Origin of the sequence: Streptomyces sp. NPDC049687 (assembly GCF_044465285.1) — a bacterium.
Lineage (GTDB): Bacteria > Actinomycetota > Actinomycetes > Streptomycetales > Streptomycetaceae > Streptomyces.
The window spans coordinates 113,259-168,690 of record NZ_JBITLN010000015.1; the positions used below are offsets into that span (position 1 = coordinate 113,259).

Annotated in this window: 56 protein-coding genes (2 of these 56 only partly in view); 37 read left to right on the forward strand and 19 right to left on the reverse strand. The window is 70.5% G+C overall.

Features of this window, described 5'->3' with window-relative positions:
• From ACIBVL_RS35405 to ACIBVL_RS35495, 19 genes are all read left to right on the forward strand, one after another.
• Nucleotides 1-517: the end of a trypsin-like serine protease gene (locus tag ACIBVL_RS35405; protein WP_399103920.1), read on the forward strand. It extends 1,301 nt beyond the left edge of the window; the window shows 517 of its 1,818 coding nt (coding positions 1,302-1,818); its start codon lies off the left edge, out of view; it ends in the stop codon at nt 515-517.
• 168 nt (nt 518-685) lie between these two features.
• Complete coding sequence (locus ACIBVL_RS35410) at nt 686-1,807, forward strand: LCP family protein (protein WP_399103922.1); 1,122 nt, start codon at nt 686-688, stop codon at nt 1,805-1,807.
• A gap of 148 nt (nt 1,808-1,955) precedes the next feature.
• Nucleotides 1,956-2,180 carry a 50S ribosomal protein L31 gene (gene rpmE / locus ACIBVL_RS35415; protein WP_399103924.1) on the forward strand — a complete coding sequence of 75 codons (225 nt, stop codon included), beginning with the start codon at nt 1,956-1,958 and terminating at the stop codon, nt 2,178-2,180.
• Between the two features lie 107 nt (nt 2,181-2,287).
• Nucleotides 2,288-3,364: a peptide chain release factor 1 gene (prfA, locus tag ACIBVL_RS35420; RefSeq protein ID WP_399103926.1), complete on the forward strand. Its 1,077-nt coding sequence runs from the start codon at nt 2,288-2,290 to the stop codon at nt 3,362-3,364.
• A gap of 88 nt (nt 3,365-3,452) precedes the next feature.
• Nucleotides 3,453-4,292, forward strand: a complete 840-nt coding sequence (gene prmC, locus ACIBVL_RS35425; protein ID WP_399104067.1) for a peptide chain release factor N(5)-glutamine methyltransferase — start codon at nt 3,453-3,455, stop codon at nt 4,290-4,292.
• 70 nt (nt 4,293-4,362) lie between these two features.
• The gene (locus ACIBVL_RS35430; RefSeq protein WP_399103928.1) at nt 4,363-5,010 is read left to right on the forward strand and encodes an L-threonylcarbamoyladenylate synthase; all 648 of its coding nucleotides are present in this window, start codon (nt 4,363-4,365) and stop codon (nt 5,008-5,010) included.
• Nucleotides 5,007-5,687 (forward strand): protein-tyrosine-phosphatase, encoded by a 681-nt coding sequence (locus ACIBVL_RS35435; RefSeq protein ID WP_399103930.1) that lies wholly within the window; start codon nt 5,007-5,009, stop codon nt 5,685-5,687. Before ACIBVL_RS35430 ends, ACIBVL_RS35435 begins: the two co-directional genes overlap by 4 nt.
• A 67-nt stretch (nt 5,688-5,754) precedes the next feature.
• Complete coding sequence (gene glyA, locus ACIBVL_RS35440; protein ID WP_399103932.1) at nt 5,755-6,996, forward strand: serine hydroxymethyltransferase; 1,242 nt, start codon at nt 5,755-5,757, stop codon at nt 6,994-6,996.
• A gap of 162 nt (nt 6,997-7,158) precedes the next feature.
• On the forward strand, nt 7,159-8,466 hold the full coding sequence (locus ACIBVL_RS35445) for an MraY family glycosyltransferase (protein ID WP_399103934.1): 1,308 nt from the start codon (nt 7,159-7,161) through the stop codon (nt 8,464-8,466).
• 312 nt (nt 8,467-8,778) lie between these two features.
• Complete coding sequence (locus ACIBVL_RS35450) at nt 8,779-9,234, forward strand: hypothetical protein (RefSeq protein ID WP_399103936.1); 456 nt, start codon at nt 8,779-8,781, stop codon at nt 9,232-9,234.
• Nucleotides 9,235-9,459: 225 nt separating this feature from the next.
• Entirely contained in the window at nt 9,460-10,281 is an 822-nt protein-coding gene (gene atpB, locus ACIBVL_RS35455) for a F0F1 ATP synthase subunit A (protein WP_399103938.1), read from the forward strand.
• Nucleotides 10,282-10,353: 72 nt separating this feature from the next.
• Entirely contained in the window at nt 10,354-10,599 is a 246-nt protein-coding gene (locus ACIBVL_RS35460) for a F0F1 ATP synthase subunit C (RefSeq protein ID WP_399103940.1), read from the forward strand.
• A gap of 36 nt (nt 10,600-10,635) precedes the next feature.
• On the forward strand, nt 10,636-11,181 hold the full coding sequence (locus tag ACIBVL_RS35465; protein WP_399103942.1) for a F0F1 ATP synthase subunit B: 546 nt from the start codon (nt 10,636-10,638) through the stop codon (nt 11,179-11,181).
• Nucleotides 11,178-11,993, forward strand: a complete 816-nt coding sequence (locus tag ACIBVL_RS35470) for a F0F1 ATP synthase subunit delta (protein ID WP_399103944.1) — start codon at nt 11,178-11,180, stop codon at nt 11,991-11,993. The genes ACIBVL_RS35465 and ACIBVL_RS35470 overlap by 4 nt, the downstream gene beginning before the upstream one ends.
• Nucleotides 11,994-12,134: 141 nt before the next feature.
• Entirely contained in the window at nt 12,135-13,724 is a 1,590-nt protein-coding gene (gene atpA, locus ACIBVL_RS35475) for a F0F1 ATP synthase subunit alpha (protein WP_399103946.1), read from the forward strand.
• 21 nt (nt 13,725-13,745) lie between these two features.
• Nucleotides 13,746-14,663, forward strand: coding sequence for a F0F1 ATP synthase subunit gamma (locus tag ACIBVL_RS35480; protein ID WP_399103948.1), 918 nt, complete (start codon nt 13,746-13,748; stop codon nt 14,661-14,663).
• On the forward strand, nt 14,663-16,099 hold the full coding sequence (gene atpD, locus ACIBVL_RS35485) for a F0F1 ATP synthase subunit beta (protein WP_399103950.1): 1,437 nt from the start codon (nt 14,663-14,665) through the stop codon (nt 16,097-16,099). Before ACIBVL_RS35480 ends, atpD begins: the two co-directional genes overlap by 1 nt.
• A gap of 131 nt (nt 16,100-16,230) precedes the next feature.
• Entirely contained in the window at nt 16,231-16,605 is a 375-nt protein-coding gene (locus tag ACIBVL_RS35490; RefSeq protein ID WP_053850769.1) for a F0F1 ATP synthase subunit epsilon, read from the forward strand.
• Nucleotides 16,606-16,750: 145 nt separating this feature from the next.
• Complete coding sequence (locus ACIBVL_RS35495; protein ID WP_399103952.1) at nt 16,751-17,197, forward strand: DUF2550 domain-containing protein; 447 nt, start codon at nt 16,751-16,753, stop codon at nt 17,195-17,197.
• Nucleotides 17,198-17,211: 14 nt separating this feature from the next.
• Here the strand turns inward: ACIBVL_RS35495 and ACIBVL_RS35500 are convergent, their stop codons facing one another.
• From ACIBVL_RS35500 to ACIBVL_RS35510, 3 genes are all read right to left on the reverse strand, one after another.
• Nucleotides 17,212-19,035, reverse strand: coding sequence for a glycosyl hydrolase family 18 protein (locus tag ACIBVL_RS35500; RefSeq protein WP_399103954.1), 1,824 nt, complete (start codon nt 19,033-19,035; stop codon nt 17,212-17,214).
• A gap of 118 nt (nt 19,036-19,153) precedes the next feature.
• Nucleotides 19,154-19,795 carry a response regulator gene (locus ACIBVL_RS35505; RefSeq protein WP_399103956.1) on the reverse strand — a complete coding sequence of 214 codons (642 nt, stop codon included), beginning with the start codon at nt 19,793-19,795 and terminating at the stop codon, nt 19,154-19,156.
• Nucleotides 19,792-20,976 (reverse strand): sensor histidine kinase, encoded by a 1,185-nt coding sequence (locus ACIBVL_RS35510; RefSeq protein ID WP_399103958.1) that lies wholly within the window; start codon nt 20,974-20,976, stop codon nt 19,792-19,794. Before ACIBVL_RS35510 ends, ACIBVL_RS35505 begins: the two co-directional genes overlap by 4 nt.
• A 144-nt stretch (nt 20,977-21,120) precedes the next feature.
• Here ACIBVL_RS35510 and ACIBVL_RS35515 point away from each other — a divergent pair, with 144 nt between their 5' ends.
• Nucleotides 21,121-21,714: a hypothetical protein gene (locus tag ACIBVL_RS35515; protein WP_399103960.1), complete on the forward strand. Its 594-nt coding sequence runs from the start codon at nt 21,121-21,123 to the stop codon at nt 21,712-21,714.
• Here the strand turns inward: ACIBVL_RS35515 and ACIBVL_RS35520 are convergent.
• Nucleotides 21,711-22,283: a cob(I)yrinic acid a,c-diamide adenosyltransferase gene (locus tag ACIBVL_RS35520; protein WP_399103962.1), complete on the reverse strand. Its 573-nt coding sequence runs from the start codon at nt 22,281-22,283 to the stop codon at nt 21,711-21,713. The genes ACIBVL_RS35515 and ACIBVL_RS35520 overlap by 4 nt on opposite strands.
• A 413-nt stretch (nt 22,284-22,696) precedes the next feature.
• On the opposite strand from ACIBVL_RS35520, the gene ACIBVL_RS35525 reads away from it, so the two are divergent.
• Both ACIBVL_RS35525 and ACIBVL_RS35530 read left to right on the forward strand, forming a co-directional pair.
• The gene (locus ACIBVL_RS35525) at nt 22,697-23,020 is read left to right on the forward strand and encodes an STAS domain-containing protein (protein WP_069769958.1); all 324 of its coding nucleotides are present in this window, start codon (nt 22,697-22,699) and stop codon (nt 23,018-23,020) included.
• Nucleotides 23,021-23,280: 260 nt separating this feature from the next.
• Entirely contained in the window at nt 23,281-25,797 is a 2,517-nt protein-coding gene (locus ACIBVL_RS35530) for an ATP-binding protein (RefSeq protein WP_399103965.1), read from the forward strand.
• 71 nt (nt 25,798-25,868) lie between these two features.
• Here ACIBVL_RS35530 and nucS read toward each other — a convergent pair whose 3' ends face one another.
• Nucleotides 25,869-26,540, reverse strand: a complete 672-nt coding sequence (gene nucS, locus ACIBVL_RS35535) for an endonuclease NucS (protein ID WP_399103968.1) — start codon at nt 26,538-26,540, stop codon at nt 25,869-25,871.
• A gap of 320 nt (nt 26,541-26,860) precedes the next feature.
• Here nucS and ACIBVL_RS35540 point away from each other — a divergent pair, with 320 nt between their 5' ends.
• Nucleotides 26,861-27,253 carry an SCO5389 family protein gene (locus ACIBVL_RS35540; protein WP_399103970.1) on the forward strand — a complete coding sequence of 131 codons (393 nt, stop codon included), beginning with the start codon at nt 26,861-26,863 and terminating at the stop codon, nt 27,251-27,253.
• 101 nt (nt 27,254-27,354) lie between these two features.
• Here the strand turns inward: ACIBVL_RS35540 and ACIBVL_RS35545 are convergent, their stop codons facing one another.
• Nucleotides 27,355-28,383 (reverse strand): LLM class flavin-dependent oxidoreductase, encoded by a 1,029-nt coding sequence (locus tag ACIBVL_RS35545; protein ID WP_399103972.1) that lies wholly within the window; start codon nt 28,381-28,383, stop codon nt 27,355-27,357.
• Between the two features lie 222 nt (nt 28,384-28,605).
• On the opposite strand from ACIBVL_RS35545, the gene ACIBVL_RS35550 reads away from it, so the two are divergent.
• Nucleotides 28,606-28,938 (forward strand): ATP/GTP-binding protein, encoded by a 333-nt coding sequence (locus tag ACIBVL_RS35550; RefSeq protein WP_399103974.1) that lies wholly within the window; start codon nt 28,606-28,608, stop codon nt 28,936-28,938.
• Nucleotides 28,939-28,941: 3 nt separating this feature from the next.
• Here the strand turns inward: ACIBVL_RS35550 and ACIBVL_RS35555 are convergent, their stop codons facing one another.
• The 7 genes from ACIBVL_RS35555 to mce all read right to left on the reverse strand — a co-directional run bounded on the left by ACIBVL_RS35555 (nt 28,942) and on the right by mce (nt 38,843).
• On the reverse strand, nt 28,942-29,823 hold the full coding sequence (locus ACIBVL_RS35555; protein ID WP_399103976.1) for an ABC transporter permease: 882 nt from the start codon (nt 29,821-29,823) through the stop codon (nt 28,942-28,944).
• Nucleotides 29,820-31,229: an ATP-binding cassette domain-containing protein gene (locus tag ACIBVL_RS35560; RefSeq protein WP_399103978.1), complete on the reverse strand. Its 1,410-nt coding sequence runs from the start codon at nt 31,227-31,229 to the stop codon at nt 29,820-29,822. The genes ACIBVL_RS35555 and ACIBVL_RS35560 overlap by 4 nt, the downstream gene beginning before the upstream one ends.
• 127 nt (nt 31,230-31,356) lie before the next feature.
• Nucleotides 31,357-32,127 carry an ABC transporter permease gene (locus ACIBVL_RS35565; protein WP_399103980.1) on the reverse strand — a complete coding sequence of 257 codons (771 nt, stop codon included), beginning with the start codon at nt 32,125-32,127 and terminating at the stop codon, nt 31,357-31,359.
• A 2-nt stretch (nt 32,128-32,129) separates the two neighbouring features.
• Entirely contained in the window at nt 32,130-33,083 is a 954-nt protein-coding gene (locus ACIBVL_RS35570; protein WP_399103982.1) for an ABC transporter ATP-binding protein, read from the reverse strand.
• A gap of 82 nt (nt 33,084-33,165) precedes the next feature.
• Nucleotides 33,166-34,104 carry a cellulose-binding protein gene (locus ACIBVL_RS35575; RefSeq protein WP_399103984.1) on the reverse strand — a complete coding sequence of 313 codons (939 nt, stop codon included), beginning with the start codon at nt 34,102-34,104 and terminating at the stop codon, nt 33,166-33,168.
• Between the two features lie 183 nt (nt 34,105-34,287).
• Nucleotides 34,288-38,169, reverse strand: a complete 3,882-nt coding sequence (gene scy, locus ACIBVL_RS35580) for a polarized growth protein Scy (protein WP_399104069.1) — start codon at nt 38,167-38,169, stop codon at nt 34,288-34,290.
• Nucleotides 38,170-38,402: 233 nt separating this feature from the next.
• Nucleotides 38,403-38,843, reverse strand: a complete 441-nt coding sequence (gene mce, locus ACIBVL_RS35585; RefSeq protein ID WP_399103986.1) for a methylmalonyl-CoA epimerase — start codon at nt 38,841-38,843, stop codon at nt 38,403-38,405.
• 151 nt (nt 38,844-38,994) lie between these two features.
• On the opposite strand from mce, the gene ACIBVL_RS35590 reads away from it, so the two are divergent.
• On the forward strand, nt 38,995-40,206 hold the full coding sequence (locus ACIBVL_RS35590) for an acetyl-CoA C-acetyltransferase (protein ID WP_399103988.1): 1,212 nt from the start codon (nt 38,995-38,997) through the stop codon (nt 40,204-40,206).
• Between the two features lie 88 nt (nt 40,207-40,294).
• Nucleotides 40,295-41,251 (forward strand): methylmalonyl Co-A mutase-associated GTPase MeaB, encoded by a 957-nt coding sequence (gene meaB / locus ACIBVL_RS35595; RefSeq protein ID WP_399103990.1) that lies wholly within the window; start codon nt 40,295-40,297, stop codon nt 41,249-41,251.
• Nucleotides 41,252-41,295: 44 nt separating this feature from the next.
• On the opposite strand, the gene ACIBVL_RS35600 is transcribed toward meaB, so the two are convergent.
• Complete coding sequence (locus ACIBVL_RS35600; protein WP_399103992.1) at nt 41,296-41,868, reverse strand: PepSY domain-containing protein; 573 nt, start codon at nt 41,866-41,868, stop codon at nt 41,296-41,298.
• A gap of 121 nt (nt 41,869-41,989) precedes the next feature.
• Here ACIBVL_RS35600 and ACIBVL_RS35605 point away from each other — a divergent pair, with 121 nt between their 5' ends.
• A complete protein-coding gene (locus ACIBVL_RS35605) occupies nt 41,990-42,712 on the forward strand; it encodes a response regulator transcription factor (RefSeq protein WP_399103994.1) in 723 nt (240 codons plus the stop codon).
• A complete protein-coding gene (locus ACIBVL_RS35610; protein ID WP_399103996.1) occupies nt 42,709-44,079 on the forward strand; it encodes a sensor histidine kinase in 1,371 nt (456 codons plus the stop codon). The genes ACIBVL_RS35605 and ACIBVL_RS35610 overlap by 4 nt, the downstream gene beginning before the upstream one ends.
• Nucleotides 44,080-44,284: 205 nt before the next feature.
• Here the strand turns inward: ACIBVL_RS35610 and ACIBVL_RS35615 are convergent, their stop codons facing one another.
• From ACIBVL_RS35615 to ACIBVL_RS35630, 4 genes are all read right to left on the reverse strand, one after another.
• Nucleotides 44,285-44,761, reverse strand: a complete 477-nt coding sequence (locus ACIBVL_RS35615) for a MarR family winged helix-turn-helix transcriptional regulator (protein ID WP_399103998.1) — start codon at nt 44,759-44,761, stop codon at nt 44,285-44,287.
• Nucleotides 44,762-44,854: 93 nt separating this feature from the next.
• Nucleotides 44,855-45,667, reverse strand: a complete 813-nt coding sequence (locus tag ACIBVL_RS35620; protein WP_399104000.1) for an AIM24 family protein — start codon at nt 45,665-45,667, stop codon at nt 44,855-44,857.
• Entirely contained in the window at nt 45,664-46,314 is a 651-nt protein-coding gene (locus ACIBVL_RS35625; protein WP_399104002.1) for an AIM24 family protein, read from the reverse strand. Before ACIBVL_RS35625 ends, ACIBVL_RS35620 begins: the two co-directional genes overlap by 4 nt.
• A gap of 1 nt (nt 46,315) precedes the next feature.
• Nucleotides 46,316-46,948 carry an AIM24 family protein gene (locus ACIBVL_RS35630; protein ID WP_399104071.1) on the reverse strand — a complete coding sequence of 211 codons (633 nt, stop codon included), beginning with the start codon at nt 46,946-46,948 and terminating at the stop codon, nt 46,316-46,318.
• Between the two features lie 177 nt (nt 46,949-47,125).
• Here ACIBVL_RS35630 and ACIBVL_RS35635 point away from each other — a divergent pair, with 177 nt between their 5' ends.
• From ACIBVL_RS35635 to ACIBVL_RS35660, 6 genes are all read left to right on the forward strand, one after another.
• Nucleotides 47,126-47,470: a DUF3817 domain-containing protein gene (locus tag ACIBVL_RS35635; protein ID WP_399104004.1), complete on the forward strand. Its 345-nt coding sequence runs from the start codon at nt 47,126-47,128 to the stop codon at nt 47,468-47,470.
• Nucleotides 47,467-47,769 (forward strand): MTH1187 family thiamine-binding protein, encoded by a 303-nt coding sequence (locus tag ACIBVL_RS35640; RefSeq protein ID WP_399104006.1) that lies wholly within the window; start codon nt 47,467-47,469, stop codon nt 47,767-47,769. Before ACIBVL_RS35635 ends, ACIBVL_RS35640 begins: the two co-directional genes overlap by 4 nt.
• A 395-nt stretch (nt 47,770-48,164) precedes the next feature.
• The gene (locus ACIBVL_RS35645) at nt 48,165-49,172 is read left to right on the forward strand and encodes a matrixin family metalloprotease (protein WP_399104008.1); all 1,008 of its coding nucleotides are present in this window, start codon (nt 48,165-48,167) and stop codon (nt 49,170-49,172) included.
• Nucleotides 49,173-49,262: 90 nt separating this feature from the next.
• Nucleotides 49,263-49,772 carry a MarR family winged helix-turn-helix transcriptional regulator gene (locus ACIBVL_RS35650; protein WP_399104010.1) on the forward strand — a complete coding sequence of 170 codons (510 nt, stop codon included), beginning with the start codon at nt 49,263-49,265 and terminating at the stop codon, nt 49,770-49,772.
• Nucleotides 49,773-49,815: 43 nt separating this feature from the next.
• Complete coding sequence (locus ACIBVL_RS35655; protein WP_399104012.1) at nt 49,816-50,154, forward strand: DUF3817 domain-containing protein; 339 nt, start codon at nt 49,816-49,818, stop codon at nt 50,152-50,154.
• Between the two features lie 72 nt (nt 50,155-50,226).
• Nucleotides 50,227-51,927 (forward strand): methylmalonyl-CoA mutase, encoded by a 1,701-nt coding sequence (locus tag ACIBVL_RS35660; RefSeq protein WP_399104014.1) that lies wholly within the window; start codon nt 50,227-50,229, stop codon nt 51,925-51,927.
• A gap of 28 nt (nt 51,928-51,955) precedes the next feature.
• On the opposite strand, the gene ACIBVL_RS35665 is transcribed toward ACIBVL_RS35660, so the two are convergent.
• Nucleotides 51,956-52,573, reverse strand: a complete 618-nt coding sequence (locus ACIBVL_RS35665) for a TetR/AcrR family transcriptional regulator (protein WP_399104016.1) — start codon at nt 52,571-52,573, stop codon at nt 51,956-51,958.
• Between the two features lie 250 nt (nt 52,574-52,823).
• Here ACIBVL_RS35665 and ACIBVL_RS35670 point away from each other — a divergent pair, with 250 nt between their 5' ends.
• From ACIBVL_RS35670 to ACIBVL_RS35680, 3 genes are all read left to right on the forward strand, one after another.
• The gene (locus tag ACIBVL_RS35670) at nt 52,824-53,798 is read left to right on the forward strand and encodes a tetratricopeptide repeat protein (RefSeq protein ID WP_399104018.1); all 975 of its coding nucleotides are present in this window, start codon (nt 52,824-52,826) and stop codon (nt 53,796-53,798) included.
• A 649-nt stretch (nt 53,799-54,447) separates the two neighbouring features.
• Entirely contained in the window at nt 54,448-55,095 is a 648-nt protein-coding gene (locus ACIBVL_RS35675) for a DUF6230 family protein (RefSeq protein WP_399104020.1), read from the forward strand.
• A 126-nt stretch (nt 55,096-55,221) separates the two neighbouring features.
• On the forward strand, nt 55,222-55,432 hold the beginning of the coding sequence (locus ACIBVL_RS35680; protein ID WP_399104022.1) for a DUF6114 domain-containing protein. Its footprint extends 416 nt past the window's final position; the window shows 211 of its 627 coding nt (coding positions 1-211); it begins with the start codon at nt 55,222-55,224; its stop codon lies off the right edge, out of view.

A 55,432-nucleotide genomic window follows, 5' to 3' on the forward strand; every position in this document is an offset into this window, starting at 1 on the left:
CCTGATCGGCGACGACTGGAAGACCCGCCTGGCCATCGTCGCCCCCGGTGACGTCACCGGCGACAACCTGCCGGACCTGCTGTCCGTGGACTCCGCGGGTGTCCTGTGGATCTATCCGGGCCAGGGCAACGGCAAGTTCGCCACGCGCGTGAAGGTCTCCACCGGCTGGAACCAGTACAACTTCGTGCGCGGTCACGGCGACTTCAGCAACGACGGCAGGGCCGACCTGCTCGCCCGCAACAAGAGCACCGGCGTGATCTACCTCTACAAGGGCACCGGCAAGGCCGGCACGGGCGCGTTCGCGGCCCGGGTCAAGGTGCGGACGTGGAGCAGCACGACCTACAACGCCTTCGACGCCGTCGGCGACGTCACCGGTGACGGCAAGGCCGACTTCCTGGCCCGTACGCCCGCGGGCACGCTCTATCTGTACAAGGGCACCGGAAAGGCCACGAGCGAGATCTTTGCCACAAGGGTGTCGCTCGGTACCAGTTTCAAGCAGTACGACCTCTTCGGCTGAGCTCGGCCGAAAGCGCAGGTGAGCGGGGTGCGCCCCGTTGAGGCTCCGCACGCTCCGTGCCCGGTCTGCCACAGATCGGGCACGGAGCGTTGTGCAACGCTGTGTCGAGTTTCCCCGTCTGACCGGGCGGAGTGACGATGGTGAGGTTGCACGAGAACAGAGGAGCACATGTCAGCCGAGAGCACGCCGGAGCCCGGCATACCGGGTGAGAACGACCGCGGCAAGGGGCCGCGCCACCGCAAGCGGCGGGGCAGGCGCAAGGGGCTGCTGGTCATGGCCTGGACGGCCGCGGGGATCGTCGTCCTGGGCGGTACCGGGGCGGGCTACCTGTACTTCAAGCTCAACGGCAACATCAAGAGCGTCGACATCGACCAGGCGCTGGGCACCGACCGGCCGACGAAGGTCGACAACGGCTCCGAGAACATCCTCGTCCTCGGCTCGGACACCCGCTCCGGCTCCAACAAGAAGCTCGGCGGCGGCACCGACGACGGCAGCGCCCGCTCCGACACGGCGATGGTCATCCATGTGTACGAGGGGCACAAGCGGGCCAGTGTGGTCTCCATCCCGCGCGACACCCTCATCGACCGGCCCGCCTGCACCGACACCGACGGCCACGAGCACGACGCGGCGTCCGGCGTGATGTTCAACTCGGCGTACACGACCGGCGGGGCGGCCTGCGCCGTCAAGACGGTCGAGTCGATCACCGGCATCCGTATGGACCACTACCTGGAGGTCGACTTCGCCGGCTTCGAGAAGCTGATCGACGAGCTGGGCGGGGTCGAGGTCACGACCACCAAGGCGATCGACGACTCCGACAGCCACCTGAGGCTGAAGGCCGGCAAGCACACCCTGAACGGCGAGCAGGCCCTCGGTCTGGTCCGCACCCGCCACGGCGTCGGCGACGGCTCCGACCTCGGCCGTATCCAGCTCCAGCAGGCCTTCATCAAGGCCCTGGTCGACCAGGTCAAGCACGTCGGTCTCTTCACCAGCCCGAAAAAGCTGTACGCCCTCGCCGACACCGCGACCAAGGCCGTCACCACCGACTCCGACCTCGGCTCGGTCGACTCCCTGATGTCCTTCGCAGGCGGCCTCAAGGGCATCAGCGCGTCCAGGATGCACATGGTCACCATGCCGGTACGGTACGACCCCGCCAACCCCAACCGCGTCATCGTCCTGAAGTCCAAGGCCGACCAGGTCTGGACGGCACTGAAGAACGACCGGACGATCCCGAAGTCGGCGACGACGGGCAACGCGACGGGAGAGGCGGCGGGCGTCGTGGCGTCGTCGTAGGACGCCCACCCGCCCTCGGGGAATAGTTGACGGACGCCCCCGGTTTTGGGGGATGGCGCCAGTCCTGGCAGACTGGTACGTCGGCTCCGGTTCACGCTTCCGTATCCCGCGGTGGCGACCCGGCGCCCTCCCGAAACTAGGAGACACCTTGAAGCGCGACATCCACCCCGAGTACGTCGAGACGCAGGTCAGCTGCACCTGTGGCGCGTCGTTCACCACCCGCAGCACGATCGAGAGCGGCACCATCCGCGCCGACGTCTGCTCCGAGTGCCACCCGTTCTACACGGGCAAGCAGAAGATCCTCGACACCGGTGGCCGTGTGGCCCGCTTCGAGGCCCGCTTCGGCAAGGCTGCCGCCGGCTCCAAGAAGTAGCGAGCCCCTTTTCGCCGGTCCACGGTCGCGCCCCGCCCGGGGTGCGCCCGGGACCGGCGTTTTTGGTCGTTCGCCTTCATCCACGCAACGCATTTCAGGAGCCCACCATGTTCGAGGCCGTCGAGGAGCTGGTCGGAGAACACGCCGACCTCGAGACGAAGCTCGCCGACCCGTCGGTCTTCGCCGACCAGGCCAACGCGCGCAAGCTGAACAAGCGCTACGCCGAGCTCACCCCGATCGTCGCCACGTACCGCTCCTGGAAGGAGACCGGCGACGACATCGAGACCGCGCGCGAGTACGCCGCCGCCGACCCCGACTTCGCCGCCGAGGTCAAGGTCCTGGAGAAGCAGCGCGAGGAGCTGACGGAGAAGCTGCGGCTGCTGCTCGTGCCCCGGGACCCGTCCGACGACAAGGACGTCATCCTGGAGATCAAGGCCGGCGCCGGCGGTGACGAGTCCGCGCTGTTCGCGGGCGACCTGCTGCGCATGTATCTCCGCTACGCCGAGCGCGTCGGCTGGAAGACCGAGATCATCGACGCCACCGAGTCCGAGCTGGGCGGGTACAAGGACGTCCAGGTGGCCGTGAAGACCAAGGGCGGCCAGGGCGCCACCGAGCCCGGGCAGGGCGTCTGGGCGCGGCTGAAGTACGAGGGTGGCGTGCACCGCGTGCAGCGGGTGCCGGCGACCGAGTCGCAGGGGCGCATCCACACCTCCGCCGCCGGGGTTCTCGTGACTCCCGAGGCCGAGGAGGTCGACGTCGAGATCAACCCCAACGACCTCCGTATCGACGTCTACCGGTCCTCCGGTCCCGGTGGGCAGTCCGTCAACACCACCGACTCCGCCGTGCGCATCACGCACATTCCCACCGGAGTCGTCGCCTCCTGCCAGAACGAGAAGAGCCAGCTGCAGAACAAGGAGCAGGCGATGCGTATCCTGCGCTCCAGGCTGCTCGCGGCGGCACAGGAGGAGGCGGAGCGGGAGGCCGCCGACGCCCGCCGCAGCCAGGTCCGCACGGTCGACCGCTCCGAGAAGATCCGCACGTACAACTTCCCGGAGAACCGCATCTCGGACCACCGCGTCGGCTTCAAGGCGTACAACCTGGACCAGGTCCTCGACGGCGACCTCGACGCGGTGATCCAGGCCTGCGTCGACGCGGACTCGGCCGCGAAGCTCGCAGCCGCGTAGGCGTCGCAGGACGTACGCACGACCCAGTACGACACGGAGGACTTGCGTGCAGCACTCATTTGGGGGGCGACCCCCAAGCACCCGCAGTCTGCTGCTCTCGGAGGTGGCCCAGGCCACCCAGCGGCTGGCCGACGCCGGCGTGCCCTCGCCGCGCAACGACGCGGAGGAGCTCGCCGCGTTCGTGCACGGTGTGAAGCGCGGCGCACTCCACTCCGTGCGGGACTCCGACTTCGACGCCCGCTACTGGGAGGTCATCGCCCGGCGTGAGCAGCGCGAGCCGCTGCAGCACATCACCGGACTGGCCTACTTCCGCTATCTGGAGCTCCAGGTCGGCCCCGGCGTCTTCGTCCCGCGTCCCGAGACCGAGTCGGTCGTCGGGTGGGCCATAGACGCCGTACGCGCGATGGACGTCGTGGAGCCGAGGATCGTCGATCTGTGCACCGGGTCCGGCGCCATCGCGCTCGCCCTCGCCCAGGAGGTCCCGCGCTCCCGCGTACACGCCGTGGAGCTGTCCGAGGACGCGCTGGTGTGGACCCGCAAGAACATGGAGGGGTCCAGGGTGGACCTGCGGCAGGGCAACGCCCTGGACGCCTTCCGGGACCTCGACGGCCATGTCGACCTGGTCATCTCCAACCCGCCGTACATCCCGCTGACCGAATGGGAGTACGTCGCTCCCGAGGCGCGTGACTACGACCCCGACATGGCGCTGTTCTCCGGCGAGGACGGCCTGGACCTGATCCGGGGCCTGGAACGCACCGCCCACCGCCTGCTCCGACCCGGCGGTGTCGTCGTGATCGAGCACGCCGACACCCAGGGCGGCCAGGTGCCGTGGATCTTCACCGAGGAGCGGGGCTGGGCCGACGCGGCCGACCACCCCGACCTCAACAACCGCCCCCGCTTCGCGACCGCCCGCAGGGCGATGCCGTGAGCACCCCCGACGTGAGCACCACCCCGACCTACGACCCGCAGCAGTACGTGCACGAGGAGGCCCGCTAGACATGGCTCGGCGATACGACACCAACGACGCGACCGATCGTGTGACGGGTCTGCGCGAGGCCGCGTCCGCCGTCCGCCGTGGCGAGCTCGTGGTCCTTCCGACCGACACGGTGTACGGCATCGGGGCCGACGCGTTCTCCAAGGAGGCCGTCGGAGACCTGCTGGAGGCCAAGGGCCGGGGCCGCAACATGCCCACCCCCGTCCTGATCGGCTCCCCGAACACGCTCCACGGTCTCGTCACGGACTTCTCCGAGCTGGCCTGGGAACTGGTCGACGCGTTCTGGCCGGGCGCGCTCACCCTCGTCGCCAGGCACCAGCCCTCCCTGCAGTGGGACCTGGGGGACACCCGGGGCACGGTCGCCGTGCGCATGCCGCTCCACCCGGTCGCCATCGAACTGCTGACCGAGGTCGGCCCGATGGCGGTCTCCTCGGCGAACCTCACGGGCCACCCGGCGCCGGAGAACTGCGACTACGCGCAGGAGATGCTGGGCGACTCCGTCTCCGTCTACCTCGACGGCGGCCCGACCCCCGGCAACGTCCCCTCCTCGATCGTCGACGTCAGCCGCGAGGTGCCGCTGCTGCTGCGCGAGGGGGCGATCTCCGCGGACGAGCTGCGGAAGGTCGTACCCGACCTCGAGGTGGCGAATTGACAGCCCCTGACGCGGGGCGTGGCATAGGCAACGGGGAACGCGCCGCGGAGATCACGACGACTTTCGTCGGGCTTCCGCGCGACTGCTTCCGCATCCTCCACGTCAGCACCGGCAACGTCTGCCGCTCGCCGATCACCGAGCGGCTGACCCGGCATTTCGTGTCGCAGCGGCTCGGGGTGCTCGGCGGTGGGCTGATCGTGGAGAGCGCGGGCACCTGGGGCCACGAGGGCGCGCCGATGGAGGCCAACGCGGAGACCGTGCTGGCCGATTTCGGCGCGGACGCCACCGGCTTCGTCGGCCGTGAGCTCCTCGACGAGCACGTCATCATGGCCGACCTGGTCCTGACCGCGACCCGCGACCACCGCGCCCAGGTCATCTCCATGGGCCACTCGGCGGGCCTGCGCACCTTCACCCTCAAGGAATTCACCCGCCTGGTCAACGCGATCGACCCCGCGACCCTGCCTCCCCTGGAGGAGGGCGTGGTCAGGCGTGCCCGCGCCCTGGTCCGCGCGGCGGCGGCCCTGCGCGGCTGGCTGCTCGCCCCGACGGCGGAGGCGGACGAGGTGTATGACCCGTACGGCGCACCGCTGCCGTTCTTCCGGTCGATCGGGGACGAGATACATCAGGCGCTGGATCCCGTCGTGACGGCGCTGACGGGTGTGCCCGCGCGGATGTAGCGGATGTGGACGACGGGCCTCGGGCCTACATTGGGGGTACGTCATCGTCGACGCCCCGGAGTTCGCCATGTCGGTCACCCATGCCCCCGCCGCGGTCGATGCCCTGCGTCGGCAGGACCCGGAGTTGGCCGAGATCGTGCTGGGGGAGGGCGAGCGGCAGGCGTCGACGCTGCAGTTGAGCGCCGCCGAGAACTTCAGTTCGCCGGCCGTGCTGGCGGCGCTGGGCTCGCCCCTCGCCAACAAGTACGCGGAGGGGTATCCGGGGGCCCGGCACCACGGCGGCTGCGAGATCGTCGACGTGGCCGAGCGGATCGCCGTGGAGCGGGCGAAGGGGCTGTTCGGGGCCGAGCACGCCAATGTGCAGGCGCATTCGGGGTCGTCGGCCGTGCTGGCCGCGTATGCGGCGCTGCTGCGGCCCGGGGACACCGTGCTCGCCCTCGGGCTGTCCTACGGCGGCCACCTCACCCACGGGTCTCCGGCCAACTTCTCCGGGCGGTGGTTCGACTTCGTGCCGTACGGGGTCGACGCGGAGACCGGGCTGATCGACCACGAGCAGGTGCGCACGCTGGCCCGCAGCCATCGGCCCAAGGCGATCGTGTGCGGCTCCATCGCCTACCCGCGCCACATCGACTACGCCTTCTTCCGTGAGGTGGCCGACGAGGCCGGCGCCTTCCTCATCGCCGACGCCGCGCACCCCATCGGGCTGGTCGCGGGGGGAGCGGCGCCCAGTCCGGTGCCGTACGCCGACATCGTCTGCGCCACCACGCACAAGGTGCTGCGGGGGCCGCGCGGCGGGATGCTGCTGTGCGGGAGCGAACTGGCGGAGCGGGTCGACCGGGCCGTGTTCCCGTTCACTCAGGGCGGCGCGCAGATGCACACCATCGCCGCCAAGGCGGTCGCGTTCGGAGAGGCGGCGGCACCGGCGTTCATCGCGTACGCCCATCAGGTGGTCGCCAACGCGAGGGCTCTCGCGGCCCGGCTGGAGAAGGAGGGGCTGGTGGTGACGACCGGCGGGACCGACACCCATCTCGTCGCCGCCGATCCCACGCCCCTCGGTGTCGACGGGCGTACCGCGCGCGGGCTGCTCGCGGCCGCCGGGATCGTCCTGGAGTGCTGTGCGCTTCCGCATGCCGACGCCCGCGGGCTGCGCCTCGGTACGGCCGCGGTGACCACGCAGGGCATGCGGGAGGAGGAGATGGCGGGCGTCGCGGCGCTGATGGCGGGTGTGCTGCGCGGGCAGGTCGAGGGCAGGCGGGCCCGCGAGGAGGTACGGGAACTGGCCACGGCCTTTCCGCCGTATCCCGGGTGAAAGCGGGTAGGCGGGGGTTCGGATGCGCCCCCGCGCAACCGACTTCACAGCCCCACGTGCAACCATCGTCGCTACCCGGATGTCCCCACACATATGCGCCGCGTGTGAGTCGATCGCTAGGGTGTGGGGCTGAGATGGCCAGCGAGACCTGTGGGGAAGCCCGTGCGTGAATACCTGCTGACGCTCTGCATCACGGCCGCGGTGACGTATCTGCTGACAGGGCCGGTACGGAAGTTCGCGATCGTGGCCGGAGCGATGCCGGAGATCAGGGCCCGTGACGTGCACCGGGAACCCACTCCGCGGCTCGGCGGTATCGCCATGTTCTTCGGCCTGTGCGCCGGCCTGCTGGTCGCCGACCACCTCACCAACCTCAACGAGGTCTTCGAGAAGTCGAACGAGCCGCGCGCCCTGCTTTCGGGGGCGGCGCTGATCTGGCTGATCGGCGTCCTGGACGACAAGTTCGAGATCGACGCGCTGATCAAGCTGGGCGGCCAGATGATCGCCGCCGGCGTCATGGTGATGCAGGGTCTGACGATCCTGTGGCTGCCGGTGCCGTGGGTCGGCACGGTCGCGCTGACCCAGTGGCAGGGCACCCTGCTGACGGTCGCCCTGGTCGTCATCACGATCAACGCGGTCAACTTCGTGGACGGCCTCGACGGGTTGGCCGCCGGCATGGTGTGCATCGCGTCGGCCGCGTTCTTCATGTACGCCTACCGCATCTGGTACTCGTACGGCATCGAGGCCGCCGCCCCGGCGACGCTGTTCGCGGCGATCCTGATGGGCATGTGCCTGGGCTTCCTGCCGCACAACATGCACCCGGCGCGGATCTTCATGGGCGACTCCGGATCGATGCTGATCGGCCTGGTGCTGGCCGCGGGCGCGATCTCGGTGACGGGGCAGGTCGACCCCGATGTCATGAAGCTGTTCTCCGGGTCCGAGCGCAACGCCGTGCACCAGATGGTGCCGGTCTACATCCCGCTGATGATGCCGCTGACGATCATCGCGATCCCGGCCGCCGACCTCATCCTGGCGATCGTGCGCCGCACCTGGCGCGGTCAGTCGCCGTTCGCCGCGGACCGCGGCCATCTGCACCACCGGCTCCTGGAGATCGGCCACTCGCACAGCCGCGCGGTGCTGATCATGTACTTCTGGTCGGCGCTGATCGCGTTCGGCGCGCTCGCCTACTCCGTGAACGCCGCGTCCATGTGGATCGTGCTCGGGGTCGTGTTCCTCAGCGCGCTCGGTCTGGTGCTGCTCCTGCTGCCGCGCTTCACGCCCCGCGCCCCGCGCTGGGCCGAGGCGTTCGTGCCGCCGCGCTACCGCCGCGGGCGCCGGGCCGCCGATGCCGCGGAGGCCGCGCTCGCCGCCGCCGACGGACCGGAACCGGAGCCGCGTACACCGGTGACCGTCGGGGTCTCCGGGGCCAACGGGGCGACCGCCGTGGGCCCTCGTTCGCGGTCGGCAAGGTAAGAATCTGACTAGAGCATTGCCAAGTCGTGGGGGAAGCGGGCGGGGGCAAAGATCCCCAATACCAGACAACTCGGCGCTCTTTCCGCACAGACGCGCACGGTCACTCTCATGTGTGACAGCAAGCACACCATCCAGGTAAAGACCTCATCAAATAGTTTGTGATACGGTTCACGAGAACCCCGGACACAGTCGAAGGACCCGAATACGACGGTCCCTTGGCCCGAGGTCGGCGTGAGGTCTTTCGCCCCTCGAACCGGGACTACGCTCGTCCATGACGACACCCCTGCCCCCTTTGAAAGCGGAGTTGCCGCCATGCCGTCCAACGACGTCCGGATCCTGGCTCAGGCCGCCGTACCCACACTCGCCGCCGGTGCGATCGCCGCCGTCGTCAGCGGTGTGGTCGCGGGCGGCAAGGGAGCCGTCGGAGCCGTCGTCGCGACCGTGGTCGTGATCGCGTTCATGGGGCTCGGCCTCTACGTACTGCAGCGCACCGCCAAATCGCTTCCGCACCTGTTCCAGGCCATGGGCCTGATGCTCTACGCGGCGCAGCTCCTGCTGCTGTTCATCTTCATGGCGGCGTTCAAGAACACGACGCTGTTCAACCCCCGGGCCTTCGCCATCACGCTCGTCGCCGCCACGCTCGCGTGGATCGCCGCCCAGACGCGCGCCCACATGAAGGCCAAGATCCTTTACGTCGAACCCGATCCGGTCTCCTCCGCGACTTCCTCGAAGGGCGAGAAGCCCGAAAAATCGGGGCACTCGTCGTGAGGGGTAGGGCCGGGATAAAGACGTCTGAGATCTCCTGCTATCGTCCGGTGCCAACTGCGGCATCGCGGGCGCGGGCATCCGAGCTGACGCCTGCTCAATCGCGAGGCGAGATGCCCCCAAGCCGCCCCCACATCCGAAACACCAGTCCCGTGCCGAATCGCGGTCGAACGCCGCGCCGACACAACGAGGTTGCCGTACACATGCGCCACGACGAAGGAGCCCGCGGTGAGTGCTGACCCGACGCAGGTGCTCGCTTTCGAGACCGACTGCCACCTGTTCGACGGTTGTGGCTTCCCGGCTCCGGGCCTGCACTCGTTCCTGTTCGAGCCGCTCTTCGGCGACGCGGACGGCAACTCCTACTTCAACAAGACGATGCTGCTGGCGCTGCTCGGCTCGATCATCATCGTCGGCTTCTTCTGGGCCGCCTTCGCCCGTCCGAAGGTCGTCCCCGGCAAGCTCCAGATGGTCGCCGAGGCCGGCTACGACTTCGTACGCCGCGGTGTCGTCTACGAGACCATCGGCAAGAAGGAAGGCGAGAAGTACGTCCCGCTCGTCGTCTCGCTCTTCTTCTTCGTCTGGATGATGAACCTCTGGTCGATCGTCCCGGTCGCCCAGTTCCCGGTCACCGCGATCATCTCCTACCCCGCGGTCCTCGCCGGCATCGTCTACATCCTGTGGGTCTCGCTGACCTTCAAGCGCCAGGGCTTCGTCGGAGCCTGGAAGAACTTCACCGGCTACGACAAGTCCCTCGGCGCGGTCCTCCCGCTGTCGATGACGATCGAGCTGTTCTCGAACCTCCTCGTGCGGCCCTTCACCCACGCCGTCCGACTCTTCGCGAACATGTTCGCCGGTCACACCCTCCTGCTGCTCTTCACGATCGCCAGCTGGTACATGCTGAACGGCATCGGCATCGCCTACTCCGCCGTCTCGTTCGTGATGGTCATCGTGATGACAGCCTTCGAGCTCTTCATCCAGGCGGTCCAGGCGTACGTCTTCGTCCTGCTGACCTGCAGCTTCATCCAGGGCGCGCTCGCCGAGCACCACTGAGCACTCCCGACCCCCATCCAGACATCCGGTGGCCAACCCCCACCGGTCCTTGAAAGAGAAGGAAGAACCGGCATGTCCGCTCTCCAGACCCTTGCCGAAGTCAAGCTCGTGGGCAACCTCGGCTCGATCGGTTACGGCCTCGCCGCGATCGGCCCGGGCGTCGGCGTCGGCATCATCTTCGGTAACGGCACCCAGGCGCTCGCCCGCCAGCCCGAGGCGGCCGGCCTGATCCGCGCCAACCAGATCCTCGGCTTCGCCTTCTGTGAGGCGCTCGCCCTGATCGGTCTGGTCATGCCGTTCGTCTACCCGACCTCCTGATCCGTCGGACCGCCCCTTTCGACGAAAGGCACTGATATGAGCCCCCTGGTTCAGCTGGCGGCTGAGGAAGCGGAAAACCCGCTCATCCCGCCGATTCCGGAGCTCGTGATCGGCCTGATCGCCTTCGTCATCGTCTTCGGCTTCCTCGCCAAGAAGCTCCTCCCGAACATCAACAAGGTTCTGGAAGAGCGTCGCGAGGCGATCGAGGGCGGTATCGAGAAGGCCGAGGCCGCTCAGACCGAGGCACAGAGCGTGCTCGAGCAGTACAAGGCTCAGCTCGCCGAGGCCCGCCACGAGGCCGCGCGCCTGCGCCAGGAGGCTCAGGAGCAGGGCGCCGCGCTCATCGCCGAGATGCGTGCGGAAGGCCAGCGGCAGCGCGAGGACATCGTCGCCGCCGGTCACACGCAGATCGAGGCCGACCGCAAGGCCGCCGCGTCCGCGCTGCGTCAGGACGTCGGCAAGCTCGCCACCGAACTGGCCGGCAAGCTCGTCGGTGAGTCCCTCGAGGACCACGCCCGGCAGAGCCGCGTCATCGACCGCTTCCTCGACGAGCTCGAGGAGAAGGCCGAGGCGTCGCGATGAACGGAGCGAGCCGCGAGGCCCTGGCAGCCGCACGTGAGCGTCTCGACGCGCTGACGGACTCCACGTCCGTGGACGCCGCGCAGCTCGCCGAAGAGCTGGCGGCCGTCACCGCGCTGCTCGACCGCGAGGTGTCGCTGCGTCGGGTCCTCACCGACCCGGCGCAGGCCGCTGAGGCCAAGGCCGGGCTGGCCCAGCGCCTGCTCGGCTCCCAGGTCAGCGGCACCACCGCCGACCTGGTCTCCGGCCTGGTGCGGTCCCGCTGGTCGCAGTCGCGCGACCTGGTGGACGCGCTGGAGGAGCTGGCGAACACCGCCGACCTCACCGCCGCGCAGCGGGCCGGCACGCTCGACGACGTCGAGGACGAACTGTTCCGCTTCGGGCGGATCGTCTCCTCCACCACCGAGCTGCGGGCCGCACTGACCGACCGGAAGGCCACCGCCTCGGCCAAGGGCGAGCTGCTGCGCAGCCTGCTCGGCGGCCGTGCCGACGCGGCCACCGTGAGGCTGGTGACGCGCCTTGTGACCGCTCCGCGGGGACGTAGCCTGGAAGCGGGACTCGAGTCCCTGTCCAAGCTCGCCGCCGAGCGCCGCAACCGCGTCGTGGCCGTCGTCACCTCGGCCGTGCCGTTGAGCGACACGCAGAAGCAGCGCCTCGGCGCCGCCCTCGCGAAGCTCTACGGGCGTCAGATGCACCTCAACCTCGACGTGGACCCCGACGTCGTCGGCGGAATCCGGGTGCAGGTCGGTGACGAGGTCATCAACGGTTCGATCGCGGACCGGCTCGAGGACGCGTTCCGCCGCATGGCGGGCTAGCAGCAACTCAATACGCAGTACGTACGCAAGCGGCCCTGGTTGGGCCGTGCAGAGGATTCACCTCGTTCAGGGGGGAGTCCGGGAGTTTAGGCATCCCCCCAAGTGAAACTTCGGGCCCAACAAGGAGAGCAGGGAACCCAGATGGCGGAGCTCACGATCCGGCCGGAGGAGATCCGGGACGCGCTGGAGAACTTCGTCCAGTCGTACCAGCCGGACGCGGCCTCGCGCGAGGAGGTCGGTACGGTCACCCTTGCCGGCGACGGCATCGCGAAGGTCGAGGGTCTTCCCTCGGCCATGGCCAACGAACTGCTGAAGTTCGAGGACGGCACCCTCGGCCTCGCCCTCAACCTCGAGGAGCGCGAGATCGGTGCCATCGTCCTCGGTGAGTTCAGCGGCATCGAGGAGGGGCAGCCGGTCACCCGTACCGGCGAGGTGCTCTCCGTGGCCGTCGGCGAGGGCTACCTCGGCCGCGTCGTCGACCCGCTCGGCAACCCGATCGACGGCCTCGGCGAGATCGAGACCGACAGCCGTCGCGCGCTTGAGCTGCAGGCCCCCACGGTCATGCAGCGCAAGTCGGTGCACGAGCCGATGGAGACCGGCTACAAGGCCGTCGACGCGATGACCCCGATCGGCCGCGGTCAGCGTCAGCTGATCATCGGTGACCGCCAGACCGGCAAGACCGCCCTGGCCGTCGACACGATCATCAACCAGCGCGACAACTGGCGCTCGGGCGACGCGGACAAGCAGGTCCGCTGCATCTACGTCGCGATCGGCCAGAAGGGCTCCACCATCGCGTCGGTCCGCCGCGCGCTGGAGGAGAACGGCGCGCTGGAGTACACGACCATCGTCGCCGCCCCGGCGTCCGACCCGGCCGGCTTCAAGTACCTCGCCCCGTACACCGGTTCGGCCATCGGCCAGCACTGGATGTACCAGGGCAAGCACGTCCTGATCATCTTCGACGACCTGTCGAAGCAGGCCGACGCCTACCGCGCCGTGTCGCTGCTGCTGCGCCGCCCGCCGGGCCGTGAGGCCTACCCGGGTGACGTCTTCTACCTGCACTCCCGTCTGCTGGAGCGCTGCGCGAAGCTCTCGGACGACATGGGCAAGGGCTCGATGACCGGTCTGCCGATCGTCGAGACCAAGGCCAACGACGTCTCGGCGTTCATCCCGACCAACGTCATCTCCATCACCGACGGCCAGTGCTTCCTGGAGTCGGACCTGTTCAACGCCGGTCAGCGCCCCGCGCTGAACGTCGGTATCTCCGTCTCCCGAGTCGGTGGTTCCGCGCAGCACAAGGCGATGAAGCAGGTCTCCGGCCGTCTGCGCGTGGACCTGGCCCAGTTCCGTGAGCTGGAGGCGTTCGCCGCCTTCGGTTCCGACCTGGACGCCGCGTCGAAGGCGCAGCTGGAGCGCGGTCAGCGCATGGTCGAGCTGCTGAAGCAGGCCCAGTACCAGCCGATGTCGACCGAGGACCAGGTCGTCTCGGTGTGGGCCGGCACCACCGGCCGGATGGACGACGTACCGGTCGCCGACATCCGCCGCTTCGAGAAGGAGCTCCTGGAGTACCTGCACCGCAAGGAGCAGGGCCTCATGACCTCCATCCGTGAGGGCGGCAAGCTCTCCGACGACACGCTGACGGCCGTGGCCGACGCGATCGTGGAGTTCAAGAAGCAGTTCGAGACGAGCGACGGCAAGCTGCTCGGCGAGGACGCTTCGCCCACCGCCAAGTGACGTAAGGAAGGGACCTGACTCATGGGAGCCCAGCTCCGGGTCTACAAGCGTCGCATCCGATCCGTCACCGCGACCAAGAAGATCACGAAGGCGATGGAGATGATCGCCGCCTCGCGCGTCGTCAAGGCGCAGCGCAAGGTGGCGGCCTCCACGCCGTACGCGACCGAGCTCACCCGCGCGGTCACGGCGGTCGGTACCGGTTCGAACACCAAGCACCCGCTGACCACGCAGGCCGAGACGGTCGTGCGGTCCGCGGTGCTGCTCCTGACGAGCGACCGTGGTCTCGCCGGTGCCTTCAACTCCAACGCCATCAAGGCGGCGGAGACGCTGACGGCGCGCCTCGAGGCCGAGGGCAAGCAGGTCGACACGTACATCGTCGGCCGGCGCGGTGTCGCCCACTACAAGTTCCGTGAGCGAGAGATCGCTCAGTCGTGGACGGGCTTCACGGACGAGCCGTCGTACGCGGACGCCAAGAAGGTCGCGGCCCCCCTGATCGAGGCCATCGAGACGGACACGGCGGACGGCGGCGTGGACGAGATCCACATCGTGTTCACCGAGTTCGTCTCGATGATGACGCAGACGGCGCTCGACGACCGTCTGCTGCCGCTCAGCCTCGACGAGGTGGCCAAGGAGGCGAAGCCGCAGGGCGAGATCCTTCCGCTCTACGACTTCGAGCCCTCGGCGGAGGACGTCCTCGACGCCCTGCTGCCGCGCTACGTGGAGAGCCGCGTCTACAACGCGCTCCTCCAGTCGGCCGCCTCGAAGCACGCCGCGACGCGGCGCGCGATGAAGTCGGCCACCGATAACGCCGGAGAGCTCATCGAGACGCTCTCCCGGCTTGCCAACGCGGCCCGCCAGGCCGAAATCACCCAGGAAATCAGCGAGATCGTCGGTGGCGCGGGCGCCCTGGCCGACGCGACCGCGGGGAGTGACCGCTAATGACCACCACTGTTGAGACCGCGACGGCCACGGGCCGCGTCGCCCGGGTCATCGGCCCGGTCGTCGACGTGGAGTTCCCCGTCGACGCGATGCCGGAGATCTACAACGCGCTGCACGTCGAGGTCTCCGACCCGGCGAACGCGGGCGAGAAGAAGATCCTGACCCTGGAGGTCGCCCAGCACCTGGGTGACGGCCTGGTCCGCACCATCTCCATGCAGCCCACCGACGGTCTGGTCCGCCAGGCCCAGGTCACCAACACCGGCACGGGCATCACCGTCCCGGTCGGCGACTTCACCAAGGGCAAGGTGTTCAACACCCTCGGTGAGGTGCTGAACGTCGACGAGAAGTACGACGGCGAGCGCTGGTCCATCCACCGCAAGGCCCCGAACTTCGACGAGCTCGAGTCGAAGACCGAGATGTTCGAGACCGGCGTCAAGGTCATCGACCTTCTCACCCCATACGTCAAGGGTGGAAAGATCGGTCTGTTCGGCGGCGCCGGCGTCGGCAAGACGGTGCTCATCCAGGAGATGATCTACCGCGTCGCCAACAACCACGACGGTGTCTCCGTGTTCGCCGGTGTCGGCGAGCGCACCCGTGAGGGCAACGACCTCATCGAGGAGATGTCCGACTCGGGCGTCATCGACAAGACCGCGCTGGTCTTCGGCCAGATGGACGAGCCCCCGGGCACCCGTCTGCGCGTGGCCCTCGCCGGTCTGACCATGGCGGAGTACTTCCGCGATGTGCAGAAGCAGGACGTGCTGTTCTTCATCGACAACATCTTCCGCTTCACGCAGGCCGGTTCCGAGGTGTCGACCCTGCTCGGCCGTATGCCCTCCGCGGTGGGCTACCAGCCGAACCTGGCCGACGAGATGGGTCTCCTCCAGGAGCGCATCACCTCGACCCGCGGTCACTCGATCACCTCGATGCAGGCGATCTACGTCCCCGCCGACGACCTGACCGACCCGGCCCCGGCCACCACCTTCGCCCACCTCGACGCGACGACGGTTCTCTCCCGTCCGATCTCCGAGAAGGGCATCTACCCGGCCGTGGACCCGCTGGACTCCACGTCCCGCATCCTGGACCCGCGGTACATCGCGCAGGACCACTACGACGCCGCCATGCGCGTCAAGACGATCCTGCAGAAGTACAAGGACCTCCAGGACATCATCGCGATCCTCGGTATCGACGAGCTCGGCGAGGAGGACAAGCTCGTCGTCCACCGTGCCCGTCGCGTGGAGCGCTTCCTGTCCCAGAACACCCACGTCGCCAAGCAGTTCACCGGCGTCGACGGGTCGGACGTCCCGCTGGAGGAGTCGATCGCGGCCTTCAACGCGATCTGCGACGGCGAGTACGACCACTTCCCGGAGCAGGCGTTCTTCATGTGCGGTGGCCTCGAGGACCTCAAGGCCAACGCCAAGGAGCTGGGCGTCTCCTGAGCTCTGAGCTCGCAGTGAGCCCTGCGGCTCACGTCTGAGGGGGCGGGCGCGTCCCGCCCCCTCAGCCACGCCCACTAGACTTAGTAACCAACACCCGGCAGAACCGCCGGGTGGTGACCCGAGGAGCCACCTTGGCTGCTGAGCTGCACGTCGCGCTGGTCGCGGCCGACCGAGAGGTCTGGTCCGGCGAGGCCACCCTGGTCGTCGCGCGCACCACGTCCGGCGACATCGGCGTCATGCCCGGTCACCAGCCGCTGCTCGGTGTGCTGGAGTCGGGCCCGGTGACCATCCGTACGAGTGATGGCGGGACGGTCGTCGCCGCGGTGCACGGCGGTTTCATCTCGTTCGCGGACAACAAACTGTCGCTGCTGGCCGAGATCGCCGAGCTGTCGGACGAGATCGACGTCCAGCGCGCGGAGCGGGAGCTGGAGCGCGCGAAGGCGGAGGGCGACGCCGCCGCCGAGCGCCGCGCGGACGTGCGCCTGCGTGCGGCGGCCACGCGCTGACAACCTGGCGCGGAGCTGTATGACGTCACTCAGCCGCGGTCGGCACCGGAGCAATCCGGAGCCGACCGCGGCTGAGGCAGATATGGATGTTTTTTCCGTTCCGTTACCTATTTTCGGTACCTAGGAGACGAGGAGGTCGGTGTCGATGGTCCTCGCTCTGACTGTGTGCGGAATCGTCGTGGCCCTGGTGGTGCTGGGGTTGTTCGTCTTCGGTCTGCGCCGCAGACTCATCCAGCGTTCCGGCGGCACCTTCGACTGTTCCCTGCGCTGGGACGTCCCCGAGAAACCTGACACGAGCGGCAAAGGCTGGAGCTACGGCGTCGCCCGCTACAACGGCGACCGCATCGAGTGGTACCGCGTCTTCTCCTACGCCTACCGTCCCCGCCGCGTCCTGGAACGCGCCTCGATCGAGGTGGCCGGCCGCCGGCTGCCCGAGGGCGAGGAGGAGCTGGCGCTGCTGTCCGACGCGGTGATCCTCGTCTGCACCCACCGGGGCACGCGTCTCGAACTCGCCATGAGCGAAGACGCGCTGACCGGTTTCCTCGCGTGGCTGGAGGCAGCCCCGCCCGGTCAGCGCGTCAACGTCGCCTGACTCGCCGAACTGTCTTACGACAGTCCGCTGTTGATGGCGCTCACCAGCTCACCGTTGCCGGTGTCACCGCTGAACTCCCAGAAGAACGCGCCGCCGAGGCCCTGCGTCTTGGCCCACGCCATTTTGGTACCGATGGTGGCCGGAGTGTCGTAGGACCACCAGTTGCTGCCGCAGTGCGCGTAGGCCGTGCCCGCGATGGTGCCGGTGGCCGGGCAGGACGTCTTGAGGACCTTGTAGTCCTCGATGCCCTGCTCGTATGTGCCGGGCGCAGGGCCCGTCGCGGTGCCGCCCGGGGCGTCCTGGGTGACGCCGGTCCAGCCGCGGCCGTAGAAGCCGATGCCGATGAGCAGCTTGCTCGCGGGCACGCCCTTCGCCTTGAACTTGGCCATCGCGTCGGCCGTGGTGAACCCGGCCGTCGGGATGCCGCTGTACGAGGTGAGCGGGGAGTGCGGGGCGGTCGGGCCCTGGGCGGCCCAGGCGCCGAAGAAGTCGTACGTCATCACGTTGTACCAGTCGACGTACTGCGCGGCGCCCGCGTAGTCGGCCGCGTCGATCTTGCCGCCGGAGGAGCCGTCGGCCGTGGTGGCCGCCGTGACCAGGTTGTTCGCGCCGAACTTGGCGCGCAGCGCGGACATCAGGTTCTTGAAGGCCGCGGCGCCGGAGGTGTCGCAGGACAGACCGCAGGCGTTCGGGTACTCCCAGTCGATGTCGATGCCGTCGAAGACGTCGGCCCAGCGCGGGTCCTCGACCAGGTTGTAGCAGGACTGCGCGAAGGCCGTCGGGTTGGCCGCCGCCTGGGCGAAGCCGCCGGACCAGGTCCAGCCGCCGAACGACCACAGCACCTTGATGTTCGGGTACTTGGCCTTCAGCTGCCGCAGCTGGTTGAAGTTGCCGCGCAGCGGCTGGTCCCAGGTGTCGGCGACGCCGCTGACGGACTGGTCGGCGGTGAAGGCCTTGTCGTAGTCGGCGTAGGAGTCGCCGATGGCGCACTGGCCGCCCGTGACGTTGCCGAAGGCGTAGTTGATGTGGGTGATCTTCGCGGCCGAGCCGGACGTCACCAGGTTCTTGACGTTGTAGTTGCGGCCGTAGATGCCCCACTCGGTGAAGTAGCCGAGCTTGACCTTGGAGCCGGTGGTCGGGGGAGGGTTGGTGCCGCCGGTGGTGTGGACCGCGACCGCGCCGCTGGCGGGCCCCGTCTGGTCGGCGGTGTCACGGGCCTGGACGGTGTAGGAGTAGTCGGTGCCGGCGGTCAGACCCGTGTCGGTGTACGAGGTCGTCGTGACCGTGGCGACCTTGGTGCCGTCGCGCAGGACGTCGTAGTTCTTGACGCCCTTGTCGTCGGTGGCGGCGGACCAGGTCAGTTTCACCGAGGTGTCGGTGATGCCGGACGCGGTGGGGGTGCCCGGCGCGGAGGGGGAGGCGTCGCCCGGCACGGTGGTGCCGTCGCAGCTGTCGCCGTTGAGCCTGCAGTTCGAGGGGGAGCCGGAGCCCGCGCCGTTGAAACCGAAGGAGACGGAGGCGCCGGGGGCGATCGAGCCGTTGTAGGACTTGTTCTTGGCGGTCCAGTGGGTGCCGGAGGAGGTGACGTCGGCGTCCCAGGCGGAGGTGACGGAGGTACCGGAGGGGAAGTCCCACTCGACCGTCCAGGAGCTGATGGCGGTGGTGCCGGTGTTCTTCACCGTCCACTTGCCCTCGAAGCCGGTGCCCCAGTCCTGGGCCTTGGCGTAGGTGGCGGTGGCGGTCGTCGCGGCCTGGGCCGGGCTCGCGAGGCCGACCAGTCCGGCCAGCGGGAGCAACAGGGTCGCGAACCCTGCCGCGGCTCTGTGTCTGAAGCGCATTCTGCGCCTCCTATGGGGAGTTGGGGGGCGCGACTGAGCCTTCGCACCCACAGTGCGGCGAGAATAGAAAGGTCTGGACCACGGGTCAATAGGTCTGGACCACTCTTGTATACGGCCGCTAGATCCCCAACTCCTGTGCCAGTACGGCCGCTTGAACCCGACTGCGCAGCTCCAGCTTCCCCAGCAGCCGGCTGACGTGCGTCTTGACCGTGGCCTCCGCCATGTCGAGCCGCTCGGCGATCCCCGCGTTGGACAGGCCCTCCCCGAGGCAGGCCAGCACCTCGCGCTCACGCCGGGTGAGGCTGTCGAGGACGGCGAGGTCGGTGGTGGGCCGCCGTACCGGCCCGGCGGCGAACTCGGCGATCAGGCGCCGGGTGACGGCCGGGGCGATCAGCCCCTCCCCGGCGGCCACGGTGCGGACCGCCGTCAGCAGATCCCTCGCCTCCGTGTTCTTCAGCAGAAACCCGGCGGCCCCCGCCCGCAACGCCCCGAAGACATACTCGTCGAGGTCGAAAGTGGTCAGCACGAGGACGTCCGCGAGTCCTTCCTCGACCACCTTCCGGGTCGCCGCCACCCCGTCCAGCCGCGGCATCTGAACGTCCATCAGCACCAGGTCGGGCCGCAGCTCCCGGGCCAGCGCCACCGCCCGCTCGCCGTCCGCCGCCTCGCCGACCACCTCGATGTCGGGCGCACTGCCCAGGATCAGGACGAGCCCGGCGCGCACGGCGGACTGGTCCTCGGCGACGAGGACGCGGATCACGGGCGGTCTCCTTCGGCGAGGGGGAGGGCGGCGCGTACGGTCCACAGCGCGCCGTCGGGCCCGGCCTCGAACGTGCCGCCCAGCAGCGCGGCCCGCTCCCGCATGCCGACGAGACCGGCCCGGGAGCCGGGGGCGCGCGGACCGTCCCGGTGACCGTACGGGCTGCTCACCCGCACGTCGAGCATCCCCTCGCGGCGGGCGAGGCGCACCGTCACCCGGCCCGGACAGGCGTGCTTGAGGGCGTTGGTCAGCGACTCCTGGACGATGCGGTAGGCGGCGAGTTCCACGGGGGTGGGGACCCGGCCCGGGTCGTGGTCGAGGGTGACGTCCAGCCCGTTGGCGCGGGCGCCGTCGACCAGGGCCGCGAGGCCGTCGAGGGTGGGTGCCGCGGCCGGCGCGTGGTCGCCGCTGCCGTCGCGCAGGATGCCGATCAGCCGCCGCATCTCCGCCAGCCCGTCGACGCTGTTCTCGCGGATGGTCCGTAACGCCTGCCGGGAGGTGTCCGGGTCGTCGATCGACAGCGCGGCCGTGGAGTGGATGGCGATCGCGGAGAGATGGTTGGCGACCATGTCGTGCAACTCCCGCGCCATCCGGGCCCGTTCGGCGAGAACCGCCTGCGACCGGTCCACTTCGGCCAGCAGCGCGGTCTGTTCGGCGCGCAGCCGGGCCGCCTCGGCGGCGTCGCGGTGGTCGCGCACGATCCAGCCGGTGGCGGCGGGCCCGAACGCGACGACGCCGACGACGACCCCGATCATCAGCGCCTCCGGCACCCGCCACACCGCGAACGGTACGACCGTCCCGGCCACCGTGAGCAGCCCGGTGATCCTCGGGATGCGGCGGGCCGAGGCGGGCGGACCGTACAGGACGGCCGCGTACACCAGGTCGGTGAACATCAGGATCGACGAGAGGTTGCCCTGGGTCACGGTGTCCGCGGTGATCGCGACGGTGCCGGTCAGCAGGGCCGCGCGGGGCGCCGTCCGGCGCAGCAGCTCACAGCCGGCCAGCACGCCGAGCGGTACCAGCACCGGCCAGGGGCCGTCGAAGAGGGTGATCGGATCGCTGGACGGGCGGACACCGAGCTTGAACACCACCAGCAGCAGCCCGCCGACCAGCCCGCCGAGCGCGACGTACCCGTCGAACCGATGCGGGCGGGGCAGTCGTCGTACGGCCATGCCCTCCATCCAACACGGCCCGCACGCCGTCCGCCTGCTCCCCGGGAACGGTCCCGAACTGCATCTTTCGATGTACCGCGACCTCGTCACCGCAGACGACGAACCCGGCCGCCGGGGACGGGAGCCTGGCAGGGTGAAGGAGAGGAGCGGATCGTGATCGTCGGACTGATCATCGCCTGCGAGGTGGCCTTCTGGGTGCTCCTGCTCGCGGGGCTGGCCTTCCGTTACGTCTTTCGGATGCCGCGCACCGGGCTGGCCCTGCTGCTGTGCGAGCCGTTGCTGGAGGTCGTGCTGTTCGCGGTGACCGCGGTCGACCTCGAGAACGGCGCCGAGCCGGACTGGCGGCACGGCCTCGCCGCTGTCTACATCGGATTCACCGTCGGCCTCGGCCACTCCACCGTCCGCTGGGCCGACGCCCGCGTCGCCCACCATTTCGCGGGGGGCCCGCCGCCCGTGAAGCCGCCGAAGTACGGTACGGCCCGCGCCGTCCACGAGTGGAAGATCGCGGGCCGCTGGATCCTCGCCGCGCTGGTCGCCGTCGCCCTGCTCCAGGCCGCGGTCTGGTACGTCGGCGGCGACGGGGACGCCGACTCGCTGCGGGCGTGGCAACAGCGGATGCTGTGGGTGATCGGCATCAACGTCGTCATCGCCGGGAGCTACACCCTCTTCCCCGGACAGCGGCCGAGGCGCAAACAGACCTCGGGCCCTTCCGACGGATCCCGCGGAGATCCGTCAGAAGGGCTCTAGCGCTCCCCGCCCGGCACCCACAGCACGTCCCCGGCCGCCTTGTTGGCCGTGCGGGCGAGGATGAAGAGCAGGTCCGAGAGGCGGTTGAGGTAGGTCGCGGTGAGGGGGTTCATCGCCGCGGCGTGGACCTCCAGGGCGGCCCAGGTGGAGCGTTCGGCCCGGCGGACCACTGTGCAGGCCTGGTGGAGGAGGGCCGCGCCCGGGGTGCCGCCCGGAAGGATGAACGAGCGGAGTTTCTCGAGGCGCTCGTTGAAGCGGTCGCAGTCCGCCTCCAGACGGTCGACGTAGAACTGCTCGACCCGCAGCGGCGGGAACTCGGGATTCTCCACCACCGGGGTGGAGAGGTCCGCGCCCACATCGAACAGGTCGTTCTGGACGCGGGTGAGGACCTTGACGATCTCCTCGTCCAGGCCGCCCAGCGCGATCGCGGTGCCGATGACCGCGTTCGCCTCGTTGGCGTCGGCGTACGCGGCGATCCTGAGGTCGGTCTTGGCGACCCGGCTCATGTCGCCGAGGGCGGTGCTGCCCTGGTCGCCGGTCCTGGTGTAGATGCGCGTCAGATTGACCATGCGGCCAATCTAGACGGTCCCCGCGGATCCGTTCCGTTCCCTTCGTCACCCCTGGTCAGTCCGGTGCCAATCGTCGTCAATCGGACAGGAATTGACGACGTGACCGGCGTCTCACGCCCTGAGACGTGAGACGCGTTACTAACCGGTCACACAGCGCCCTCACGACCGCTAATCTCCGGCCGAGAGCCAGACGGCGATGCGCCGGATGGTTGACGCCGGTGACATCGCACGCGAGAGCGGGCAGGGCTTACTCCAAGCGCCGAAACCGCACAGGCCCCAGGGGTCTCACCCCTGAGGGTGAATTCGGTATCGGTTCGCTCACAGACGGCAACCAGCGACCGCTTTACGCAGTCAGAGCATGCAACACCGGACACCACACCGCGGAGCACGAGACGCACGCTTAGGGGAGCGCTATGCACATCAGGGGCGACCACGTCGAGCTGGTCGTCGGGGGCCGCCTCGACGTGCGCAGCGCGGCGGACGCCCGCACGGCCCTGCACACGGCCGTGGACGACGGCGACGGCGACCTGGTGCTCGACCTGTCCGAACTGGACTCCTGGGACGCCACCGGACTCGGCGTCATCATGGGTGTCCACCGGCGGGCCGGCCGCTGCGGCCGGCGCCTGGTGCTGCGCGGCGTACCGCCACAGATGCAGCGCCTGCTGGTGGCCACCCGGCTGCACCGGATCCTGGCGATCGAGGGCGGCATCGGGGTGGAGTCGCTACCCCGGGTGTGACAACCGGAGGAGTCGGGTCCGTCCCGCCGCAGCCCGGGTGGCCTGCGGCGGAAAACATACGGCGGGCGCAATCCTCACCGGACTGTGACGTCTCGGACGGCCCGGCACCCCGGACTGTCGTAGATACTGGGCGAAGGTTTACCGTTCGTCTGCCCGCCGCCCGCAGCCCTCGAGCGGGCACCGGACCAGAAGCGACAGCGCAGTGTGCAGCAAGGCCGGGAGGGGCTACCGCCACACGACGCTTTTGGGGGGCTTGACCCATGGACCCGAACACCCGGGGACCCGAGGAGCACGGCCATGACGGCGACGGCGACACGCCGCGCCCGCGCCCGTCCAGGGACCCCCTGACACCCGACTTCGGCCAGCACGCCCCGGGCCCCGCCCGCACGGTGCGGCTCGTCGTCGGCGAGCACCTGCTCACGGTCAACCCGGTCGACGGCAGCGAGATCGAACTCTGCCCGCCCACCGAACGGCCGGAGCGCCCCGTCAAGCGCACCCCCGAGCAGCGCGCCGAGGTCGAGCGCGCCGCCCACCCGCCCGCCCCCGCCGGACCCACCCGGCCCGCGCAGCCGCTCCTCGGCCGCCAGGACGAACGCGAACAGCTCGTCCGCCTTCTCGCCCGCGGCCGCTCCGTCCGCCTCGTCGGACCGGCCGGCTCCGGCCGCACCAGTCTCCTCGACCTGGTCGCCGAGGACTGCGAGGACCTCGCCCCCGACGGCGTCGTCCGCCTCTCCGGCTTCGGCCGCACCCCGGCCGATCTGCTGCACGACCTCTTCCACGCCGTCCACGAAGCCGACCGTCACCGCCCCGACGACGAGGAACTGCGTGCCCTCGTCCGGGAGATCGGCGCGGTCGTCGTCGTCGACGACCTGGACTTCGGCGGGACCGCGCTCGACGACCTCCTGGACGCCACACCCGAGTGCGCCTTCCTGTTCGGCGCCACCCCCGACACCCCGCCGCCCTCCGACGACTCCGCCGTCGAGGAGGTCGTCCTCGGCGGCCTGGACCGCGCGGGAGGCGTCGACGTCATCGAACGCGCCGTCGGCCGGACCCTGACCGAGGAGGAGTCCAACTGGGCCGGCGACCTCTGGTTCGAGTCCGAGGGCCTGCCGCTGCGTTTCGTCCAGGCCGGCGCCCTGCTCCGGCAGCGCGACCAACTCCGCGCCGACGTCGACGCGGTCGACGCCTTCGGCGTCTTCGAGGACGCCCGCCCGCTCGCCGAGCCCGTCGACGCCGGAGCCGGCGACGCCGAGGACATACCCCTGCCCTCCCTCGGCGAGGCCGCCGCGCCCGCCCCGCTGCTCGCCGCCCGCCTCAGCGCCTCCGCCCGCGCCACCCTGCGCTTCGCGGTCGCCCTCGGCGGCGAGGTCCCGCACCAGGCGCATCTGCCTGCCCTGGTCGGCGACACCCACGCCGACGCGGCCCTCGGTGAACTGGCCGCCTGCGGGCTCGTCTCCCCGGTCGGCACCCGCTACCGGCTCGCCGCCGGCGTCCAGACCCAGCTGGAGGCCGCCGGATACGGCGACGACACCGAGACCCGCGCCCTCACCGCCGCCCAGCACTACGCCTGGTGGGCCGGCCATCCCTCCGTCACCCCCGAACGGGTCTGCGCCGAGGCGGACGCCGTCCTCGCCGCCCTGGCCCTCGTGACCCCCACGACGGCCCCGCCCGCCGAGGACGAGGAGGCCACCGCCGTCCGGCTCGCCCGCGCCGCCGCGCCCGCGTTCGCCGCGGGACTGCGCTGGAGCGCCTGGGAGCACGCCCTGCACGAGGGCGCCGAGGCCGCCCGGCTCGCCGGGGAGTCCGCCGACCGGGCCTACTTCCACCACGAACTCGGTGTCCTGGCGCTCTGCGTCGGCGACCTCGACCGGGCCCGCTCCGAACTGGAGGCCTCGCTCGGCCTGCGCAACTCCCTGGCCGACAAACGCGGCACCGTCGCCGGCCGTCGCGCCCTCGCCCTCGTCGCCGACGCCTGCGGGGACATTCCCGGCCTGGCCTCGGCGACGGTCGGCGAGGAGGTGCCCGACGCCCGCCACGAGGAGTCCGCGCCGCCGCCGCGCGGCATCCAGGCGGCGCTCCCGACCTACCCGCCCGAGGCCCAGACGCTCGCCCACCGGCCGGTGCCCCCGACGGCCCCGGCCCGCCACAGCCGGGGCGGCCTCAAGGGCCTCGCCAAGCGCAACCTTGTCGCGGCCGGCGCGGGCGCGCTCCTCGTCGCCGTGCTCGGCACGGTCGTCACGCTCGGCGCGACCTCGGACAACGACGCCGACAACCCCGCCGGCCGGGGCGGCGTCAACCCCTCCGCCAGCACCGGTCTCTCCGACGGCGGCCCCGGCTCGCAGACCCCGAGCGACGACACCGGCACCGGCGACACGGGCACGGCGACCAGCAGGCCGACGGACCCCGGACCGGACGGGACGATGGGGACCGCGGACGATCCGACACCGACGGGCTCCGCGACGGCCACGACGGGGGCGGGCGGTTCGCAGGGATCGAGCGGGGGCACCACTCCGACCCCGTCGCACTCCACGTCGTCGAGCCCGAGCTCCCGGCCCCCGTCCTCCTCGCCGAGGCCGTCGACCTCCAGCAGCACCGGTACCGGAGGTTCCCCGTCGGCCTCGCCGTCCCAGTCCCCGTCGACACCCCCCACCCCGAGCAACTCCCCGTCCACCGGGACCTCGGCCAGCGGCACGACCTCCAGCGCCCCGGTCTCGCCCAGCACGGCGGGCAGCGCGTCCTCCTCGTCCTCCTCGTCCTCGTCGGACTCGGTGATCTGATCGCCCCCGGGCACCACGAGGGCCGGGTTCCTCTCCCGGGAACCCGGCCCTCGTCGTCGTGGAACCGCCGCTCAGAACAACCGGAGCTTGTCGTCCTCGATGCCCCGCATCGCGTCGTAGTCCAGGACCTGGCAGCCGATGCCGCGGTCCGTGGCCAGGACGCGGGCCTGAGGCTTGATCTCCTGGGCGGCGAAGATGCCGCGGACCGGCGCGAGATGCGGGTCCCGGTTCAACAGCTCCAGATAGCGGGTGAGTTGCTCGACGCCGTCGATCTCGCCGCGCCGCTTGATCTCGACCGCGACCGTCTGGCCGTCCGCGTCCCGGCACAGGATGTCCACCGGGCCGATGGCCGTCATGTACTCGCGGCGGATGAGGGTGTAGCCCTCGCCGAGGGTCTCGATGCGGTCGGCGAGCAGTTCCTGGAGGTGCGCTTCCACGCCGTCCTTGATCAGGCCAGGATCGACACCCAGTTCGTGCGACGAGTCGTGGAGGATCTCCTCCATGGTGATGATGAGCTTCTCGCCCGCCTTGTTGACGACGGTCCAGACTCCCTCCTCGTCACCGGTGCCCTCCTTCAGCGTGCAGGGCGGCGACATCCAGTTCAGGGGCTTGTAGGCCCGGTCGTCCGCGTGGATCGAGACGCTGCCGTCCGCCTTCACCAGGATGAGACGGGGGGCGGAGGGGAGATGGGCGGTGAGCCGGCCGGCGTAGTCGACGGAGCACCGGGCGATGACGAGACGCATGGTGCGCAACGCTATCCGACACCCCGTGCCCCACGCGATTCGCCCACCCTTCTCCCACCACCGCCCTCGACCGGGGCCCTGCGGGCCGCCCCTTTTCATCGGGAAAAAGATCGTTCGAACCCGGACGGACTCTGGCCGATTGTGTCCCCAAGAGGGCTGCCCTATGTGCCCATTCTCCTGGTGCGGTCACGGTCCGTTGCCTACCGTAGTGAACGGGAGGTCGCGATGCGTGTACTCAGCGTTGCGGTGGTTCCGGCATGGCGAACTCCCTTTCCCTGTCCGGCAACCCCTGCGCTCTCGGGGGTGCGAGAGGAGTACCCATGTCGCTCGACGTCTCACCGGCCCTACTCGAACAGGCCGAGCGAGGCGAGGTCGACGAAGCTGAATTCGTCGACTGCGTCCGGACCTCCCTGCCCTACGCATGGGAGATGATCAGCTCCCTGGTGGCCCAGCTGAAGGTGGACGGCGGAGCCTTCGCCGACAACCAGACGCCCCCGCCGGACGAGCAGGCGCGCGGCCAGTTGCTGCGCGCGCTGGCGAGTGACGCCATACGCGGCGCCCTGCAGCGGCACTTCGGTGTACGGCTGGCCTTCCAGAACTGCCACCGGGTGGCGGTGTTCCCGTTGGACTCGGCTGTCGACGAGAAGCTCGTCCGCTTCACCTCGGTCCGCAGCCAGGTGCTGAACCAGTCTCCGGAATTCCGGGACTGCTGAGGCATCACTTTGAGCCTGTTGCTTGCCGCTCCTCACGCGGGAGGTGCCATCAGTACGGGAGCGGCAAGCTCCCGGCCCGGACGGGCCGTTCGGCATGGGTGTCAGCGGAGGTGGGGGAGTACCTCCGCGCCCAGCCGCCGTACGTTCTCCTCCGTGGCCGCCAGGTCGCCCGAGCCCTCGACGAGCAGGGCGAAGCGCGAGATGCCGGTCCGCTCGCTGGTCGCCGCGAGACGGTCGGCGCACAGCCGCGGCGTGCCCACCGGGTGCAGCCCGCAGAGCAGTTCGGTGTACGCCACCGGGTCCCGCATGGCGCGGGGGCGGCCGTCCACCGTCACATGCGCGTCGAGCCCCTGCTTCAGCCAGCCCGGCATCGCCTTCACCAGGCTCTCCACCGCGTCCGTGTGCCGGTCCGCGAGCTGGCAGACGCCCGCCGAGACATGGGCCGCGCCCCTGATCTCGTCCCCGGACCGCCCGGCCGCACGCGCGTACTTCCGCCACAGGGCGACCATCTCGGCCTTCTCCTCGTCCCCGACATGCATCCCGAGCAGCATCGGCAGCCCCCGCTCGGCGGCCAGCCGCACGGTCGCCTGCGAGGTGCACGCGACGACGACCTCCGGACCCTCGGTATCCGTCAGCGCCTCCGACGGGCGGGGCACGACGGGGACTTCACGGAAGCGGAAGCGGTCGCCGTCGGCTCCCACCGACGGTTCGCGCAGCCAGCGCAGCAGCAGATCGAGGGATTCCGGGAACCCCTCCTCGTACGCCTCCAGGCCCGACCCGAACACCTCCAGGTCGACCCACGGCCCGCCGCGTCCCACGCCGAGCGAGAACCGGCCGCCGCTCGTCAGATGCAGCAGCGCGGCCTGTTCGCCGAGGGCGACGGGGTGGGAGGTGGGCAGGACGCTCACCGCCGTACCGACCCGGATGCGCCGGGTGCGGCCCAGCAGCAGAGCGGCCAGGGTGACCGCCGACGGGCACGTGCCGTACGGCACGAAGTGGTGCTCGCCCAGCCAGACCGAGTCAAGACCGGCTTCCTCGGCGACCTCGGCCGAGCGGACCGCCCGGTGCAGCGCCTCCCCCTGGCCCTGCCCGGGGAACTGGGCACCCAACACGAAACTACCAACGCGCATGGACTTTCCTGCTTCCTTGGCTCCGACACGGAGCTCCCCCACCCGGCATAACCGTCTGACACGTGCCGAGGACACGGCCTGGCGGGGAGATTTGCGGATTGTCTGCAGAATGCGGTGCCGGGGAGGGGGACTTGTGGGGATCGGCGACTTACGGGTGCCCCCGTTCGCGCCGCGTAGGCTGGACGCGAACCCTGCTTCCTGTATAGCCCCGTGAGGTGTCCCGTGTCCCCGCGTCGCAACCGACCCAAGGGTGAGGGCTCGTCCGGCCGGAGCGCCGAGGACGACCGCGCGAGCCGCTACGGCGGCTGGCAGTCATCGACGAGCTGGCAGGGCGACGAGTGGAGCGTGCGGCATGTGGCCGGCGCGAGCGCGCAGGGCAAGACGTACCGGTGTCCCGGGTGCGACCAGATGATCCCGGACGGCGTCCCGCACGTCGTCGCCTGGCCCGAGCACTCGGGTGTCGACGAACGCCGCCACTGGCACAAGGCCTGCTGGAACGCGCGGGACCGCCGCACCCCCGGGGTGCAGCGGTCCCGTAACGCGCCTCGCTTCTGACGTCTACACGTCCCGCTTCTCCAGGAGGGCGAAGGCGCCGGCGAACGCGGCGGCGGTCACGCCCAGCGCGATCCACAGCGGATCCCAGCCGGTCGGGCCGCTGTCACTGAGCGAGGCCGAGTACCAGACGCCGAGCTGGCTGGGGATCGAGTACTCGAACAGGGCCTGGCGCAGGCCCTGCAGGGACGACGAGAACATGAAGATCGCGATGACCAGCGGGGCCAGCAGCAGGCCGATCATGATGGTGATGGCGCCCGCCGAGTGCCGGATGATCGAGCCGACGGCCAGGGACAGCAGGCCGAGCAGCGCGATGTACAGGGACACGCCGACGGTGGCCTTCATCCACTCGCCCGCGGACGGCTCACGCGCTTCGGCGAACAGGGACGAGTCCACCATGGCGACGAACCCCGTCGACACCAGCGTCACGACGAACGCGATCGTGAAGAACACGATGCCCTTCGCCGCGAGGACCCGGCCGCGTGAGGGACACGCGACCATCGTGGTCCGGATCATGCCGGTGCCGTACTCGGAGGCGGTGGTGAGCACGCCGAGCGTGATGATCGGCATGCTGCCCAGGAGCACCCCGAAGAAGCCGAACGACAGCGGGCTCTCGCCCGAGAGATCGGCCTCCGAGGCGTTCGCGTCGACGATCAGCGCGACCACCAACCCGATGCCGACGACCAGCAGCAGGAAGACACCCAGCGTCCACATCGTGGAACGCACCGACCGGATCTTCGTCCACTCCGAGGCGATGGCGTTCCCGAGGTGCGTGCGCACGACCGGGATCGGCGAGGTGTACGCGGGACCGGCGCCGTACGAGGGTCCGGGCGCCGCAGGCCAGACGGGCGCCGCGGCCTGCGGGGTCGGGTGCTGCGGGGTGCTCATCGGGCGTCCTCGGGCTGGTTCGTCGGGGCGGCGTCGGAGACGGGTGCGGGTGCCTTCGCGAGCGAGGCGGGCGCGGGCGGTACCTGGTCCTGTGGCGCGGCGGGCGCGGGGGCGGCCTGCCCTGCGGCCGGCGCGGCGGGCACGGGCGGGGCGGGGGGTGCCGCGGGCGGCGCCGGGCTTCCCGCCGGGGCGGGCTGCGGCGCGGGGGCGGCGGCCGGGATCGGCGGGCCTGCTGCCGGTGCCTGACCGGCGGGCGGGACGGGGGCCTGGGCGTACGGGTTGGCGCCGTTCGCGGGGGCCGCGGCCGGGGAGCCGTACGGGGCGGGGGCCGGGGCGCCGTAGCCGCCGTAGGGCTGGGCCGGCTGGGGCGGGGCGTAGCCCTGCTGCGGGGGTGGTGGGGCGTACCAGCCGGGCTGGCCCTGGCCGGGGACCGGCATGGGCGGGGTGGCGCCGGGGGGCAGGGGCTGCTGGAGGCCGATCTTCTGGTCGATGGTCGAGCGGTAGTCGACGGCGGCCTGGGTCATCCGCATGTACGCCTCTTCCAGCGAGGCCCGGTGCGGCGACAGCTCCCACAGCCGTACGTCGGCGTCGTGCGCGATGTCGCTGATCCGGGGCAGCGCCAGCCCCGTCACGCGGAGGGCACCGTCCTGTTCGGGAAGGACGTGACCGCCGGCCTCCGTCAGCGCGGCGGAGAGCTTCTCGCGCAGTTGCGGCTCGGTCTGCGGGGTGCGCACGCGTGCGAAGTCGGCGGAGTTGGCGGAGATGAACTCCGTGACGCTCATGTCGGCGAGCAGTTGTCCCCGCCCGATGACGATCAGATGGTCCGCGGTGAGCGCCATCTCACTCATCAGGTGGGAGGAGACGAAGACCGTGCGCCCCTCCGCCGCGAGCGACTTCATCAGGTTGCGCACCCAGAGGATGCCCTCGGGGTCGAGGCCGTTGACCGGCTCGTCGAAGAGCAGCACCTGCGGGTCGCCGAGCAGTGCCGCGGCGATGCCGAGCCGCTGGCCCATGCCGAGGGAGAAGCCCTTGGACCGCCTCCTCGCCACGTCCTGGAGGCCGACCACGCCGAGCACCTCGTCCACCCGCCGGGCCGGGATGCCGGACAGCTGGGCCAGGCTCAGCAGATGGTTGTGGGCGCTGCGCCCGCCGTGCACGGCCTTGGCGTCGAGCAGGGCGCCGACCTGGCGGGCCGCGTTCGGCAGCTTGCGGTACGGGTAGCCGCCGATGGTGACCGTGCCCGCGGTCGGGTTGTCCAGGCCGAGGATCATCCTCATGGTCGTCGACTTGCCGGAGCCGTTCGGCCCGAGGAAGCCGGTCACGGCACCCGGTCGTACCTGGAAGGAAAGGTTGTACACGGCGGTCTTGTCGCCGTAGCGCTTGGTCAGGCCGACAGCCTCGATCATGCTCCGCACCCATCGAGAGGATCAGGACAGCAGGGCACACGCCCCCGTAAGGGTTAGGAGCTTATCGAGGCGCTGACGGTTCCGCTCAACTCGAAGTAAAGCCCGGAGCATCACACGGCGTGTTCGGTCATGCGTCTCGCCGCTGCAGCAGCACACAGCCGCCCGCGAGCGCCGCCGCCACCCACGCCACCATGATCGCCAGACCGCCCCAGGGCCCGTACGGCGTGCTGTCGTCGACCGGGATGACCACCTGCATGATCCTGCTGCCGGCCTGGTCGGGCAGATAGCGGCCGACCTTCTTCGTGGCGGGGACGTTGCCGAGGATGTTGGAGATCAGGAAGAAGAACGGCATCAGGATGCCCAGCGACAGCATCGGCGAGCGCAGCATCGCGGCCACGCCCATGGAGAACACCGCGATGAGGGTCATGTAGAGCCCGCCGCCGATGACCGCCCGCAGCACACCTTCGTCGCCGATCGACGCCTTGTGCGAGCCGAGCATCGCCTGGCCCAGGAAGAAGGCGACGAAGCTCGTCGCCAGCCCCACCGCGAGGGCCAGCCCGCCGGCCACCGCGATCTTGCCGAACAGGAAGGTGCCGCGCCGGGGGACGGCCGCCAGTGAGGTGCGGATCATGCCGGTGCTGTACTCGTTGGACACCACCAGCACCCCGAACACGATCATCGCGAGCTGGCCCAGACTCATCCCCGCGAAGCTGATGTACGTGGGGTCGAAGTCCAGCCGGCGGCCGGGGCTCATGTTGTCGTACTCGTTCTTCGTCAGGGCCGAGATCAGCATGCCGAGGGCGACGGTGACGACCACGGCGAGAGAGAGCGTCCAGACGGTGGACGCCACCGACCGGATCTTGGTCCATTCGGACCGCACGACCTGGATCGCCGACATCCTCAGTCCCTCCTCGTCCAGTCGTCGCCCCACGGGCGGCCCGGGGGTTCCCCGCTGTGCGCGTGGTACTCCACCGACTCGGCGGTGAGCTGCATGAACGCCTCCTCCAAGGAGGCGTGCTGGGGGCTCAGCTCGTGCAGCACGATGCCGTGCCGGGCGGCCAGCTCCCCGATCTGCTCGGGCTTGCCCCCGTCGACCTCCAGCACCCCGCTGCCGGTCTCGACCACCGTGACCCCCGCCTCGTGCAGCACGTCGAGCAGCCGCTCGCGCTGCGGGGTGCGGATTCGGACGTACGCCCGGGAATTGCGGGCGATGAATTCCGCCATGGAGGTGTCGGCGAGCAGCCGGCCCTGCCCGATGACGACCAGGTGATCGGCGGTCAGCGCCATCTCGCTCATCAGATGCGAGGAGACGAACACCGTCCGCCCCTGCGCGGCCAGCGATTTCATCAGGGTGCGGATCCAGTGGATGCCCTCGGGGTCGAGGCCGTTGACCGGCTCGTCGAACATCAGGATCCGCGGGTCGCCCAGGAGCGCGCCCGCGATGCCGAGGCGCTGCCCCATGCCCAGCGAGAACCCCTTGGCCTTCTTCCTCGCCACGGCCGTCAGACCGACGGTGTCCAGCACCTCGTCCACCCGGCTGTCCGGGATGCCGTTGCTCTGTGCCAGGCACAGCAGATGATTGCGGGCGCTGCGCCCGCCGTGCACGGCCTTGGCGTCCAGCAGGGCACCGATGCACGTGAGCGGGTCCTCGAGACGGTCGTAGTGCTCGCCGTCGATCCGGACGTGCCCGGAGGTCGGCCGGTCCAGGCCCAGCACCATGCGCATGGTGGTGGACTTGCCGGCCCCGTTGGGACCGAGGAAGCCCGTGACGATGCCCGGTCTGACGGTGAAGGTGAGGTTGTTGACCGCCACCGTCTCGCCGTACCGCTTCGTCAGGCCCTCGAGCTCGATCATGGGGCCACGCTAAAACGACACGAAGCCCGCTGCCACCGCTGGCAGCGGGCTTCGTCCGACGTCGGCAGGCGTACGTCGGGTGTTACCGGGACTGCTGCGCCGGGACCCCGCGCGAGATCGGCTCGTCGTCCGTGGACGGCGTGCCGGCCGCGGCCACCGCGGCGCCGGTCAGCGTGGCGAGCATCTCGCGGACGTTCGTCAGCTGGGCGTTGATGCTGTCGCGGCGGTTGGTGAGGGCCGCCAGCTCGCGCTCGGATTCCGAACGGATCCGGTCCGCCTTGGCGTTGGCGTCGGCCACGATGTCCTCGGCCTGGCGCTGAGCGGTCTCCACCGTCTGGCGGGCGCGGCGCTCGGCGTCCGTGCGCAGCTTCTCGGCCTCCAGGCGCAGCTGCTCCGCGCGGTGCTCGATCTCCGCGAGGCGCTTCTCCGCCTTCTGCTGACGGGACGCCAGGTCGCGCTCGGACTGCTCGCGGCGCTTGGCCAGGTTGGTCTCGAAGTCGGCGGCGGCCTGAGCGGCCTTGGCGCGGGTCTCCTCGAAGAGGGCGTCCGCCTCCTCGCGCTTCGACTGAGCGTCCTTCTGCGCCTCCTGGCGCAGCTGCGACGCGTCGCTCTTGGCCTTCTCGACGATCCGGACGCCCTCGTCCTCCGCCTTGGCCTTGCGGTCCGCAGCGAACGATTCTGCGTCGTTGCGGACCTGCTGGGCCGCCGACTCGGCGAGCTCGCGGTGCTGCTCGGACGCGCGACGGGCCTCTTCGCGCAGATCCTTGGCCTCCTCCTCGGCGAGGCGGAGGATCTTCTCGACACGCGCGCCGAGACCGGCGTACGACGGCTCGGCGTCGCTTACCTGTGCCTGGGCGTTCTGCGTCTCGAGGTGGAGCTCCTCGATGCGCTTTTCCAGAGCGGTGATGCGGGCGAGAGCGCTGTCACGGTCGGAGACGAGCTTGGAGATCCGTTCGTCCACCTGAGCGCGGTCGTACCCACGCCGCACAAGCTCGAAGCCGTAGGGGGAAGTGTCGCTCATGGGGTTCCTGTCGAATGAGACCGGTGAGGTGATAGGTGGAATCCTAGGGGCCGAAGCGCTGTGTCATCGAGCGTATGCGTGTTTGATCTGGAGATTGACACCCCTTTTGGGTGGCTGCGGGGCCCACCCCTTGCCAAAACCGGGATCAAAGGCAGCAGACTTTAACCCAATCCACACATTCCGCTAACCGTCCGAGGCTTTCCCACCCGTTCGAGGCGCTCCGATGCTGGCGCCCGCCCGGACTCCGCCGTCCTTGTTCGCGGACGGGACCTCGAAGGACTCCAGCGCCTCCAGGACGTCCTGCACCCGGGAGATCTCGGCGTTGATGTCCTCGCGACGGCGCACCAGGACCTCCAGTTCGCGCTTGCCCTCCTCGACCGTGCGGCGCGCCTCGCGGATCGCCTCGGCCTTGAGCTCCTCGGCCTCCTTGATCAGTGCCGACTTCTTCTGCTCGGCCTCCTTCAGCAGGCCCTCCGCCTTCTTCACGGCGGCGATACGGACCTTGCCGGCCTCGGAATTGGCCTCCGACACCAGCTCCTTCGCCTTGGCCTGGGCCTTGGCGAGCTGCTCCTCGGCGGCCTTGATCAACGCGTCGCAGCGGTCGCCCGTCGACTTCATCGTCTCGGCGGCCTCGCGGCGGGCCCGCTCGTGCAGCGCCTCGATCTCGGCCGTGATGCGGTCGCGCAGCTCCTCGGCCCGCTCCCTTATCGCGGTGGCGTCCCGGCGGGCGCCGACGAGCAGCTCGTCCGCGTCCGTACGGGCCTTCTCCACCCGGGTGTTGCCCTCGCGTGTCGCCTCGGAGACCAGCCGGTCGGCCTCGCTGCGGGCCGCACCGACCATCGTGTCGGCCTGCGCCTCGGCGTCCGCGGTGGTCTGCAGGGCCTGTTCCTGCGCCTCCGTGAGGAGTTTGTCGACCTCGGCGGTGGTCTCCGTGATGAGCGTGTCGACCTGCTCGGCCGCCTCGGAGCGCCGCTTGTTGGCCTCCTGGCGGGCCGCGTCCAGCGTCGAGTCGGCCTCCTCGCGCGCCACGCTCATCAGCCGGTCGGCCTCCGCCGCCGCCTCCGCCTTGACCCGCTCCGACTCGGCGCGGATCCGCTCCGCGGCCTGTTGCGCCGCGCCCACCGTCTCGGCGGCCTCGGCCCGCAGCCGCTCCGCCTCCCCGCTCGCGTCCTGGATCAGCTTCTCCGCCTTGGCGACGGACTCGGCACGGACCCGCTCGGCCTCCGCGGCCGTCTCGGACGTCAGCCGCTCCGCCTCAGCGATGGTCTCCGTCTGGAGCCGCTCGGCCTCGTGTCGCGCCTCGGTGATGAGGGTGTCGGCCTGCGTCGCCGCGTCCGAGCGGATGCGGTTGGCGTCCTCGCGGGCGTCCGCCCGGGTACGGGCCGCGGCCTGGTCGGCCTCGGCGAGCGCGTCCGACGCCTCCGTGCGCACCCGCTGGGCGTACGCGGACGACTCCGAGCGCAGCCGCTCGGCCTCCGCGATCGCGTCGCCGACCGTCCGCTCGGCCAGCTCCTTCGCGGCCTCGGCCGCGTCGTTCGCCTCGCGCCGGATCCGGCTCGCGTCCTCGCTGGCCCGCTCCCGTTCGGCGTAGGCGTCGGCGCGGACCCGGTCCGCCTCCTCCTGGGCCTCCCGCCGGGTACGGTCCGCCGCGTGCTCGGCGGCCGAGCGCAGCCCGGTGATCTCCTCCTGGGCCTGCTCGTGCAGCCCGGCCACGGAGTCCCGTACGTGCTGTGCGTGCTGTTCGGCCGCGGCGACCATCTCGGTGGCGCGCCGGTCGGCCTCTTCCACCAGCCGCAGTGCCTCGGCCTGCGCCTCCTCCACACGCGTGCGCGCCGAGGCCAGCAGCTCCTCGGACTGCTCGCGGGCCCGCTCGCGCTCCTGGTCGGCCTCCTGGCGGGCGGAGCCGAGGAGTTCCTCGGCCTCGCGGCGCCGGCGGGCGGCCTCCTCCTGGGCGGCGGCAAGCGTCTCGGACGCCTCGGCGGCCAGCCGCTCGGCGGCGGCCTGCGCCTCCGCGCGCACCCGGTTCGCGGTGTCCTGCGCCTCGCTCTTGAGCCGCTCGGCCTCGGCGGAGGCCTCCGACCGCAGCCGTACGGCGACGGCCTCGCCCTCGGCCCGCGAGGAGGACGCGTCGGCGGCGGCCTCGGTGCGCAGCCGGTCGGCCTCCTCGGCGGCCTGCTGCTGGAGGGTACGGATCCGCTCGCCGGCCTCGGCGCGCAGCCGGTCGGTGTCCTCGGCGGCCTCGCGGCGGATCCGCGCGGCCTCCTCCCGGGCGTCCGTCAGCGCCTGCTCGGCGGAGGCGAGACGGGACTCCGCCTCGGCGTGCAGCCGGGTCAGCTCCTCGGCGGCCTCCGCCTGCCGGGCCTCGACCGCCCGCTCGGTCTCCTCGCGCAGCTCGCGCGCTTCCCGCTCGGCGTTCGAGGTGATGGTCTCGGCGAGCTCCACCGCCTCCTCGCGGTTGCGCTCGGCCTCCGCGCGGGTGCGCTCCAGGACCTCCTCGGCCTGCCGGCGCAGCGTCGTGGCGCGCTCGATGGCCTCGGTGCGGACCTTCTCGCTGTCGGTGGTCGCCTTCTGGCGCAGCTCGTCCGCGTCGGCCTTCGCCTTGGACAGCAGCTCCTCGGCGGACCGGGCCGCCTCCTCGATCTGCTGGACGGCCTCCTTGCGGGCCTCCGCGCGGATCTTCTCGCCCTCGCCGACCGCGTCGGCCCGCAGCTGCTCGGCCTCGCCGCGCAGTCGGCGGGCCTCCTCCTGCAGCTCGACCGTCTTGGCGCGGTACTCCTTGGTGTCGTCCTTCGCCGAGCCCTTGAGCTGCTCGGCGATGTCGTGCGCCTCCGCGCGCAGCCGGTCCGCCTCGGCCTCGGCCTCCCGGCGGATCCGCTCGGCCTCCTCGGCGGCGGCCTTCGTGGTCTTCCGCGCGTCCTCCTGCGCCTTGTTGAGGACGTCCTCGGCGGTCTTGGCCGCCTTCGACAACTGGGTCGCGCTCTCCTCGGCGGTGAGCGTGCGGGCCTTCTCGGAGGCCTCCGCGACGATCTTCTCGGCCTCGGCGCGCGCGTCGGCGACCAGCTGCTCGGCGTCCGCCTTGGTGGTCTCGGCCTCCTTGGTGGCCTCGCTGACCAGCCGGGCGACCTGCTCCTTCGCCGTACGGGTGCGCTGCTCGTTCGCCGACTCGGCGGAGGCGAGCGCCTTCTCGGCGGCCGCCTTGGCCTCGGCGAGCACCTTGTCGGCCTCGGACTGCGCCTTGCGCAGCGCCTCCTCCGCCTCGGCCATCCGCTGCTCGGCGGCGCGGCTGAGCTCACCGGCCTGGCGGCGGGCCGTGTCGGACTCGTTCACCGTGGAGCTGCGCAGCGCCTCGGCGTGCTCGGTGGCCTCCTGGGCCTGCGTGGACGCCGCGTTCAGCATCCGTTCGGCGTCGGTGCGGGCGCGCAGCAGCAGCTGCTCGGCCTCCGCACGGGCCGCCTCGGCGTCGGCCTGGAGCCGCTGCCGGGCCTCCGCGGCCACCCGTTCGGCCTCGGCGCGCGCGGCGGCCATGGCCTGCTCGGCCTCGGCGCGGGACTCCTCCAGGAGGCGGCGGGCCTGGGCCTCGGTGCGGGCGCGCAGCTGCTCCGCCCAGGCCACGTTCTCGTTGACGTGCGACTCGACGGTCTGCCGGCGCTCGGCCAGCTCCTGGTCCAGCTGCTGCCGACGGGCCACGGCCTCCGCGTGCAGCTCCGCCTGGAGCCGGGCGGCCTGCTCGGCGTGCTCCTGGAGGATGCGCTGCGTCTGCGCCCGCGCCTGGCTGAGCTCGCGCTCGGCGTCCATGCGCAGCTGGTCGGCCTGCATCTGCGCGTTGCGCAGCAGCTGCTCGGCCTGGTACCCGAGGTCGCCTCCGTCGAAGGCGGGCCGGGACATGATGGTGCGGCGCGCCTCGTGCAACTTGGCGCGCAGCACCTCGACCTGGTAGCCGAGGTCCTCGGCGTGCTGGATCGCCTTTTCCCGCTCGGTCTTCAGCCGCTTCATCTCGGCTTCGAACCGAGTCAGGTGGTCGACGTCAGCCGCCGGCTCCCGCTCCTGGCTCTCGTAGCCCCGCACTGCGCGGTCCCATCCGTCCCTGGTCACAAGCTTCCCGAACGAGCTCCGTCCATCCGCCGAACGGGGCCCCCGGGGAATGGTGTCAGATCAACGACGGAGCATGGGCTGCTGCCCCGACGCTCGTCCCCCGAAACCCGGACCCCGGCAAACGTCCCGCCGTCCAAGGCAGCAGGACCGGTCGCCCTGGTGGAGCGACGACCGCCCCCAACCCTACCGGCCCATATGTACGAGGGTCAGTGCTCAGGTGACTCAACAGGCGCCGATGTGACCAGTTCTGTCAGTACTCCGTGGCAATCCTTGGGGTGCAGGAAGGTGATTCGTGACCCCATGGAGCCGCGTCGCGGCTCTTCGTACAGCACGCGCACGCCCTTGGAGCGGATGTCCGCGGCCTCCGCGTCGACATCCGCCGTGCCGAAAGCGATGTGGTGGACGCCCTCGCCGTTCTTGTCGAGCCACTTCGCGACGGTGGAGTCCGGACGCGTCGGCTCGAGAAGCTGCAGGTAGGAGGCACCGCCGTCGGGGGTTTCGTTGATCTTGAGCATGGCCTCGCGCACGCCCTGCTCCTCGTTGACCTCGGAGTGGAACACCTCGAAGCCGTAGGTGGTCCGGTAGAACTCGACGGTCGCGTCGAGGTCGTGGCAGGCGATCCCGATGTGGTCGATTCGCGTCAGCATGGTGTTAGTGGAACGCGGCCGCGATGGTTACGCAACGTGCGCGCGATCACACTGACGGCCGGATGACGGCACGGAGTGCCACTCAGTACATTCGAAGTAAACCCTCGTTCACTCCTCGGCCAGTGCAGGCCGGTAAGGGGAATCGCAGCTCATGACTGGATCGACTGGAACGAACAGCACGACCTCGGTGATCGTCGCGGGCGCGCGTACGCCCATGGGGCGGTTGCTGGGCTCGCTGAAGTCCTTCTCCGGAGCCGACCTCGGCGGCTTCGCGATCAAGGCGGCCCTGGACCGTGCGGGGATCGGCGGCGACCAGGTGCAGTACGTGATCATGGGCCAGGTGCTCCAGGCCGGCGCCGGCCAGATCCCCGCACGCCAGGCCGCCGTCAAGGCCGGCATCCCGATGAACGTCCCGGCGCTCACCGTCAACAAGGTGTGTCTGTCCGGCCTGGACGCCATCGCGCTGGCCGACCAGCTGATCCGTGCGGGTGAGTTCGACGTGGTCGTCGCGGGCGGCCAGGAGTCCATGACCAACGCCCCGCACCTGCTGCCGAAGTCCCGCGAGGGCTTCAAGTACGGCGCGATCGAGATGCTCGACGCGATGGCGTACGACGGTCTCACCGACGCCTTCGAGAACATCGCCATGGGCGAGTCCACGGAGAAGCACAACACGCGCCTCGGCATCCTGCGCCCCGAGCAGGACGAGTTCGCCGCCCTCTCCCACCAGCGCGCCGCCGCCGCGCAGAAGAACGGTGTCTTCGAGGCCGAGATCACCCCGGTCGAGATCCCGCAGCGCAAGGGCGAGCCGGTCGTCTTCAGCAAGGACGAGGGCATCCGCGGCGACACCACCGCGGAGTCCCTGGGCAAGCTGCGCCCGGCCTTCACCAGGGACGGCACGATCACCGCGGGCACGTCCTCGCAGATCTCCGACGGCGCCGCCGCGGTCGTCGTGATGAGCAAGGCCAAGGCCGAGGAGCTGGGCCTGGAGTGGATCGCCGAGATCGGCGCCCACGGCAATGTGGCGGGGCCGGACAACTCGCTCCAGTCGCAGCCGTCCAACGCCATCGCGCACGCCCTGAAGAAGGAGGGCCTGGAGGTCTCCGACCTCGACCTCATCGAGATCAACGAGGCCTTCGCCGCCGTCGCGGTCCAGTCAATGAAGGACCTCGGGGTGTCCACGGAAAAGGTGAATGTCAACGGGGGCGCGATCGCCCTCGGCCACCCGATCGGCATGTCCGGCGCCCGCCTGGTCCTGCATCTGGCCCTGGAGCTCAAGCGGCGGGGCGGCGGTGTCGGCGCGGCCGCGCTGTGCGGCGGCGGCGGTCAGGGTGACGCGCTGATCGTGCGGGTACCCAAGGCCTGAGGCCGCCGTACGGCGTACGCGACGTTCAACCGTCGTAGCCGTCGTACGCGTTCGTGAACGGGACTGAACGGATCTGAACGGAGCACCGATGCAGGACGTCTCCTCGCTGGTCGCCCAGGCCAGGGAAGGCCGGCCACGGGCCGTGGCCCGGCTGATCTCCCTGGTGGAGGGGGCGTCCCCGCAGCTCAGGGAGGTCATGGCGGCCCTGGCCCCGCTCACCGGCAACGCGTATGTCGTCGGCCTCACCGGTTCCCCGGGCGTGGGCAAGTCGACCTCCACCTCCGCTCTGGTGACCGCGTACCGCAAACAGGGCAAACGGGTGGGCGTGCTCGCCGTCGACCCGTCGTCCCCGTTCTCCGGCGGCGCCCTGCTCGGCGACCGGGTCCGGATGTCCGACCATGCCTCCGACCCCGGCGTCTACATCCGCTCGATGGCCACCCGGGGCCACCTGGGCGGCCTCGCCTGGGCCGCCCCGCAGGCGATCCGGGTGCTGGACGCGGCGGGCTGCGACGTGATCCTGGTCGAGACGGTCGGCGTGGGCCAGTCGGAGGTCGAGATCGCCTCGCAGGCGGACACCAGCGTCGTCCTGCTCGCCCCCGGTATGGGCGACGGCATCCAGGCCGCGAAGGCCGGAATCCTGGAGATCGGCGACGTGTACGTCGTCAACAAGGCCGACCGGGACGGAGCCGACGCCACCGCCCGCGAACTGAACCACATGCTGGGCCTCGGCGAGTCCCGGGGCCCCGGCGACTGGCGCCCGCCGATCGTCAGGACCGTCGCCGCCCGGTCCGAGGGGATCGACGAGGTCGTGGCGGCGCTGGAGAAGCACCGCGCCTGGATGGAGGAGCACGGGGTCCTCGCCGAGCGCCGCCGCTCCCGTGCCGCCCGCGAGGTCGAGACGATCGCCGTCACCGCCCTGCGCGAGCGCATCGGCGACCTCCACGGCGACCGCCGCCTCAGCGCGCTGGCCGAGCGGATCGTCGACGGCGAACTGGATCCCTACCGCGCGGCGGACGAACTCGTCGCGGGGCTCACCCGGGGCTGAGCCCCGGGTGAGCCCCGGCAACCACCCTCGGCCGCTTGGGGCGGTCAGTCCTCCAGGTCCCGGCTGACCTCGCCCGTGCGGGCGTCGACCGTCCATTCGCCGCCCTGCGCGGTGTCCACGCTCCAGACGGCGGCCCGGTCCTCGTCGTCGAGGTCGACGCCGGTGACCATGCCCTTGGCGGCGACGGCCTGCGCGGCCTCGCGGGCGTCGACCCGGGTGCCCTTCAGCGCGGCGAGGTCCGCACGGGCCTCCCGCACGTCGTCGGCGTCGTCCTGGTCGCGGTGGACGCCGAGGACCTTGCCGCTGTCCGGGGAGACGGTGACGGTGTACTCGGTGCCGTCGCCCTTGACGACGTCCACGTGCCACCGGCCCGCGTCGGCGCCGTCGTCCTCGCGGTCGGCGCCGACCGCGGTGCCCGAGGTGTGCCGCAGCGCGGCCGCCACGACGTCCGCGGCCGAGGCCCGCTGCGCGGAGGCCGCGTTTCGCCCGGTGCCGGCCTCGGTGACCCGCACCTCCTTCGCGCCGGTCTTCGTCCCACCGTCCGCGAAGGCGGCCGCCGCACCCCCGCCGATCACGACGGACGTGGCGACGGCGGCGATGACGAGCTTGCGCTTCATGGGGTTTCCTCCCGGTTCGGGTCGTGTTCTCTTCGACGGGAACCAAGGTGCCGGACCGGACCTGAAGGGATGCTGAAGCCACCTGAAGATCACTTCAGGTTCGGTTTGGCACCCTGAGCCCATGCGCCCGCCCGTCACCCACCACCACCCTGCCCGAGGCGCTGCGCGCCGCCCCTTCAGATTCCTGATCGTCGAGGACGAGAGACGCCTCGCCCTCTCCCTGGCCAAGGGCCTCACCGCCGAGGGCTACGCCGTCGACGTCGTCCACGACGGCCTGGAGGGCCTGCACCGGGCGAGCGAGGTGCCGTACGACCTGCTCGTCCTCGACATCATGCTGCCCGGCATGAACGGCTACCGGGTCTGCTCCGCCCTGCGCGCCGCCGGCCACGACGTCCCGATCCTGATGCTCACCGCCAAGGACGGCGAGTACGACGAGGCCGAGGGTCTGGACACGGGCGCCGACGACTACCTCACCAAGCCGTTCTCGTACGTCGTCCTCGTCGCCCGGATCAAGGCGCTGCTGCGGCGGCGCGGCCAGGGGGCCGGGGCGTCGCCCGTGCATCTGCTCGGGGAGCTGAGGGTCGACACCGCCGCCCTGCGGGTCTTCCTGCGGGAGGAGGAGGTGGTGCTCACCGCCAAGGAGTTCGCCGTGCTCGAGCAGCTCGTGGTGCGGGCGGGTGAGGTGGTGTCCAAGGCGGAGATCCTCGATCACGTCTGGGACTTCGCCTACGACGGCGACCCCAACATCGTCGAGGTGTACGTCAGCGCGCTGCGCCGCAAGCTGGGCCCCGGGCTGATCCGGACGGTGCGCGGGGCCGGTTACCGGCTGGAGCCGTCGCGATGACACACCGGTTGGGTTCCGTCCGGGCCCGGGCGACACTCGGTGCCACCCTCGTGGTCGCCGTGGCCCTCCTCGCGGCCGGGACGGCCGTCCTGCTGTCCCTGCGCTCCAGTCTGACCGGCCAGGCCGACACCCGGGCGGAGCGCTCGGCGCGGGCCGTGGCCGCCCAGCTGGCCGTAGGAACGCCGTACCAGGACCTCTCCTCGATGGACGACGACGAGCGACCGGTGCAGATCGTCGACGCGAGCGGGCGGCGGCTCGCGGCGAGCGAGGATCTGCAGCGGATCGGCGTGCCGGCGGCGGACCCGGACGCGGGGGAGGATCTCGACCCGGGTGAGATCGACGACGAGACGCGCTTCACCGGCGGCTCCGCCACCGTCGACGGCGAGAGTGCCGCCTACCGGTTCGCCGCCGTCGCCGTGCGGGACCCGGAGAAGGGGCCGCTCACCGTCTACGCGGGCGCGCCCCTGGAGGCCGAGCAGAGCGCCGTGCGTACCGCCCTCACCGCCCTGCTGCTCGGCTTCCCGCTGCTGCTCGCCGTCGTCGCGGGGGTGACCTGGCTGGTCACGCGGCGGGCGCTGCGGCCGGTCGAGGGAATCCGGCGGGAGATGGCCGCGATCACCGCCTCCGCCGACCTCGCGCGCCGGGTGCCCGAGCCGGACACCCACGACGAGGTCGCGCGGCTCGCCCGGACCACGAACGAGACGCTGGCCGCGCTGGAGACCTCGGTGGAACGCCAGCGCCGTTTCGTCGCCGACGCCTCCCATGAACTGCGCAGCCCCATCGCCTCCCTGCGCACCCAGCTGGAGGTGGGCGCCGCGCATCCCGGGCTGCTGGATGTGGAGGGCGCGGTCGAGGACACCGTACGGCTGCAGCGGCTGGCCGCCGATCTGCTGCTGCTCGCGCGGCTGGACGCCGGGGAGGGGCCGGCGCCGGGGGCACGGGTCGATCTCGCGGCGCTGGCGCGGGAGGAGGCGGCCGGGCGGGCGGGAGTGGGCGTGGACGCCGAGGCGGTGGAGGTGGCCGGATCGCGGGGGCAGCTGGGTCGGGTGCTGGCCAACCTGCTCGACAACGCGCAACGGCACGCCCGGTCGGCGGTCACGGTCACCGTACGGCGGGAGGCGGGACGGGACGGGCGGTGGGCGGTCGTCGCGGTCGCCGATGACGGGGACGGGGTGCCGGAGGCGGACCGGGAGCGGGTCTTCGAGCGGTTCGTACGGCTCGACGCGGCCCGTGGCCGGGACGAGGGCGGCACCGGGCTGGGCCTGGCGATCGCCCGTGACGTGGCCGTCCGGCACGGCGGCACTCTCACGGCCCGGGAGACGCCGACGGGCGGAGCCCTGTTCGAACTCCGTCTGCCGGTCCCCTAAAACCTGTCCGGCGGGTCATGCCGCGGACGCGGGGCTCGGCACGCCCATCTGCGGCGTTGTCGTCGGTTGCCGACGCTCCGCGTCGACGCCCTCCTCCGCCTTGCAGCTGGACGCACCAAGCCCCGCTCACCTGCGCCGATGAGTCGGCGTAGGTTTCCTGCGACTTGATCCGCCGGACAGGCCCTGGTCCCTGCTGAGGAGGCGCTTACGGGCGTCCCCGCTGGCCGCGGAGGTGTTCCGCGATGGGCTTCAGGAACTTGTCGAGCTCCACGAGGGCCTCGGGGGAGAGCAGGTCGATGAAGTGCCGCCGCACGGATGCCACATGATGGGGCGCGACCTTCATCATCGTCTCCATGCCGTGCTCGGTCAGGACCGCGTAGAGCCCACGGCGGTCCGACTCGCAGTTCTCGCGACGGACCAGGTTCGCGTTCTCCATGCGGGTGATCTGGTGCGAGAGACGGCTCTTGGACTGGAGGGTGGCGGATGCGAGATCACTCATCCGCATCCTGACGTCCTCCGACTCGGAGAGGTTCACCAGGATCTCGTAGTCGTTCATTGTCAGGCCGAACGGCTGCAGATCCTTCTCGAGCTGGTACGTCAACAGCCTGTTGACCTCCAGGTGGGTGCGCCAGGCGCACTGCTCCGCATCGGTCAGCCAGCGCGTGGCCGTTTCGGTCTCCATGAATGAAGTCTACCTAAAATGTTGAAAGGCGAACTAGTGAGGGTGTTGGTGACGGTGCGCACGCGTTCGATGTCACACTCCGCAGACTACCGCTCACAGCCCGAAGCGACGCTGGAGGTCCCCCAGCTGTCCGGGAAGGCGCGGTACGCCACTCTGCCCACCGTGTCCGCCCGGAGCACCGGGAATCCCGCCTCCGCCGGGTACTCCCGGCTCGTGCGGAACCACCCCGGTGGCCTGCTCCGCCATGAGGGTCTCGGTCGACTGCAGCAGCACCGTGCCGGCGCCCACGAACTCGAACTGGTGCTCCTCCCCGGAGGCCCCGCCGAGGCCCGTCAGTGCACGTAGACCGCCCATGACGCCCGTCATGTACCCGTGGTCGTAGTGATGGCACGGGGACGGGCAGTCGGCCCAGCCGACGAGTGCCTGGGGATCCACCCGGAGGGGAGGCTCCATGAACACCACCGGACCGTTAGATGCGGCGACGAACTTTCCGGTTCCGATCAGGGTGAGAAATCCCGGCACGATCGACTGCTTGAGCGACAGGCTTGGCTGAAAAGCGAGCAGATTGCCCGAGCGAATGGTCAGATTGCCGTCGTCCAGGTCGTACGAGTTCACATCGAAGGCCCGGTCGGCGAGGAGCATCTTGCCCGAGCCCTCCGCCACGACCCAGTCGCTCGCGTGCAGAGGCGAATGGAAGGACGTGCGCACGAGACGGTCCAGCCGGCCGTGCCCGACGCCGTTGAAGTCGATCGAGCCGTAGTAGGCGATCATCTTCCCCTTCTGCAGGAACCACTGGCTCCCCTTGAGCTCCACGCAGAAGGTGTAGTTGTTGACGTTGTCGTCGACCGGCAGGGTCATGGGGTCGTAGACCGTCGGCCCCCCGCCCGGCGCCCCGTACGTGCTCACAGCTTCTCCTCCGACGCCTGGACGAACACCGCACCGCTGCCGCTGAGCTCCAGCTGGAACGCCTCGCCGGAGCCGCGCCCCACCATGTCCCGCCAGCCCAGCGCGGTCGACAGCTTGTTGCGGACGTCGCCGTGGTGGGCGACGTAGGCCTGCGGGTCGACATGGACCGGGCGCTGCGGGGTGATCGGGATCTCGAAGACACCGCCATGGGCCATCACGGCGACGGCGCCGTGTCCCCTCAGGGTGGTGGTGAACAGTCCCTGGCCGCTGATCTGGCCCCGGACCATGCCCATCACCCCGCCCTGGGAGCCCAGGAACATCGTGCCCTGCTCGAGGCTGCCCTCGAAGGCGAGGAGGCGGTCCGCCTCGACGTACAGGGTGTCACCGGTGAGCCGGATGACATGGACGTGGTGGCCGCCGTGACCGAAGAGGACGGTGCCGCTTCCCTCGACGGTCATCAGGGGAGTGTCCTCGTTCGCCAGCCGCCGGCCGATCATGGACATCACGCCGCCCTGGCCGCCCTGCATGTTGGGCGTGAAGGAGACGTCGCCGCGGTAGGCGAGCATGGCGCCGCGCTGACTGAAGAGCCGTTGGCCCGGGACGACGGTCGCCTCGACCATTTTTGAGTTGATCTCGCGGAAGGCCACCTCAGACGTCCCCCGCGATCGTGTTGCGCTCACTCGGCTGGACGTACACCAGGCCGTCCCCCTCGAACCGGATCTGGAAGGCCTCGCCGCCGCCCTCGCCCATGAATGTGCGGAAGGTCACACCGGACTGGAAGGACTGCCGGACATTGCCCTGGTGCGCGATGTACGCCCCCGGGTCGACCGTCAGCGGGTACTGCGGGCTGACCCGCAGCACGACCGCCGGGCCGTCGGACATGATCGCCGCCTGGCCGTGGCCCTCCACGGTCGTCGTGAACAGCCCGTTGCCCTGCGAGGCGCCGCGCAGGCCGGTGAAACTGGTCCCCGTCCTGAGCCCCGCGTCCGTCGCGAGCAGGTTGCTCGACTCCACGTACAGCTTGTCTCCCTGGAGACTGACGAGGTTGATCTCGGAGGCCCGGTCGGCGAACCAGCACGTCCCCTGTCCCCTCACCTCCATCACGGTCATCTGCTCGCCGGTGAGCCGCCGGGTCACCATCCCCCGGAGCCCCTCACCGCCGCCACTGAGCTTCTTGAAGGCCATCTGACCGTCGTACGCGACCATCGAGCCGTTCTTCGCCTTCACGGCGTCCCCGGTCATGTCGACGGCGAGCACCTTGCTGCCTTGCAGTCGGAACATCGCCACGCTGCGAAAGGTAGCGGCCGGACGGGTGCGCGGAACAGCACCCGTGGGTGGAGAACGACCCTGACCGCACCCCGAGGCGGACCGTTTGTCACAATGGGCGAATGCTTGTGCGTGCATTCACAAGCCCGCCCGTTCCCCCGCCAGCTCATCGAGCGTCTCCGAAGGTGACCCGTGGACCTGAAGACAGCCTCCGCCCTCCGCCGCCTCCGTCTGGTCTCCGCGCCCGAGGCCATCTCCTTCCTCCTGCTGCTCGTCTGCTCGGTGCTGAAGCGGACCACGGACTTCAACGCGGTCCCCGTGATGGGCATGGTCCACGGTGTGCTGTTCATCCTGTACGTGCTCTTCTGGGCGGACGCCTGGAACCGCACGAAGTGGTCGCTGGGCACCGCGTCCCTCTACTTCGTCCTCTCCGTCCTGCCGACCGGCGGCTTCTTCGCCGAGCGCAAGCTGCGCCGGGCGGCCGAGGACGCGGTGATCGCCTCCCGCGCCCGCAAGGAAGGGGTCGTGAACGCATGATCGTCGCCTTCTCCGTCACCCCGCTGGGCGTCGGCGACGACGTCGGGGAGTACGTCGCCGAAGCCGTCCGGGTGGTCCGCGAGTCCGGCCTGCCGAACCGCACCGACGCGATGTTCACCTCGGTCGAGGGCGAGTGGGACGAGGTCATGGACGTCGTCAGGCGCGCCGTCGCCGCCGTCGAGGAACGCGCCCCCCGCGTCTCCCTCGTCCTCAAGGCGGACATCCGCCCCGGCGTGACGGACGGCCTCACCTCCAAGGTGGAGACCGTGGAGAGGCACCTGGCGGCACGGGGGGAGTAGCGGCCACCGGCCCGGGCCGGGCGCAAGCGCGTCGCAGGTGCCGCCGGGCCACCGGGCCCGGTTCCGCCGCGAGCGGTTCGTCGACCGGGCCGAAGCGGTGGGGGACCGGCGCCTGATCGGGCGCCTCCTCACGGGCGAAGCCGTAGGTCGATCCGGGTGAAAGCGAAGTCCCCTCGCGGAGGCCGGGAGGGCTCCTGTGCCCGCGTCCGCACCGCGTCGAGGCCGGTGCGAAAGTGTGGACATCTGGTGAGCGTCAGGTGAATTCCCCAGGTGGGAAGGGCGTTTGACGATCGCTCAAACGCCGTGCGAACGGCAGCACGCGTGTTTGAGTCGTCACCCGATCGGGCGACTGGGGGAAGGGTTTCGACCCCGAGGGCCATGGCTAACCTCTCCCGGTGTCGATCAAGTCCTGTGTGATGAACCGTTGTTCGGCCGCCGTGCTGCTGGTGGCCTCGCTGGCGCTCCTGGCGTCCGGGGGCGGCGCGCACATGCGTGCGGAAGGCTCCGGCCAGGCGTGCGTGCTCGCACCCGGCGACCTGACCGTCGACGACCTTCCCGCCGGGTCCTCCGTGACCCGCTGCGGTGCCGTGGGCCGCTTGGTCACCCACGCCGGCGTCGGCCTCACGGTCCCCGAGCCCGGCACGAAGGTCAGCGTCGACGCCCTCACGGCGGACGGCACCACGCACGGCTTCACCCTGGCGGTAGCCGCCGACGGCACGGTGTCCTACGCCTACGACGACGCGACCCACGCGACGGAGGGGGCCGGTGCGCGCCTGACGGCGGGCAACCGCTCCGGCGCCCCCTCGCCCTGCGCCGACACCGCCTACTCCACCGCCGACCGCAAGGAGTACGGCACGTACCAGTGGTTCGTCGGTGACGGCCCCCAGCCGGGCGACCTGCCGCGCCGGGAGGTCCGCCAGGCCTTCGAGGAGGCCATCGCCACCATCATCCACGGCCGCAACGACTGCGGTCTCGACGACACCATCAGGGCGAAGGCGAGGTTCCTGTCCGCCACCGGCCGCGAGGCAGGCATCGACCCCCAGGCACGCTGCACCGGACGCGACGGCCTGAGCGTCTGGGACGCCGGCGACCTCAGCAGCGACTCCGTCGCCACGACCTGCTCATGGAGCCGTCCGGTCTTCCGCGGCCCGGACCGGCTGCTGGAGGCCGACGTCCGCTTCAACATCCACGACTACAGGTTCACCAACAGCCCCTCGGGCGCCTGCGACGGCTCCTACGACATCCGCAGTGTCGCCACCCACGAGGCCGGCCATGTCTTCGGGCTGGGCCACGCCGGCGCCGGCCACGAGAACCTCACCATGTACGCGAACTCCTTCGCCTGCTCCACCACCGCCCGCACCCTCGGCAGGGGAGACGTCCTCGGCCTGCGCAGCCTCTACTGAATCCGCCGTGGCGGCCCGCGCGGACGCCCCTGCTGACCGAAGGTCGAGACGGGGCTGACCGGGATATGACCGGCGGGTAGGGTCGGTGCCGTGCCGAAGCCGCTCAGTCTTCCCTTCGATCCCATCGCCCGAGCCGACGAGCTCTGGAAGCAGCGCTGGGGCAGCGTGCCGTCGATGGCCGCGATCACGTCGATCATGCGCGCCCACCAGATCCTGCTCGCCGAGGTCGACGCGGTGGTCAAGCCGTACGGGCTGACGTTCGCCCGCTACGAGGCGCTGGTGCTGCTCACCTTCTCCAAGGAGGGCGAGCTGACCATGTCGAAGATCGGCGAGCGGCTCCAGGTGCACCCCACGTCCGTGACGAACACCGTCGACCGCCTGGTGAGGTCGGGGCTGGTCGCCAGGCGCCCCAACCCCAACGACGGCCGCGGCACCCTCGCCGTCATCACCGACAAGGGCCGCGAGGTCGTCGAGGCCGCCACCCGCGACCTGATGGCGATGGACTTCGGGCTCGGGGTGTACGACGCGGAGGAGTGCGCGGAGATCTTCGCGATGCTGCGGCCGCTACGGGTGGCGGCGCACGACTTCGAAGAGGACTGACCCGGCCCAAGATCTACCGGAACGGGCGGTTACGCTCGACGGCATGAAGAAGAGCGTGCTGACCCGCTACCGCGTCATGGCCTACGTCACCGGTGTGCTGCTGGTCCTGCTGACCCTGGGCGTGATCGCCAAGTACGTGTTCGAGCTGGACGGCGCGGACGGTTTCACGCGCGTCGTGGGCATCGCGCACGGCTGGCTCTACGTCGTCTACCTCGTCTTCGCCTTCGACCTGGGCTCCAAGGCGAAGTGGCAGGTCAAGAAGCAGCTGTGGGTGCTGCTGGCCGGGACCATCCCGACGGCCGCCTTCTTCGTGGAGCGCAACGTCACACGCGAGCTGGAATCCGAGGTCACCGACGCCGCGCCGGCCGTCGCCAAGGCGTAGCACCGCCGCCGTACCCACACGTACGGCGGTTTGCCATCGACATTTACTAGGACGTCCTAGTAAATTTGAAGCATGGACGCTGACGCCATCGAAGAGGGCCGCCGCCGCTGGCAGGCCCGGTACGACGCTTCGCGCAAGCGCGACGCCGACTTCACCACGCTCTCCGGGGATTCCGTGGAGCCGGTGTACGGGCCCCGGCCGGGCGACACGTACGAGGGCTTCGAGCGGATCGGCTGGCCGGGTGAGTATCCCTTCACCCGCGGCCTGTATCCGACCGGCTACCGGGGGCGTGCGTGGACGATCCGGCAGTTCGCCGGGTTCGGCAACGCCGAGCAGACCAATGAGCGCTACAAGATGATCCTGGCCAACGGCGGCGGGGGCCTCTCGGTGGCCTTCGACATGCCGACCCTGATGGGCCGCGACTCCGACGACGGGCGCTCGCTGGGCGAGGTCGGGCACTGTGGGGTCGCCATCGACTCGGCCGCCGACATGGAGGTCCTCTTCAAGGACATCCCGCTCGGTGACGTGACGACCTCCATGACCATCAGCGGGCCGGCCGTCCCGGTCTTCTGCATGTACCTGGTCGCCGCCGAGCGGCAGGGCGTCGACCCCTCCGTCCTCAACGGCACGCTCCAGACGGACATCTTCAAGGAGTACATCGCGCAGAAGGAGTGGCTCTTCCAGCCCGAGCCGCATCTGCGCCTCATCGGCGACCTGATGGAGTACTGCGCGGCCGGCATCCCCGCCTACAAGCCGCTCTCCGTCTCCGGCTACCACATCCGCGAGGCCGGCTCGACGGCCGCGCAGGAGCTGGCCTACACCCTGGCGGACGGCTTCGGATACGTGGAGCTGGGACTGTCGCGCGGCCTCGACGTCGACCTCTTCGCGCCGGGCCTGTCCTTCTTCTTCGACGCGCACGTCGATTTCTTCGAGGAGATCGCCAAGTTCCGTGCCGCGCGCCGGATCTGGGCGCGGTGGATGCGGGACGTGTACGGGGCGAGGAGCGACAAGGCGCAGTGGCTGCGCTTCCACACCCAGACCGCCGGTGTCTCGCTGACCGCCCAGCAGCCGTACAACAACGTGGTGCGCACGGCGGTGGAGGCGCTCGCCGCGGTTCTCGGCGGCACCAACTCCCTGCACACCAACGCCCTGGACGAGACCCTCGCGCTGCCGAGCGAGCAGGCCGCCGAGATCGCGCTGCGCACGCAGCAGGTGCTGATGGAGGAGACCGGCGTCGCCAACGTGGCCGATCCGCTGGGCGGTTCGTGGTACGTCGAGCAGCTGACGGACCGGATCGAGGCCGACGCGGAGAAGATCTTCGAGCAGATCAGGGAGCGGGGGCTGCGGGCCCACCCCGACGGACGGCACCCCATCGGACCCATCACCTCCGGCATCCTGCGCGGCATCGAGGACGGCTGGTTCACCGGTGAGATCGCCGAGTCCGCCTTCCGCTACCAGCAGTCCCTGGAGAAGGGCGACAAGCGGGTCGTCGGAGTCAACGCCCACACCGGGTCCGTCACCGGCGACCTGGAGATCCTGCGCGTCAGCCACGAGGTGGAGCGCGAGCAGGTGCGGATGCTCAAGGAGCGCAAGGCGGCACGGGACGAGGCGCACGTACGGGCCGCGCTGGACGCCATGCTGGACGCCGCCCGCGACGGCTCCAACATGATCGGCCCGATGCTGGACGCCGTACGGGCCGAGGCGACCCTGGGCGAGATCTGCGACGCGCTGCGGGACGAGTGGGGGGTGTACACGGAACCGGCCGGGTTCTAGGTGCCGCGGCACTGGCCGGTTCCGGACCTCAGGCCGAACCCGCCAACCCCAGCAGAAGCACGCTCGTGAAACTCCGTACCCACTCCTCGTCCGCGGGTTCGGCGCTCACGAGGGTGCGGTGGACGACCGCGCCCGCGACGACGTCGAAGATGAGGTCGGCGGTGCGGGCGGCCTCCTCGGGGTCGGTCTGCGGGGGGAGTTCGCCGCGGGCCTGGGCGCGGGTGCGGCCCTCCAGGACGAGGTGCTTCTGGGGTTCCACGATGGAGGCGCGGATGCGTTCGCGCAGCGCGTCGTCGCGGGTGGACTCCGCGACCACGGCCATCAGGCCGCTCCTGGCCGCGGGGAGTTCCAGGATCGCCGCGAACCGCAGCACCACGCCCTCGATGTCGGCGTCCAGGCTGCCCCGGTCGGGGAGTTCCAGTTCGGCGAAGAGTTCGGCGACCGCGTCGACGACCAGTTCGTTCTTGCCGGCCCAGCGGCGGTACAGGGTGGTCTTCGCGACCCCGGCGCGAGTCGCCACGTCCCCGAGGGTGAGTTTCGACCAGCCCAGTTCGACCAGCGCCTCCCGTGTCGCGGCCAGGATCGCGGCGTCCGCGGCGGCGCTGCGCGGGCGGCCGGTGCGGCCAACGGGGGTGCGGCTCTGCATTCCCCGACCATAACCGCCGGTTCGCGGCCTATCGGAGACTCCGTCGCCGTGAGGGAGATCACGGCGGGGCGCTGTTGCGCAGACACTCAGTGCCATTACGCTACGACCCGTAGCGAAAGCGTGTGGCGAGGCTCGGGACGGACGTATCGCGAGCCGCGAGAGCGGGTGTGGGGTGGGGACCCCGGCGCCTGGGCAGAAACGCTTTCGGAACGCTTTTCACGTATACGCGCGGACGGGGGAGGATAGACGCATGCAGCCACGGAACATGTCCATGAGCGGAGTCGTCGACCTCGCCGCGGTGAAGGCGGCCCAGGAGGCCAAGGCGAAGGCGGAGCAGGCGCGCGCCGAAGCGGCCCGGCAGGGTGGCGCGGGGGCCGTCTCCCCGGCCGATCTCGTCATCGACGTCGACGAGGCGGGCTTCGAGCGCGATGTCCTGCAGCGGTCCGCCGAGGTACCGGTCGTCATCGACTTCTGGGCCGAGTGGTGCCAGCCCTGCAAGCAGCTGAGCCCGGTCCTGGAGCGGCTCGCCGTCGAGTACAACGGCCGCTTCCTGCTCGCCAAGATCGATGTCGACGCCAACCAGATGCTGATGCAGCAGTTCGGGGTACAGGGGATCCCCGCGGTGTTCGCCGTCGTCGCGGGGCAGGCGCTGCCGCTCTTCCAGGGGGCCGCCGCGGAGGCGCAGATCCGGCAGACCCTCGACCAGCTGGTGCAGGTCGCCGAGCAGCGGTTCGGGCTCACCGGCCTGACCGTCGACCCCGACGCCGAGCCCGGGGGCGAGCAGCCGGCCGCCGCCGTTGCGCCCGGCCCGTACGACGGGCTCCTCGAGGCCGCCGTACAGGCGCTGGACGCCGGGGACTTCGGCGGTGCGGTGCAGGCGTACAAGAACGTACTCGCCGATGACCCCGCGAACACGGAGGCGAAACTCGGGCTGGCCCAGGCCGAGTTGCTGCAGCGGGTGGGGAGCATGGACCCGCAGCAGGTACGCAAGGACGCGGCCGAGAAGCCGGCGGACGTCCAGGCGCAGATCGCCGCCGCCGACCTGGACCTGGTGGGTGGTCATGTGGAGGACGCGTTCGGGCGGCTCATCGAGACCGTGCGGGGCACGGCCGGCGACGACCGGGACGCCGTACGGCTGCGCCTGCTTGAACTGTTCGAGGTGGTCGGCCCCGACGACCCCCGGGTCGCGGCGGCCCGACGGGCGTTGGCGCGCGCCCTGTTCTGAGCCGACGGGCGTGCGGTTCTGACCAGTCGCTAAACGTCGGGGCCTGTGGTTCCCGGGTGAAAGTTCCGCCGAGATGGTTCCCCAGCGGCCGCGCTTTACCAAATCTTGGTAATCGCGGCCGCTGTTACTGGAAGTAAGGCGGGGGCGTTGATGTGTCAGGTTCTGTCCAGCGATCAACAGTTTTGTTCTGGGCCCCGTTGCCACCCTGTGTCGCCGCCCGAGACCTCTGGGTCGTTGTTCGGTTATCCGGCCGTTACTAGCGAGTAACGAACCCCCTTGTGCGGGCGGCGAGAATGCACCACGATCGGCCACGCTCGGTCCATTCCCGTACCCCGACAGCCGGTTGGGTCAACGGGTTTTCCTGGGTCCCCACCGAGCAGAGCCGACGGCACATGGCGCCGGCTCTTGGGCAGGGGGGTCTTCGCCGCTCGGTGAAGCCTGTCCAGCAAGGTTGTGCGTGATGCGTGTCAGGCGCGACCAGTGGTTGTCGCTCGGGGGTGATCGCCGGTGATCGGTGCGCGGTTCGCGCCTGAGAGACGGGCGCTCCCCTTCCCGAGGACGTAGCACTTCTCCCATCCCTGCCCGGCTGGGCCGCCGCATAAGTGGGGCGAGTCGGGGTCAGGAGATGTACGTCCGAGAAGGAGGAAATATGGAGTCCCAGGTGCGTGGCGGGACCAGATGGAAGCGGTTCGCTGTGGTCATGGTGCCCAGCGTCGCCGCCACGGCAGCGATAGGCGTGGCCCTCGCACAGGGTGCGCTTGCCGCGTCGTTCAGTGTGTCGGGTCAGTCGTTCAAGGTCAGCGCGGACTACCTGCACGGTGACGGCTTCTCGCAGTACGGGGCCGTCGACGCGGGCAAGTCTCTCGACGGCAAGGACCAGCTGCACCCGGTCGCGGTGTCCGCGTTCGACGACGCCACGATCACCAACATGTGTCAGTCGGTCACCACCCCGGGCATCCCGCTGCTCGGCAGTGTCACGCTGACGCTGAACGCGGGTACGGGCAAGGACAAGGTCCAGGCCCACAGCCTGTACATCGACGTCGAGGACCTGCAGACGTCGAAGGCCGTGTTCAACGGCATCGACATCGGTCTGGGCGCCGACAGCATCACCAAGGGCCCCAAGATCAAGCAGGGCGAGGTCGACCAGAAGCAGACGTACTCGCACGGGTTCGCCCAGCAGGCCACGTCGGCTGACCTCTACGACGTGAAGCAGACGGCGTGGGCGACCACTGCCGGTACCTTCACGCTGCCCGACCTGCACATGTCGCTGGCAACCGGTTCCAAGGGCTGCTACTAGCGCTCTGTGACGGGCGGGGGAGCCGAGTGCGTCCCCGCCCGTCCTGCTTCACCCCTCATGACCCCCCCCACATCCCACGCAGTACCACCCTCACCACAGAAACGCCGCACCAGGGAGCTGTTTTCCATGAGCGCCGAGACTTCCGCCGCACCCGGCCGGTTCACTCGCTGGAGGCTGCAGTTCCGCGCCTGGCGGGGCACGAGGCCGTTCTGGGCCGGTCTGTTCATGATGATCGGCGGCGTTCCGATCATGTACTTCCCCTACGCGCACCTCACGATCGGTCAGCTGACGGTGCGTATGTCCACCACGGCCGGCGCCGGATCACTCATCATCGGCG

Coding starts and splice junctions, on each gene's coding strand:
- ACIBVL_RS35510 (WP_399103958.1), bottom strand. CDS start 20,976: ATGGAGGGCATGGCCGTACGACGACTGCCCCGCCCGCATCGGTTCGAC.
- ACIBVL_RS35520 (WP_399103962.1), bottom strand. CDS start 22,283: ATGGTCAATCTGACGCGCATCTACACCAGGACCGGCGACCAGGGCAGC.
- ACIBVL_RS35590 (WP_399103988.1), top strand. CDS start 38,995: ATGACTGGATCGACTGGAACGAACAGCACGACCTCGGTGATCGTCGCG.
- ACIBVL_RS35500 (WP_399103954.1), bottom strand. CDS start 19,035: ATGCGCTTCAGACACAGAGCCGCGGCAGGGTTCGCGACCCTGTTGCTC.
- ACIBVL_RS35555 (WP_399103976.1), bottom strand. CDS start 29,823: ATGAGCACCCCGCAGCACCCGACCCCGCAGGCCGCGGCGCCCGTCTGG.
- ACIBVL_RS35525 (WP_069769958.1), top strand. CDS start 22,697: ATGCACATCAGGGGCGACCACGTCGAGCTGGTCGTCGGGGGCCGCCTC.
- ACIBVL_RS35575 (WP_399103984.1), bottom strand. CDS start 34,104: ATGAGCGACACTTCCCCCTACGGCTTCGAGCTTGTGCGGCGTGGGTAC.
- ACIBVL_RS35655 (WP_399104012.1), top strand. CDS start 49,816: ATGAAGAAGAGCGTGCTGACCCGCTACCGCGTCATGGCCTACGTCACC.
- ACIBVL_RS35660 (WP_399104014.1), top strand. CDS start 50,227: ATGGACGCTGACGCCATCGAAGAGGGCCGCCGCCGCTGGCAGGCCCGG.
- ACIBVL_RS35410 (WP_399103922.1), top strand. CDS start 686: ATGTCAGCCGAGAGCACGCCGGAGCCCGGCATACCGGGTGAGAACGAC.
- ACIBVL_RS35605 (WP_399103994.1), top strand. CDS start 41,990: ATGCGCCCGCCCGTCACCCACCACCACCCTGCCCGAGGCGCTGCGCGC.
- ACIBVL_RS35545 (WP_399103972.1), bottom strand. CDS start 28,383: ATGCGCGTTGGTAGTTTCGTGTTGGGTGCCCAGTTCCCCGGGCAGGGC.
- ACIBVL_RS35460 (WP_399103940.1), top strand. CDS start 10,354: ATGTCCGCTCTCCAGACCCTTGCCGAAGTCAAGCTCGTGGGCAACCTC.
- atpD (WP_399103950.1), top strand. CDS start 14,663: ATGACCACCACTGTTGAGACCGCGACGGCCACGGGCCGCGTCGCCCGG.
- prfA (WP_399103926.1), top strand. CDS start 2,288: ATGTTCGAGGCCGTCGAGGAGCTGGTCGGAGAACACGCCGACCTCGAG.
- nucS (WP_399103968.1), bottom strand. CDS start 26,540: ATGCGTCTCGTCATCGCCCGGTGCTCCGTCGACTACGCCGGCCGGCTC.
- ACIBVL_RS35530 (WP_399103965.1), top strand. CDS start 23,281: ATGGACCCGAACACCCGGGGACCCGAGGAGCACGGCCATGACGGCGAC.
- atpA (WP_399103946.1), top strand. CDS start 12,135: ATGGCGGAGCTCACGATCCGGCCGGAGGAGATCCGGGACGCGCTGGAG.
- ACIBVL_RS35665 (WP_399104016.1), bottom strand. CDS start 52,573: ATGCAGAGCCGCACCCCCGTTGGCCGCACCGGCCGCCCGCGCAGCGCC.
- ACIBVL_RS35570 (WP_399103982.1), bottom strand. CDS start 33,083: ATGATCGAGCTCGAGGGCCTGACGAAGCGGTACGGCGAGACGGTGGCG.
- ACIBVL_RS35610 (WP_399103996.1), top strand. CDS start 42,709: ATGACACACCGGTTGGGTTCCGTCCGGGCCCGGGCGACACTCGGTGCC.
- ACIBVL_RS35565 (WP_399103980.1), bottom strand. CDS start 32,127: ATGTCGGCGATCCAGGTCGTGCGGTCCGAATGGACCAAGATCCGGTCG.
- ACIBVL_RS35495 (WP_399103952.1), top strand. CDS start 16,751: ATGGTCCTCGCTCTGACTGTGTGCGGAATCGTCGTGGCCCTGGTGGTG.
- glyA (WP_399103932.1), top strand. CDS start 5,755: ATGTCGGTCACCCATGCCCCCGCCGCGGTCGATGCCCTGCGTCGGCAG.
- ACIBVL_RS35630 (WP_399104071.1), bottom strand. CDS start 46,948: ATGTTCCGACTGCAAGGCAGCAAGGTGCTCGCCGTCGACATGACCGGG.
- meaB (WP_399103990.1), top strand. CDS start 40,295: ATGCAGGACGTCTCCTCGCTGGTCGCCCAGGCCAGGGAAGGCCGGCCA.
- ACIBVL_RS35465 (WP_399103942.1), top strand. CDS start 10,636: ATGAGCCCCCTGGTTCAGCTGGCGGCTGAGGAAGCGGAAAACCCGCTC.
- ACIBVL_RS35540 (WP_399103970.1), top strand. CDS start 26,861: ATGTCGCTCGACGTCTCACCGGCCCTACTCGAACAGGCCGAGCGAGGC.
- ACIBVL_RS35600 (WP_399103992.1), bottom strand. CDS start 41,868: ATGAAGCGCAAGCTCGTCATCGCCGCCGTCGCCACGTCCGTCGTGATC.
- ACIBVL_RS35615 (WP_399103998.1), bottom strand. CDS start 44,761: ATGGAGACCGAAACGGCCACGCGCTGGCTGACCGATGCGGAGCAGTGC.
- ACIBVL_RS35480 (WP_399103948.1), top strand. CDS start 13,746: ATGGGAGCCCAGCTCCGGGTCTACAAGCGTCGCATCCGATCCGTCACC.
- ACIBVL_RS35450 (WP_399103936.1), top strand. CDS start 8,779: ATGCCGTCCAACGACGTCCGGATCCTGGCTCAGGCCGCCGTACCCACA.
- mce (WP_399103986.1), bottom strand. CDS start 38,843: ATGCTGACGCGAATCGACCACATCGGGATCGCCTGCCACGACCTCGAC.
- ACIBVL_RS35675 (WP_399104020.1), top strand. CDS start 54,448: ATGGAGTCCCAGGTGCGTGGCGGGACCAGATGGAAGCGGTTCGCTGTG.
- ACIBVL_RS35470 (WP_399103944.1), top strand. CDS start 11,178: ATGAACGGAGCGAGCCGCGAGGCCCTGGCAGCCGCACGTGAGCGTCTC.
- ACIBVL_RS35670 (WP_399104018.1), top strand. CDS start 52,824: ATGCAGCCACGGAACATGTCCATGAGCGGAGTCGTCGACCTCGCCGCG.
- ACIBVL_RS35560 (WP_399103978.1), bottom strand. CDS start 31,229: ATGATCGAGGCTGTCGGCCTGACCAAGCGCTACGGCGACAAGACCGCC.
- ACIBVL_RS35640 (WP_399104006.1), top strand. CDS start 47,467: ATGATCGTCGCCTTCTCCGTCACCCCGCTGGGCGTCGGCGACGACGTC.
- ACIBVL_RS35430 (WP_399103928.1), top strand. CDS start 4,363: ATGGCTCGGCGATACGACACCAACGACGCGACCGATCGTGTGACGGGT.